At 75.1% G+C, this 54,218-nt stretch carries 55 protein-coding genes, 1 tRNA gene and 2 rRNA genes (1 of these 58 running past the window's edge); 35 read left to right on the forward strand and 23 right to left on the reverse strand.

The annotated features are described in order from the left end of the window. The 6 genes from F593_RS0115380 to F593_RS25780 form a co-directional block, all read left to right on the forward strand. Positions 1 to 1,806: ribosomal RNA gene (locus tag F593_RS0115380) — 23S ribosomal RNA — on the forward strand; the annotation flags it as partial. Positions 1,807 to 1,863: 57 nt separating this feature from the next. Then, positions 1,864 to 1,980 (forward strand): 5S ribosomal RNA (gene rrf, locus F593_RS0115385). A gap of 890 nt (positions 1,981 to 2,870) precedes the next feature. Continuing rightward, on the forward strand, positions 2,871 to 4,136 hold the full coding sequence (locus tag F593_RS0115395; RefSeq protein WP_022929644.1) for a hypothetical protein: 1,266 nt from the start codon (positions 2,871 to 2,873) through the stop codon (positions 4,134 to 4,136). Further along, positions 4,133 to 5,095 (forward strand): hypothetical protein, encoded by a 963-nt coding sequence (locus F593_RS0115400; RefSeq protein WP_157251862.1) that lies wholly within the window; start codon positions 4,133 to 4,135, stop codon positions 5,093 to 5,095. The genes F593_RS0115395 and F593_RS0115400 overlap by 4 nt, the downstream gene beginning before the upstream one ends. A gap of 10 nt (positions 5,096 to 5,105) precedes the next feature. After that, on the forward strand, positions 5,106 to 6,377 hold the full coding sequence (locus F593_RS0115405) for a hypothetical protein (protein ID WP_022929646.1): 1,272 nt from the start codon (positions 5,106 to 5,108) through the stop codon (positions 6,375 to 6,377). Between the two features lie 138 nt (positions 6,378 to 6,515). After that, complete coding sequence (locus F593_RS25780) at positions 6,516 to 7,412, forward strand: Fpg/Nei family DNA glycosylase (RefSeq protein WP_022929647.1); 897 nt, start codon at positions 6,516 to 6,518, stop codon at positions 7,410 to 7,412. 12 nt (positions 7,413 to 7,424) lie between these two features. Here the strand turns inward: F593_RS25780 and F593_RS0115415 are convergent, their stop codons facing one another. From F593_RS0115415 to F593_RS0115425, 3 genes are all read right to left on the reverse strand, one after another. Beyond that, entirely contained in the window at positions 7,425 to 7,889 is a 465-nt protein-coding gene (locus F593_RS0115415) for a DUF427 domain-containing protein (protein ID WP_022929648.1), read from the reverse strand. Positions 7,890 to 7,970: 81 nt separating this feature from the next. Next, positions 7,971 to 8,810, reverse strand: coding sequence for a hypothetical protein (locus F593_RS0115420; protein WP_022929649.1), 840 nt, complete (start codon positions 8,808 to 8,810; stop codon positions 7,971 to 7,973). A gap of 153 nt (positions 8,811 to 8,963) precedes the next feature. Next, positions 8,964 to 9,194 carry a hypothetical protein gene (locus F593_RS0115425; protein WP_022929650.1) on the reverse strand — a complete coding sequence of 77 codons (231 nt, stop codon included), beginning with the start codon at positions 9,192 to 9,194 and terminating at the stop codon, positions 8,964 to 8,966. A gap of 113 nt (positions 9,195 to 9,307) precedes the next feature. Here F593_RS0115425 and F593_RS0115430 point away from each other — a divergent pair, with 113 nt between their 5' ends. Further along, complete coding sequence (locus tag F593_RS0115430; protein WP_022929651.1) at positions 9,308 to 10,423, forward strand: GTP pyrophosphokinase; 1,116 nt, start codon at positions 9,308 to 9,310, stop codon at positions 10,421 to 10,423. Positions 10,424 to 10,506: 83 nt separating this feature from the next. Here F593_RS0115430 and F593_RS0115435 read toward each other — a convergent pair whose 3' ends face one another. From F593_RS0115435 to F593_RS30400, 3 genes are all read right to left on the reverse strand, one after another. Continuing rightward, a complete protein-coding gene (locus F593_RS0115435; RefSeq protein ID WP_022929652.1) occupies positions 10,507 to 10,794 on the reverse strand; it encodes a YciI family protein in 288 nt (95 codons plus the stop codon). A gap of 238 nt (positions 10,795 to 11,032) precedes the next feature. Continuing rightward, positions 11,033 to 11,533: a ferritin-like domain-containing protein gene (locus tag F593_RS0115440; RefSeq protein ID WP_022929653.1), complete on the reverse strand. Its 501-nt coding sequence runs from the start codon at positions 11,531 to 11,533 to the stop codon at positions 11,033 to 11,035. A gap of 235 nt (positions 11,534 to 11,768) precedes the next feature. Then, positions 11,769 to 11,942, reverse strand: coding sequence for a hypothetical protein (locus F593_RS30400; protein WP_022929654.1), 174 nt, complete (start codon positions 11,940 to 11,942; stop codon positions 11,769 to 11,771). Positions 11,943 to 12,168: 226 nt separating this feature from the next. Between F593_RS30400 and F593_RS30405 the strand changes: the two genes are divergently transcribed. Then, entirely contained in the window at positions 12,169 to 12,837 is a 669-nt protein-coding gene (locus F593_RS30405) for an RNA polymerase sigma factor (RefSeq protein WP_022929655.1), read from the forward strand. After that, positions 12,834 to 13,544 (forward strand): anti-sigma factor, encoded by a 711-nt coding sequence (locus tag F593_RS0115455; RefSeq protein ID WP_022929656.1) that lies wholly within the window; start codon positions 12,834 to 12,836, stop codon positions 13,542 to 13,544. Before F593_RS30405 ends, F593_RS0115455 begins: the two co-directional genes overlap by 4 nt. A 19-nt stretch (positions 13,545 to 13,563) precedes the next feature. Here the strand turns inward: F593_RS0115455 and F593_RS0115460 are convergent, their stop codons facing one another. From F593_RS0115460 to tenA, 4 genes are all read right to left on the reverse strand, one after another. Next, positions 13,564 to 15,960 (reverse strand): DEAD/DEAH box helicase, encoded by a 2,397-nt coding sequence (locus tag F593_RS0115460; protein WP_022929657.1) that lies wholly within the window; start codon positions 15,958 to 15,960, stop codon positions 13,564 to 13,566. A 102-nt stretch (positions 15,961 to 16,062) separates the two neighbouring features. Further along, positions 16,063 to 16,551, reverse strand: coding sequence for a hypothetical protein (locus F593_RS0115465; RefSeq protein ID WP_022929658.1), 489 nt, complete (start codon positions 16,549 to 16,551; stop codon positions 16,063 to 16,065). 22 nt (positions 16,552 to 16,573) lie between these two features. Further along, positions 16,574 to 17,410 (reverse strand): SDR family NAD(P)-dependent oxidoreductase, encoded by an 837-nt coding sequence (locus tag F593_RS25785; protein WP_022929659.1) that lies wholly within the window; start codon positions 17,408 to 17,410, stop codon positions 16,574 to 16,576. 45 nt (positions 17,411 to 17,455) lie between these two features. Then, entirely contained in the window at positions 17,456 to 18,172 is a 717-nt protein-coding gene (gene tenA, locus F593_RS0115475) for a thiaminase II (protein ID WP_022929660.1), read from the reverse strand. A 110-nt stretch (positions 18,173 to 18,282) separates the two neighbouring features. Here tenA and F593_RS0115480 point away from each other — a divergent pair, with 110 nt between their 5' ends. From F593_RS0115480 to F593_RS0115495, 4 genes are read left to right on the forward strand one after another with little or no spacing between them, the layout of a single operon-like run. After that, complete coding sequence (locus F593_RS0115480; RefSeq protein WP_022929661.1) at positions 18,283 to 20,040, forward strand: acyl-CoA dehydrogenase family protein; 1,758 nt, start codon at positions 18,283 to 18,285, stop codon at positions 20,038 to 20,040. Further along, the gene (locus F593_RS28585; RefSeq protein ID WP_022929662.1) at positions 20,037 to 20,909 is read left to right on the forward strand and encodes a TetR/AcrR family transcriptional regulator; all 873 of its coding nucleotides are present in this window, start codon (positions 20,037 to 20,039) and stop codon (positions 20,907 to 20,909) included. The genes F593_RS0115480 and F593_RS28585 overlap by 4 nt, the downstream gene beginning before the upstream one ends. Beyond that, positions 20,887 to 21,285: a cupin domain-containing protein gene (locus F593_RS25795; RefSeq protein ID WP_022929663.1), complete on the forward strand. Its 399-nt coding sequence runs from the start codon at positions 20,887 to 20,889 to the stop codon at positions 21,283 to 21,285. Before F593_RS28585 ends, F593_RS25795 begins: the two co-directional genes overlap by 23 nt. After that, positions 21,282 to 23,339 (forward strand): hypothetical protein, encoded by a 2,058-nt coding sequence (locus F593_RS0115495; RefSeq protein ID WP_022929664.1) that lies wholly within the window; start codon positions 21,282 to 21,284, stop codon positions 23,337 to 23,339. The genes F593_RS25795 and F593_RS0115495 overlap by 4 nt, the downstream gene beginning before the upstream one ends. 79 nt (positions 23,340 to 23,418) lie before the next feature. Here the strand turns inward: F593_RS0115495 and F593_RS0115500 are convergent, their stop codons facing one another. Together F593_RS0115500 and F593_RS28590 are read right to left on the reverse strand one after the other, a co-directional pair. Continuing rightward, positions 23,419 to 23,820 carry an RNA-binding S4 domain-containing protein gene (locus F593_RS0115500; protein WP_022929665.1) on the reverse strand — a complete coding sequence of 134 codons (402 nt, stop codon included), beginning with the start codon at positions 23,818 to 23,820 and terminating at the stop codon, positions 23,419 to 23,421. 35 nt (positions 23,821 to 23,855) lie between these two features. Further along, positions 23,856 to 24,380, reverse strand: coding sequence for an HNH endonuclease (locus tag F593_RS28590; protein WP_022929666.1), 525 nt, complete (start codon positions 24,378 to 24,380; stop codon positions 23,856 to 23,858). Positions 24,381 to 24,620: 240 nt separating this feature from the next. On the opposite strand from F593_RS28590, the gene F593_RS25805 reads away from it, so the two are divergent. Continuing rightward, positions 24,621 to 25,712: an NAD(P)/FAD-dependent oxidoreductase gene (locus F593_RS25805; RefSeq protein ID WP_022929667.1), complete on the forward strand. Its 1,092-nt coding sequence runs from the start codon at positions 24,621 to 24,623 to the stop codon at positions 25,710 to 25,712. A 14-nt stretch (positions 25,713 to 25,726) separates the two neighbouring features. Here F593_RS25805 and F593_RS25810 read toward each other — a convergent pair whose 3' ends face one another. Next, on the reverse strand, positions 25,727 to 26,620 hold the full coding sequence (locus tag F593_RS25810) for a glycosyl hydrolase (protein WP_051160558.1): 894 nt from the start codon (positions 26,618 to 26,620) through the stop codon (positions 25,727 to 25,729). Between the two features lie 107 nt (positions 26,621 to 26,727). On the opposite strand from F593_RS25810, the gene F593_RS0115520 reads away from it, so the two are divergent. Continuing rightward, entirely contained in the window at positions 26,728 to 27,513 is a 786-nt protein-coding gene (locus F593_RS0115520; RefSeq protein ID WP_022929668.1) for a M23 family metallopeptidase, read from the forward strand. A gap of 89 nt (positions 27,514 to 27,602) precedes the next feature. On the opposite strand, the gene F593_RS0115525 is transcribed toward F593_RS0115520, so the two are convergent. Then, complete coding sequence (locus F593_RS0115525; protein ID WP_022929669.1) at positions 27,603 to 27,839, reverse strand: DUF1059 domain-containing protein; 237 nt, start codon at positions 27,837 to 27,839, stop codon at positions 27,603 to 27,605. 56 nt (positions 27,840 to 27,895) lie between these two features. Further along, entirely contained in the window at positions 27,896 to 28,885 is a 990-nt protein-coding gene (locus F593_RS0115530; RefSeq protein ID WP_022929670.1) for an aldo/keto reductase, read from the reverse strand. A 92-nt stretch (positions 28,886 to 28,977) separates the two neighbouring features. On the opposite strand from F593_RS0115530, the gene F593_RS0115535 reads away from it, so the two are divergent. Further along, complete coding sequence (locus F593_RS0115535) at positions 28,978 to 29,556, forward strand: TetR/AcrR family transcriptional regulator (RefSeq protein WP_022929671.1); 579 nt, start codon at positions 28,978 to 28,980, stop codon at positions 29,554 to 29,556. A gap of 56 nt (positions 29,557 to 29,612) precedes the next feature. Here the strand turns inward: F593_RS0115535 and F593_RS0115540 are convergent. Further along, a tRNA-Thr gene (locus F593_RS0115540) sits at positions 29,613 to 29,685 on the reverse strand. A 73-nt stretch (positions 29,686 to 29,758) separates the two neighbouring features. Between F593_RS0115540 and F593_RS0115545 the strand changes: the two genes are divergently transcribed. From F593_RS0115545 to F593_RS0115575, 7 genes are all read left to right on the forward strand, one after another. Next, a complete protein-coding gene (locus F593_RS0115545; RefSeq protein WP_022929672.1) occupies positions 29,759 to 30,031 on the forward strand; it encodes a GlsB/YeaQ/YmgE family stress response membrane protein in 273 nt (90 codons plus the stop codon). 56 nt (positions 30,032 to 30,087) lie between these two features. Next, positions 30,088 to 31,053, forward strand: coding sequence for an oxidoreductase (locus F593_RS0115550; RefSeq protein ID WP_022929673.1), 966 nt, complete (start codon positions 30,088 to 30,090; stop codon positions 31,051 to 31,053). Positions 31,054 to 31,123: 70 nt separating this feature from the next. After that, entirely contained in the window at positions 31,124 to 32,389 is a 1,266-nt protein-coding gene (locus tag F593_RS25815) for a sensor histidine kinase (RefSeq protein ID WP_157251866.1), read from the forward strand. After that, positions 32,386 to 33,054, forward strand: a complete 669-nt coding sequence (locus F593_RS0115560) for a response regulator (protein ID WP_022929675.1) — start codon at positions 32,386 to 32,388, stop codon at positions 33,052 to 33,054. The genes F593_RS25815 and F593_RS0115560 overlap by 4 nt, the downstream gene beginning before the upstream one ends. 8 nt (positions 33,055 to 33,062) lie before the next feature. After that, positions 33,063 to 34,388 (forward strand): hypothetical protein, encoded by a 1,326-nt coding sequence (locus F593_RS0115565; protein WP_022929676.1) that lies wholly within the window; start codon positions 33,063 to 33,065, stop codon positions 34,386 to 34,388. Between the two features lie 133 nt (positions 34,389 to 34,521). Then, a complete protein-coding gene (locus F593_RS25820; RefSeq protein WP_022929677.1) occupies positions 34,522 to 35,517 on the forward strand; it encodes an ABC transporter ATP-binding protein in 996 nt (331 codons plus the stop codon). A gap of 3 nt (positions 35,518 to 35,520) precedes the next feature. After that, positions 35,521 to 36,294 (forward strand): ABC transporter permease, encoded by a 774-nt coding sequence (locus tag F593_RS0115575; protein WP_022929678.1) that lies wholly within the window; start codon positions 35,521 to 35,523, stop codon positions 36,292 to 36,294. A 50-nt stretch (positions 36,295 to 36,344) separates the two neighbouring features. Here the strand turns inward: F593_RS0115575 and F593_RS27445 are convergent, their stop codons facing one another. Next, complete coding sequence (locus tag F593_RS27445) at positions 36,345 to 37,778, reverse strand: MFS transporter (RefSeq protein WP_022929679.1); 1,434 nt, start codon at positions 37,776 to 37,778, stop codon at positions 36,345 to 36,347. 134 nt (positions 37,779 to 37,912) lie between these two features. Here F593_RS27445 and F593_RS25830 point away from each other — a divergent pair, with 134 nt between their 5' ends. From F593_RS25830 to F593_RS0115605, 5 genes are all read left to right on the forward strand, one after another. Next, the gene (locus tag F593_RS25830) at positions 37,913 to 38,392 is read left to right on the forward strand and encodes a MarR family winged helix-turn-helix transcriptional regulator (RefSeq protein ID WP_022929680.1); all 480 of its coding nucleotides are present in this window, start codon (positions 37,913 to 37,915) and stop codon (positions 38,390 to 38,392) included. A gap of 26 nt (positions 38,393 to 38,418) precedes the next feature. Further along, the gene (gene pdxH / locus F593_RS0115590) at positions 38,419 to 39,063 is read left to right on the forward strand and encodes a pyridoxamine 5'-phosphate oxidase (protein ID WP_022929681.1); all 645 of its coding nucleotides are present in this window, start codon (positions 38,419 to 38,421) and stop codon (positions 39,061 to 39,063) included. Between the two features lie 257 nt (positions 39,064 to 39,320). Beyond that, positions 39,321 to 39,530 carry a Sec-independent protein translocase subunit TatA/TatB gene (locus tag F593_RS0115595; RefSeq protein WP_051160559.1) on the forward strand — a complete coding sequence of 70 codons (210 nt, stop codon included), beginning with the start codon at positions 39,321 to 39,323 and terminating at the stop codon, positions 39,528 to 39,530. A gap of 11 nt (positions 39,531 to 39,541) precedes the next feature. Continuing rightward, positions 39,542 to 40,129: an RNA polymerase sigma factor gene (locus F593_RS0115600; protein WP_022929683.1), complete on the forward strand. Its 588-nt coding sequence runs from the start codon at positions 39,542 to 39,544 to the stop codon at positions 40,127 to 40,129. Next, positions 40,126 to 40,989: an anti-sigma factor domain-containing protein gene (locus tag F593_RS0115605; protein WP_022929684.1), complete on the forward strand. Its 864-nt coding sequence runs from the start codon at positions 40,126 to 40,128 to the stop codon at positions 40,987 to 40,989. The genes F593_RS0115600 and F593_RS0115605 overlap by 4 nt, the downstream gene beginning before the upstream one ends. A gap of 143 nt (positions 40,990 to 41,132) precedes the next feature. Here F593_RS0115605 and F593_RS0115610 read toward each other — a convergent pair whose 3' ends face one another. Beyond that, positions 41,133 to 42,185 carry an LLM class flavin-dependent oxidoreductase gene (locus tag F593_RS0115610; RefSeq protein ID WP_022929685.1) on the reverse strand — a complete coding sequence of 351 codons (1,053 nt, stop codon included), beginning with the start codon at positions 42,183 to 42,185 and terminating at the stop codon, positions 41,133 to 41,135. A gap of 122 nt (positions 42,186 to 42,307) precedes the next feature. On the opposite strand from F593_RS0115610, the gene F593_RS0115615 reads away from it, so the two are divergent. Then, positions 42,308 to 42,808, forward strand: coding sequence for a BON domain-containing protein (locus F593_RS0115615; RefSeq protein WP_022929686.1), 501 nt, complete (start codon positions 42,308 to 42,310; stop codon positions 42,806 to 42,808). On the opposite strand, the gene F593_RS0115620 is transcribed toward F593_RS0115615, so the two are convergent. Continuing rightward, complete coding sequence (locus F593_RS0115620; protein WP_051160560.1) at positions 42,792 to 43,739, reverse strand: DMT family transporter; 948 nt, start codon at positions 43,737 to 43,739, stop codon at positions 42,792 to 42,794. The two genes, F593_RS0115615 and F593_RS0115620, sit on opposite strands and share 17 nt — an antisense overlap. On the opposite strand from F593_RS0115620, the gene F593_RS0115625 reads away from it, so the two are divergent. The 3 genes from F593_RS0115625 to F593_RS0115635 all read left to right on the forward strand — a co-directional run bounded on the left by F593_RS0115625 (position 43,738) and on the right by F593_RS0115635 (position 46,954). After that, a complete protein-coding gene (locus F593_RS0115625; protein WP_022929688.1) occupies positions 43,738 to 45,147 on the forward strand; it encodes an aminotransferase-like domain-containing protein in 1,410 nt (469 codons plus the stop codon). The genes F593_RS0115620 and F593_RS0115625 overlap by 2 nt on opposite strands. A gap of 159 nt (positions 45,148 to 45,306) precedes the next feature. Further along, positions 45,307 to 46,200, forward strand: a complete 894-nt coding sequence (locus F593_RS25835; RefSeq protein ID WP_022929689.1) for an aldo/keto reductase — start codon at positions 45,307 to 45,309, stop codon at positions 46,198 to 46,200. A gap of 40 nt (positions 46,201 to 46,240) precedes the next feature. Continuing rightward, the gene (locus F593_RS0115635; protein WP_022929690.1) at positions 46,241 to 46,954 is read left to right on the forward strand and encodes a GPP34 family phosphoprotein; all 714 of its coding nucleotides are present in this window, start codon (positions 46,241 to 46,243) and stop codon (positions 46,952 to 46,954) included. 86 nt (positions 46,955 to 47,040) lie between these two features. Here F593_RS0115635 and F593_RS28595 read toward each other — a convergent pair whose 3' ends face one another. Then, positions 47,041 to 47,769 carry a DUF6989 domain-containing protein gene (locus F593_RS28595; protein ID WP_022929691.1) on the reverse strand — a complete coding sequence of 243 codons (729 nt, stop codon included), beginning with the start codon at positions 47,767 to 47,769 and terminating at the stop codon, positions 47,041 to 47,043. A 42-nt stretch (positions 47,770 to 47,811) separates the two neighbouring features. Then, complete coding sequence (locus F593_RS0115645; protein WP_022929692.1) at positions 47,812 to 49,341, reverse strand: FAD-dependent oxidoreductase; 1,530 nt, start codon at positions 49,339 to 49,341, stop codon at positions 47,812 to 47,814. A 178-nt stretch (positions 49,342 to 49,519) separates the two neighbouring features. On the opposite strand from F593_RS0115645, the gene F593_RS0115650 reads away from it, so the two are divergent. After that, the gene (locus F593_RS0115650; protein ID WP_022929693.1) at positions 49,520 to 50,185 is read left to right on the forward strand and encodes a head GIN domain-containing protein; all 666 of its coding nucleotides are present in this window, start codon (positions 49,520 to 49,522) and stop codon (positions 50,183 to 50,185) included. A gap of 101 nt (positions 50,186 to 50,286) precedes the next feature. On the opposite strand, the gene F593_RS0115655 is transcribed toward F593_RS0115650, so the two are convergent. Beyond that, a complete protein-coding gene (locus F593_RS0115655) occupies positions 50,287 to 50,763 on the reverse strand; it encodes an NUDIX hydrolase (RefSeq protein WP_022929694.1) in 477 nt (158 codons plus the stop codon). Here F593_RS0115655 and F593_RS0115660 point away from each other — a divergent pair. Continuing rightward, positions 50,762 to 51,715, forward strand: a complete 954-nt coding sequence (locus F593_RS0115660; protein WP_022929695.1) for a serine O-acetyltransferase — start codon at positions 50,762 to 50,764, stop codon at positions 51,713 to 51,715. The two genes, F593_RS0115655 and F593_RS0115660, sit on opposite strands and share 2 nt — an antisense overlap. 23 nt (positions 51,716 to 51,738) lie before the next feature. Further along, positions 51,739 to 52,692 (forward strand): cysteine synthase A, encoded by a 954-nt coding sequence (gene cysK / locus F593_RS0115665; protein WP_022929696.1) that lies wholly within the window; start codon positions 51,739 to 51,741, stop codon positions 52,690 to 52,692. A gap of 77 nt (positions 52,693 to 52,769) precedes the next feature. Here cysK and F593_RS0115670 read toward each other — a convergent pair whose 3' ends face one another. Further along, on the reverse strand, positions 52,770 to 54,218 hold the 3' portion of the coding sequence (locus F593_RS0115670) for a metallophosphoesterase family protein (RefSeq protein WP_022929697.1). 111 nt of this gene lie beyond the right edge of the window; the window shows 1,449 of its 1,560 coding nt (coding positions 112–1,560); its start codon lies off the right edge, out of view; it ends in the stop codon at positions 52,770 to 52,772.

Here is a 54,218-nt window from a genome sequence, read left to right on the forward strand (position 1 = left end):
TGGTCTAGTGTTCGGGCGCGGACAATTCAACGGGGCTCAAGCATGCCACCGAAGCCGCGGGCTTCACCCTAGTGGTGGAGCGGTAGGAGAGCGTTCCCATGTCCATTGAAGCGGCGGCGGAAGCCAGCCGTGGAGGCTTGGGAAGTGAGAATGCTGGCATAAGTAACGAAAGAAGAGTGAGAATCTCTTCCACCGATTTCCTAAGGATTCCTGAGCAACGTTCGTCGGCTCAGGGTTAGTCGGGACCTAAGGCGAGGCCGAAAGGCGTAGTCGATGGATAACAGGTTGATATTCCTGTACCGCGTCGCACCCGTTTGACTGATGGGGGGACGAGTGAGGCTAGGGGTAGCAGGCGATGGTTGTTCCTGCACCAAGTTGCGTAGGGGTGGGTCTAGGCAAATCCGGACCCGCATAACCTGAGGCACGATGGCAGCTGGCGTTCGCGCCGGCGAGTCCCTGACGCCATGGCTCCAAGAAAAGCCTCTAGGGAGGTTGCGCGCGCCCGTACCAAAACCGACACAGGTGGGAAAGTAGAGAATACTAAGGTGATCGAGATAACCCTCGTTAAGGAACTCGGCAAAATTGCTCCGTAACTTCGGGAGAAGGAGCGCCCCGGTAGTGTGAAGCCCTTTCGGGTGGAGCATGAGGGGGCCGCAGTGAATAGGTTCAACCGACTGTTTACCAAAAACACAGGTCTCTGCAAAGTCGTAAGACGACGTATAGGGGCTGACGCCTGCCCGGTGCCGGAAGGTTACGTGGAGTTGTTAGGCGCAAGCCGAAGCAGCGAAACTAAGCCCCGGTAAACGGCGGCCGTAACTATAACGGTCCTAAGGTAGCGAAATTCCTTGTCGGGTAAGTTCCGACCTGCACGAATGGCGTAACGAGTTGAACGCTGTCTCAACGAGGGGCTCGGTGAAATTTCAGTCTCGGTGAAGATGCCGAGTACCCGTGGCTAGACGGAAAGACCCCGTGCACCTTTACTACAACTTGGTATTGGGGTTCGATGCATTTTGCTCAGAATAGGTGGGAGGCTACGAGGCATGGATTGCGGTCTGTGCGGAGCCAACTTTGAGATACCACCCCTGATGTATTGGACTTCTAACCTGACGCCGTGAATCCGGGTCGGGAACAGTGCCAGGCGGGTAGTTTGACTGGGGCGGTCGCCTCCTAAAATGTAACGGAGGCGTACAAAGGTTCCCTCAGTACGGTTGGAAACCGTGCGTAGAGTGCAAAGGCAGTAAGGGAGCTTGACTGCGAGACTTACAAGTCGAGCAGGTACGAAAGTAGGTCTTAGTGATCCGGCGGTAGCAAGTGGAAGCGCCGTCGCTCAACGGATAAAAGGTACGCCGGGGATAACAGGCTTATCGAGCCCAAGAGTCCACATCGACGGCTCGGTTTGGCACCTCGATGTCGGCTCGTCGCATCCTGGGGCTGTAGTAGGTCCCAAGGGTTGGGCTGTTCGCCCATTAAAGCGGCACGCGAGCTGGGTTCAGAACGTCGTGAGACAGTTCGGTCCCTATCTGCCATGGGCGTTGGAGAATTGAGAGGATTTGCCCCTAGTACGAGAGGACCGGGGTGAACGGACCTCTGGTGTATCTGTTGTTCTGCCAAGGGCATTGCAGATTAGCTACGTCTGGATCGGATAACCGCTGAAAGCATCTAAGCGGGAAGCCGGCCTCGAGATGAATTCTCCCATCCCCTTTGAGGGAGTAAGGACCCTGGTAGACCACCAGGTTGATAGGCCGGATCTGGAAGGGCGGTAACGCCTGTAGGAGACCGGTACTAATGGTCCGAGGGCTTGACGGTATTGTGATACCCGCTGTGTAGTTTTCAGAGACTCCCGTAAGGGGTTCCTCATGATTTTCCGGTGGTTATGGCGAGGGGGTCACACCTCTTCCCTTTCCGAACAGAGTAGTTAAGCCCCTCAGCGCCGATGGTACTTGGCCCGCAAGGGCCTGGGAGAGTAGGTCGCCGCCGGAATTAGTTTGAGCGCCCCGCCAGTATGGCGGGGCGCTTTTTGTTGGGCAAACGCCCTCGCAGCCGTTGGGTACAGCGCCTTCGCAACCGCGAGCCCGGTGCGTGCTGGCTCCCGCTGGCTTGTCCGGTGCCGCGCTGGTGCCCTGGCCATTTCCCGGCGCCGCGCTGCCTCCCCGGGTTCTCCGCGTCCCGCCCCGTGGGTCCCGAGAAGGTGCGCCGGGGGTCGGGTTGGGGCGCCTCCCCGATACCGTGGCGTGGTGCCCCGGCGCAAGCCCCAAGGTCCGCGGGATCCGCGCGCGGCTCCGCGACGTAGCGGCCCGCGTGCGCCCGACCCTCGACGCTCCGCGGAGCAGGCGGCGCGGCAGCGGGCGGTGTGCGCGGCGAAGGATCGCTACGCCACCGAGGCCGAGGCGCGGGCGTTCGCGCTGATGCACCAGCCCGGGCCGGGGCGGCGGGCAGGCGTGTACCACTGCGAGGTGTGCGGCGGTTGGCACCACACCTCGCGGGCCTGACCCACCGCGGCCCCGCGCCCCTGAACGCCCATCGCGGCCCCGCGCCCCTGAAGGCCCCGTCACGCCGGCCCAGGATGTTCTGGCCGCCCTCGCGGTCCCGCCGGTGCTCGTTAGTCTGGGCGCAGAGTGCCCGACGCCGTGTCCCCAGCCGATCGGACCGGCGTCGCTTCCCCCGTGCTCGCCGTGAGCCACCACCCGACGTTCGCCCGCCGCTGCGGTCGACGTTGGGCGGAGCCGCCTCGAGGGCGCTCGGCGTCTCTTGCCGGGGGCGGCGCCCTCGGGCGACGCCGTGCCGGGCGCCGCGGGGTCGCGGTCGCGGCGTTGGTGGTCGTCGCGACCGCGGGTGGAGCGGCATCGTCCGTCGGTTCCGGGCCAGCCTCCGTGTTCGCGCGCTGGGCGCTCCCCGGGCCCGCGAGCGCCTCGGCGGCAACGACGACGCTCCCCGACGGCCCTTCGCCCAGCGACGACAAGGGTGAGGGCGGAGGGTCCCGTCCCACGGCGACGAGCGCGGAACCCGCACCCGGTGCCGACGGCGCCTCGGCCGGGACCACCGATGCGGCAGCGGCCGGCGACCAGGGCATCGCGGCCGTCGAGTACCTCGCGGAGCAGCTGCGCCGCGATCCGGTCTACATCAGCCCGTCCCTGAGCCGCATCGCGACGCCCGCCGCGATCCGCGCGCTGCGGCGGCGCGTGGCCGGCATGCCGTTCACCACCTTCGTGGCCGTGACCTCCGGGTTTCCACGCGACGGCGGCGCGCCGACCGTGACCGAACGGACGCAGCTGCTCCGGGAGCGTGTGGGGCGCAAGGGGGTCTACGTCGTGGTGGACGGCTCCGGGTACGGCACGGCGGTCAAGGCGTACGGCGTCGGGACGAACGGGGACGTCGGGCGGGCGTGGCTCACCGCGTCGGACGGCGTGCCGCGCAGCGAGGGGGACCTGGCCCGCATCGACGTGGTGCTCCGCCACCTGGCGACGGGATACGTGCCCTCCCGGTCCGTCGACGCGGAGGAGGAGGCCCGGGAGCGGCTCCCGTGGCTGTTCTTCTGGGGTGCAGCCGCTCTGGGGCTTGTCGTGCCCGTCGGGGTCGTGCTGTCGCGGCCGGCCGCGCGGGCGCGGCGCCGTGCCCTTCGCGACGCCCGCCGGGAGGCCGCAGCGGCCGCCGGTCCGCGCCTGCACGCGCCCACCCAGACCGAGGCGCGCGGCGACGCCCTCGACGCGACCGCGGCGCTCGCTCGGGCGATCGCCGAGAGCTCCGCACCGTCCGATCGCGCGCTACGGGCGTACGAGGCGGCATCGAAGGTCCTGGCCCAGCCCGACCCGCCGCCCGTCGACCTGGTCGGCGCCGCATCCCTGGCCCGGGCCGGCGTCGCCTGGCTCGTCGACGCGCGGTGGCGTCCCTGCTTCTTCGACCCGCGTCACGGCGAGGGCGACCGGTCCACCCGTTGGCGCCGCGGGGCGCAGGACGTGCTGATCCCCACCTGCGCGGCCTGCGCGACGGCCATCGCTGCGGAGCGCGAGCCACAGGTGCTCGGCGACGGCGAGCGCCCCTACTACGAGCGCGACACCGTGTGGGCCCGTACCGGCTTCGGCGCGCTCGACGACGAGGTCGCCGAGGTCGTGCTCGCCGGACCGAGGCGGCGCTCGTGAGGGCGCAGAGGGTGCGGGTCGCACTCGCGCTGTGCGGCGTCCTGGCCACGGCGGTGCCGGCGCTGGTGCCGCCGGCGGTCCTTCCGGACACCGTCCCCGGCGCGATCACCGCTGCCCGGGCGGCGTCGCCCTTCGCGCCCGACGAGGCGGACGACGCCGGGGACGCACCGGCGGACGGCCCCACGGCGCTTTCGCCCCGACTCCGACGGGCCGTCGAGGCGCTGCGCGAGGGGCCGCTCTACGTCGAGCCGGAGCTGGGCTGGACGCTGGAGGGCGAGACGCGCCGACGCCTGGAGAAGGACCTGCGCGGGGCGCGCGTCCCCGTCGTGGTCGCCGTGCTGCCCAGCGTCGACGAGGACGAGTCCGGCGCCGACACGGAGCGCCTGCTGCAGACGCTCCAGCGGGAGCTGCGAAAGGACGCGGTCTACATCACGGTCGACCAGGACGGGCGGATGGACCTCGCGAGCCTGGGGATCCCGCTGGACCTGCGCATCCCGTACTCGCTGTTGACGCCTCTGCGCCTTGGTGACGTCTACCGGGACGGCCGCGGCGTGCCGCCCACCCCGGGCTACGTCTCCGTTCCGGGCCGGCTCCGCGAGATGCTCGGCCACATCGCCGTGGCCGAGGCGGGGCTGCCGAACGCCGTGATCGACGACGTCGATCCGATCGACCCGCTGTTCCGTGGTGAGGCGGACGGCGTCACGGGCGACGTCGTGGCCGCGAGCATCACCGGGCTGCTCCTCGGCCTGACGCTGGCCGGGGCTGTGCTCCTCGCCCGCAAGCTGTACATCGCCGCGAGCCCCGTCCCCACCAAGGACCCGGGCCGCGGGCGCGCGGGGAGCGGAGGGCCGGCCACGCGAGGACCGGCCGCAGATCAAGGACGCAGCGGACGGCGGAAGGCGCGTCGCCGCAGGCGCCGCGGCCGGGGCGGGAAGCGGGGAGGCGCGCGCGATGCGTAGCGTTCCGCCCGTGCGTCGCCCGTACTCGCTCGCCGTCCTGGCCCTGCTCGCCGCGCTGCTGATGGCGGCCGGCGGCGCCGGCCCGGCATTCGCGGCGCCGTCCGCGGTCACCGTCGCGGAGGAGCTGCAGCGCTCGTCCGTCTACATCGACCCGGCCTACGAGGAGGCGGTCCCACGCGAGCTGCAGCAGCGCCTGCGGCAGGCGGCCCGCAAAGCCCCCGGCAACGTGCGGGTGGCGCTGGCGCCCCTCGTGAAGGGGGACCAGTACGACGGGGACGGTCGCGAGTTCACCACCGCGATACGCAGCCGCCTGCCCGCGGGCCAGCGCGACGGCACGTTCGTCACGGCGAACGACAGCTACCTGCGCTCGTACTCCTGGACGGGGGGCAGGCCGGACTTCAAGGCTCCCGCCGACGACGCGGAGTACCTCGCGAACTTCACGGACGGCGACGACGGTGAGGCCGGGGACCGCTCGCTCGGCGAACGCGTCGAGGTCCTGTTGACGTTGCTCCGCGAGCCGGCCGACGTGCTCCACCGCCGTGCGGAGAAGGCGAAGGCCGACGTCAACGACCGTGCGCGCTCCTACCGCTCGAGCGGCACGGTCGCGCGCGTCGGCGGGCGCAACGGCATCGAGATCCCGTGGTGGCTGGCCCTGATCGGGGTCCTCGCGGCCGGCGCCATCGGGGTCGGGGTGTGGCGCCGCTCCCGCCGTGGCGCGCGGGCCGCGAACGCGCCGCTGCCCGTGCTGCCGGATCGCGTCTTCGAGCACGCACGCGCCGCCCAACGCGCCGACCTGGCGGAGGACGCCGACCGGGAGCTGCTCGCGCTGGCGACCGTGCTCGACGAGGCGCCCGTCCCCGCGACCCGCGAGGGCCAGGACGCCTACCAGCGGGCCTTGGACGCGTACACCGGCGCGCGGCGACGGATGCGCGACGGGGCACCGACCGTCGACCTCGTGGGCGTGCTCGTCCTCGTCGACCACGCTCGCGACGACCTGGCCCGGGCCGCCGCGCTCGACGCGGGCCGGAAGCCGGCGAACCGTCCGGCGCTCTGCTTCTTCGACCCCCTCCACGGGCGCGCGGGCCGCAACGCCGCGTGGCGCGACGGACTGCGGGTGCCCGCCTGCACCGCGTGCGCCGAGGCCGTGAAGTCCGGACAGGCACCGGACGCGCTGCGCGACGGCGACCGACCGTACTTCGAGGCCGACACGGTCTGGGCCCGCACGGGCTACGGCACGTTCGGCGACGACCTCGTCGAGCGCGTGGCGCGCGGCGACCGCTAGGTCCCGCCCGCCTCGCCACCGTCGGGTCGCACGCCGTCCCGGCCGCGGGGCCAGCGGGGGCCGGCAACCATTCGCGTCCCTCGCCACGGATCATGGAGAGCCGGCCCGCGCGGCTCTCGCGTCGGTCGGACCCCTCTCATGCCCGAAGGCCACACGATCCACCGGCTCGCGCTCGACCACGTGCGCGACCTCGCCCGCCAACCGCTGCAGGTCAGCTCGCCCCAGGGGCGGGCCGTCGAGACCGCCCGGGTGCTCGACGGGCGGGCCTTCGCCAAGGTCGACGCCTACGGCAAGCACCTGCTCTACCGGTTCGAGGACGAGCTCACGCTCCACGTGCACCTCGGGCTGTTCGGCAAGTTCCGCCGCCAGGCCTCGCCGCCCGAGCCGCCGGTGGGCGAGAAGCGGCTGCGGATGGTCGGCGACCGGTGGACGGTCGACCTCTCCGGCGCCGTCGCGTGCGCGCTGATCGAGCCGGACGAGGAGGAGGCACTGCTGGCGCGCCTCGGCCCCGATCCGCTGCGGCGGGACGCGGACCCGGAGCGGTTCGTCGCCGCGCTGCGCCGCCGGTCGATTCCGATCGGCGCGGCGATCATGGACCAGAAGGTGATCGCCGGGATCGGCAACGTCTTCCGGGCCGAGGCGTTGCACGTCGACGGGATCGACCCGCTGCTGCCGGCCCGCGAGCTCGGGGACGAACGGGCTCGGGTGCTGTGGCGGACGATGGCGAAGATGCTCGCCGACGGCGTGCGCGAGCGGCGCATCGTGACGATCCGCGACGCGCGCGACAAGCCCGTCACCGCGGGCCGGGCGCCGAAGGGCGAGGGGCCGCGCACGCGCGCCGACCGCGTCCGCCACAAGACGGTCCACGTCTACCGCCGTCGCGACTGCCACGACTGCGGCGGCCCCGTCGAGACGTACCCGATGGCGGGCCGCACCGTCTACACGTGCCCGGCCTGCCAGCCCGCCGGCTCGGCGGGCCCCAGTCCTACGCCGGCACTGGCGGACGGGCCCGCGCCGACACTCGACCTGGGCTGAGGGCGGCGCGGTCTACCAGCCGCGCGTGCCCGGCGGGCCCTTGAAGGGGCCGACGAGGTCCGCGGTGATCCAGCCGCCGTAGAAGTCGCCTTCCTGGGCCTGGACCTCCTCGTCGTCGAGGAAGCACGCGTCGACGCGGCTGGGGTAGACCGAGACGTGGTCGCGGAGGGGGAGGAAGCCCTTCGTGGGCTTGGGGTAGGACCAGCCGGCGCGCTCGGCGACGATCCCGCCGACCGCGAGGTCGTGGTACCGGGCGCGGCCCTTCCACTCGCAGAACGAGCTGCCCGCGGCGTCGCGGAGGACGCCGTCGGCGAACGCCCCGGGCGGGACGTAGACCGTCGGCGGGTGGCTCGTCTCGAGCACGCGCAACGCCTTGGTGGTGTCGACGATCGTCTCGCCGCCGAGCACGATCCGGACGCGCCGGCCGACGGGCTCGAGTCGCGGCGGACGCGGGTAGTCCCAGACGTTCTCGGTCATCGCCGACGGTACGGGCGGACGCGAGACGCCGGATGCCGGTGGCCGGTGGGTCGGGGGCGACCGTGGGGCGGGACGGCCGCGTCAGGCGACGCGGTCGTCGAGCACCATGCGGACGTAGCCGACGCTGCGACCCGCGATGCCGGCGATCTGCTCCAGGTCGTAGCCGCGGGCCAGCAGCTCGCCGAAGCGGGCGGCCTGCCGGCGACGGTCGTCGCGGCGGGCCTGCAGGTCGGCGACGGTCGAGCGCTCCGGGGCGAGCAGCAGCCCGTGGCGGCGCAGGGCACCGAGGATCTCGCGGCGCATCGTCTCGTCGAGACCGGGGAGCCGCGCGAGGGCGGGGGCCGAGAGGCGGCTGACCTCGAGCAGGGTCGCGAGGCCGTGACGGTGCAGGGCGCGGGCGACGGGGACGGGGAGCACCTGGCCCAGACCGATCGCCGCGGCGGCCGGGTCGGCAGGCAGCGCCTCCTCGAGGGGCGGCAGCTCCTCCGGCGTCGGCGCGCGATCGAGCGGCGCCGGGGTCAGGCCCGCGATCTCGCTGCGCTCGTCGGGCTCTGCCGCGCGGAGGCGGGACGCCTGGGGCCCGAACCCGGCGATGGCGGCCCGCTGCAGGTCGGCCACGGCGATCGGCGCCGCGGCGAGCTCGGCGGCGCCGCGGCCGAGGAGCTGCGCCTGCCAGTCGAGGTCGCGGTGTCCGGCGACGAGGGCCGACCGGGCCGTCTGCGGGTCCAGGTGCTCGCTGCGGTGGAACACGACCCACCGGTCCGTGGCGCGGCGCGCCGCGAACCAGTCGTGACGCGTACCGCTCCGCACGCCGGCGGCGGAGAGCGTCGTGACGGACGACCGGTGCACGACGACGTCGAGCTCGCCGAACGTAAACCGCTCCCAGGCGGCGCAGGTGGGGTGATCGGGGTCGTCGAACACGGCGGGACGGGGATCGGACGGGCGGCCGGGACGGGCTGCGGCGGCGAACTTCGGCGACCCTAACAGGCGGGGCCGGCGCTCGCTGCTCCTCCGGTGTTCTACACGCCGGCGGGCGGTTGCGGAAGGCCCGGAGGCGACAGGGTCGTCGGGTCCTCAGCGGCCGCCGAGTGCCCGTTCCTCGACGATCCGCCGCTGCACGTCGGTGAGCGGCAGCTCCGCGCCCTCCGTGTACAGCTCGACGGCCCGGTCGAGGGTCAGGCCGGTGCCCGTGAGGATCGACCCGATGAGTGGCGGGGCGCTCGAGGAGCAGACGCCGTTGGGGCAGCTCGCGTCGGGCTCGCGCACCGGTCGCGGCGTGGTGGGGGTGGAGCGGAGGTCGCCCATGCCTCGAGCGTAGCGCGCGGCCTCCGTCGCCCCGGCGGGGCGGCGCTTCGGGCGGGCGCCTGGTTGCGGCCGCCTCCCGACCGGGCTGCGTGCGAGGCTGGGCGGCGAACGCGATGACCGACCCGTCCTTCCTCGAACATGCGCGCCACGCGCGCCGCCACTACGAGCTCCCGTCGTACCAGGCGTTCCTCCGCCGGCTCGGCGAGTCGCTGGAGGGGCACCTGCGCGAGCTGATCTCGGCCGCCGGCATCCCGGAGAACCAGTCCGAGGTGGAGTGGCGGATCAAGGCGCCGGCGTCGTTCGAGCAGAAGGCCGCGTCGCCCGACCCCGAGGACCCTGAGCGCCTGCACTACCGGTTCCCGACGGACGAGATCAGCGATCAGCTCGCCCTCCGGGTGGTCTGCTTCCTGCCCGCCCAGGTGGAGGCCGTGGAGCAGGCGATCGCCGAGGACGACGCGCTCGTCGTGCGGGAGGTGCGCAACAAGGGATCCGACTACAGCGACGCCCGGGCCTTCGGGTACCAGAGCGTGCACGTGCTCGTGGACCCGGGCCCGCAGCTCGGGGTGCTCGCGCCGCCGAAGGACTACCGCGTGCCGCGCGTGGAAATCCAGCTGCGCACCCAGCTGCAGCACGTCTGGGCGGAGCTCGAGCACGCCTCGCGCTACAAGGGGGCGGCGGGCTCCCGCGTCTCCCGCAAGTTCGACCGCGCCGCGGCGCTCATCGAGATGGTCGACGAGCTGCTGCAGGAGATCGACGACGCCGCGGCCGGCGGGTCGGCCCGCGCGGACGAGGGCGCGCGCCGGGTGGCGGAGGGTGAGCCGCCGGGCGACCGCCCCGAGCGGATGGTGGGCAACCGCCTGACGGCTCGGGCGATGCGTTCGTTCCTGGCCGAGGTCTTCCCCGACGCGCCGCCGAGCCGCGGGGCCGGGAGCGAGGAGTGGATCCGCCGCCACGCGCTCGAGTCGGGATTCGACACCGTGGAGTCGCTGCGCGAGGCCGTCCGTAGCGTGGACCTGCCCGCGATCGACTGGGTGTTCCGCGAGGGCGTCACGTGGGAGCGCAACCAGGTCCGCTGCCTCGACGACGTGCTCCTGGCCGTCGGCGGCGCGGAGTACATCGAGCTCGCCGAGCGCCTGGTCGACGAGGAGGACGACGCGCAGCGCCAGAAGCGCCCGCGCGTCCTGGGCTGGCGGCTGAAGAAGCTCCGCGAGGCCGGGATCGTCGACTGAGGTCCCGGTGCCGGGCGGGGATGCGCCTGCCGCGCGCGCCGCGGGGCGCGGCGACCGGGGCCCGCTCGCCGGCGGGCGGCCCGCTACGGCAGCGGCGTCACGATCGTCCAGGGCTGGACGGACCAGCGGGTGACGAGACCCGCCTCGACGTAGGGATCGTCGACGACGAACGTCTCGGCGACCTTCTCGGAGTCGCCGCGGAAGACGAGCATGCCCGTGTGCGGCGGGTCGCCGACCGCGCCGGCGATGACGAGGTGGCCGTCCTCGCGCCAGCGCTCGATCGTGGCGAGGTGCGCGTCGCGGACGGGCTTGCGGCGTTCCGCCATGTTCTCGACGTATTCGTAGATCAGGAGGTGCAGGGTCTCGGCCATGGGGCGCTCCGGTCGGATGGGTCGCGTGTGTCGCGCGTGGGGTGGGCGCCGGGCGGCAGTACGAATATGCCCGGTTCCCTTGTCATATTCATACTGCGCCGCGGACGGACCGGCCGTCGCCCCCGAACGACGACCGGCCGCCCCGAGGGGCGGCCGGCGGTGCTGTGCGCCGGCATCCCAGGGGCGCCGGCGCTGCTGCGGGTCCGGCGCGTGGGGCGCCGGACGCGAGGCGGGTGGATCAGGAGAACTCGCGGAGGTAGCGCTCGTACGTGCGCATGTGGCCCTCCTCGTCGCGGAGGATCGCGATGACCATGTCCTGCGTGGCCCAGTCGACGCCGTCCGTGGCCTCGATGATGCGCGTGTAGTGCGAGATCGCGCCGGACTCGGCGTCGATGACGCCCTTGATCACGGACACGAGGTCGGTCGGGTCGCCGTTGGGCTGAAGGCCCTGGTCGTAGTCGCGCGGGAAGTCCGCGGAGCCCGGGACCGTGCCGTAGAGGTCCTTGATGCGCTCGGCGAAGAGCGTGGCGTGGCCGAGCTCCTCGGTCACGTCGGCGGCGAGGTCGTCCGCGACGTCCTTCGCGCGGATGCCGTCGAGGTTGCGCGACTGGGCGAGGTAGTTCGTGACGGTCTCGATCTCCATCCAGTACGCGGTCGTGAGGAGCTCGACGATCTCCTCGCGCTTGGCGGCGTGCTGGTCGGACAGGATTCCGGCGCTGGCGTGATGGGTGACGGTCATGCGGTGCTCCTTCGTTGGTGCGTTGCGGGCACTATAGCTAAGGACTTAAAATAAGGGTGCCCTTCGCAGCCTGGGCGGCGGGCGCCATGCAGGCTGAGCGGCCCGCAGTGCAACGCCTACCCAGGGGTCCGTCGGGGGATGCGCCCGCGGGGGGATCCGGCCCTCGGAACGCGCGACGCCCGCGGATCGCGGGCGTCGGAGGTGAAGCTGTGGGGTGGGGGCGCCGGCCGGCGGCTCAGTCGCGCTCGGGGGCGTCGCCGGTCACGGCGACCTGCGCCCGCCACGTGGCGAAGCGCCCCTCGGGGGACTCGAGCCAGCCGCGCAGGTCGCGCTCGAAGCGATTCCAGCGGCGGGCCCGGAAGCCGGCGGCGGGGATGCGATCCTGGGGGAGGACTTCGTTCCGCTGCACAACTGGAAGCGTAACAAAGGGCGGCCTAAGGTTGGGCACCCGAATTCGGGGACCCTTCCTTCCGGGGGGCCGGGCGGAGGGGTCGGCGCCACCGCGCCCGCCCCGGTCGGGCACCGCCGCTCGGCACGGGCGGGCGCGTCGGCTCGGCACGGGCGGGCACGTCCGCTCGGCAAGTCGCCGCGCGCGAAGCAACCGCCCCCGGCGCCCTGTCCGTACCCCTCCCTGCATGGTGTCCACGTCCCCCACGGCCCGACTGCCCCGAGCGGCCGTCACGCGCGCGCCCGCGGGACCCGCGATGCTCCAGAGCGTGCAGCGCCGTCGTCAGCCGCCGGATCGGGAGGAGCGGCGACTCGCGCGCCGGCTCCGGCGCCGCGATCCCGACGTGCTCGCCGACCTGTACCGGCAGTACGGCTCGGCCTCCTACGGCGTCCTGCTGCGCACCCTGCGCGACCGCGACGCCGCCGACGACGTGCAGCAGCAGGTGTTCGCCGAGGTCTGGAAGCGGGGGGAGCAGTACGACCCCGAGCGTGCCGGCCTGCTGACCTGGATCCTGACGATCGCCCGCAGCCGGGCGATCGACCATCTGCGCCGGCGGGTCCCCGAGCCGGTGAGCTCGGACGAGCTCGTGCGCCTGGCCGGCGGCGGTGACGCTCCGGCCGACACCGACCGCGTGCTCGACCGCTGGCACGTCGCCGAGCTGCTCGCCGTCCTGCCGGACCACGAGCGCGAGCTCCTGCGCCTGCGCTTCTACGAGGAGCTGAGCCAGACCGAGATCGCCGCCCGCCTCGACCTGCCGCTCGGTACGGTCAAGGCCCGGATGGTCCGTGCGCTGCGCAAGCTCCGCGAGCACCTCGACGCCGCCGACGGGGCCGGCCCCGGGGAGGCGACGGCATGAGCCGCCAGGATCCGGAGGAGCTGCTCGTGGGCGACCTCACACCGGACGAGCTGACCGCGATGCGCGGCCGCGCGGCGAACGATCCGGACCTCGCCGCGGCCCTGAGCCTGGCCGAGGCGCTGTCCGCTGCCGATGCCGACGTGTGGCGCGCGGCCGAGACGCCGTCGCTGCGGTTCGCTCCCGACGGGGCCGGTCGCGAGCTGCCGGTGTGGTCGCGGCTCTGCATCCGCAGCGACGCCCGGCAGCACAGCGTCGGTGCCCCGTTCGTCACGGCGCTCGCCACGGTGTTGCTCGTCGTCGGCCTGGGTGCCGGCTTCCTGCTGCGCGGCGGGCTCGACGGCGGGCCCGAGACGGACACCCGCCTCGAGGCCGCGGCCCCCGTGTCGCTGGTCCGCGCCGGCACCGCCCCCGTCGACGCGGGCGGGGTGGCCCGGATGGTCGCCGGGGGCGACGGCCGGATGGTCGTGCGCGTCCACGGCCTGCCCCCGACGGGCGACCGCGGCTGGTACCAGGTGTGGATGCACGGCAGCGGCCGCACCGTGAGCGTCGGGAACTTCCGGGTGCGCGCGGACGGGACGGGCGTCGTGAAGATGCCGCTGCGCGTCGACCCGCGGCGCTACCCCGCGATGGACGTGACGCTGCAGACGCCGGCCGACGGCAACCGCCACTCCGGCGTCTCCGTGCTGCGCTCCAGCGGCGCGGCCTAGCGGTCGCGGGCCCGAGCGCTCAGTCGCCGGCCGCCGGCTCGGCGGCGTCGTCCGGACCGTCCGCCGGGTCGCGCTGGGCCGCCGGACCGTCGCCGCCGCGCTCACGCAGGGCCCGGATGACCGCGAGGCTGACCGGCTCGTCCGGCAGCTGGTTGCCGTCGACGACGGCGTCGATGACCTCGCGCTTCTTCCGCAGGATCGTGCCCATCTCGTCGTCGATCGTGCCGGGGGCCAGGAGGTACCAGGCCGTGACGGCGTCGTCCTGACCGATGCGGTGGCAGCGGTCCTCAGCCTGGTCGTGCATCGCCGGGGTCCAGTCGAGCTCGAGGAACGCGACGTTCGAGGCGCGGGTGAGCGTGATGCCCTGCGCGGCCGCGCGCATGGAGCAGACGATGAGCCGCTCGGCCGGGTTCTCGATGTCGAGGTGGTCCCCGGCCTGGAACCGGCGCACGGCGGCGTCGCGCTCGGCTGCGGAGTCGTCGCCGAGGATGTGCAGCGCGCCGGGGAACCGCTCCATCACGGCCTGCTGGACCTCGCGGTGCTGGGCGAAGACGACGAGCGCCTCGCCCGACGCCAGGAAGTTCTCGATCCACCCCAGCGCGCCGTGGAGTTTGCCGCGAGCGGCCAACCGGCGCAGGTGGTTCATGCGCACGAGCTGCTCGGCGCGCAGGGCGGCGGCGATCTTCGCGTCGAGCTCGGAGAGGTCGAGCGGCTGGGTGCGCAGCCACGCGATGACGTCCTTCTCCGCCAGCCGGTACTCCGCGGGGTCGTGGAGCTCGAGCGGGATCTCGACGCGGCGCTTCGCCGGGAGCTGGGGGAGGACGTCCTGCTTCAACCGCCGCACGAACCCGCGGGAGCGCAGGTGCCAGTGCAGCCGGTCGTGGGCCTCGGGACCCTTGAACCGGCGCGCAAGCTCGGCCCCCGAGCCGAAGTCCTTCAGGCGGTCGATGAGCCGCAGCTGGGCGGTCAGCTCCTTGGCCTGGTTCAGGACGGGCGTGCCGGTCAGCGCGAGCTTGAGGCCCTCGGGGTGGACCTCCTTCGCGAGCTTCATCGCGGCCTTCGTGCGCTTCGCCGTGGGCGCCTTGCAGTAGTGCGACTCGTCGAAGACGACCGCGCGCGGGCCGCGGCCGGCCAGCGCCTCGTGGTGCGCCTCGACGATCTCGTAGTTCAGGACGACGATGTCGGCGGTCGCCGGCTCGGCGAAGCCCGAGGTGTCCATCGGCGTCGCCCACGGGTTCGGGCGGTCGGCGACCTGCTTGGCGGTCAGCCGCGCCTCGCGCGGCTCCCACTGGACGTGGCCGCGGCCGTGGAGCACCGCGACGGTGCGGTGGGGCAGCCACTTCGCGGCCTCGCGCTGCCAGGTCAGCTTCATGCCCGCCGGGCAGACGACGACGGCGGGGTAGGCGCCGTCGACCTCGAGGGCCGCGAGGGCCTGGACGGTCTTGCCGAGGCCCTGCTCGTCGGCGAGGAACGAGCGGCGGCGCTTGAGCAGATAGCGCACCCCGGCGTGCTGGAACGGCTGCAGCTCGCCGCCGAGCCGCAGCGGGTCGCCCTTCAGGGTGCGCTTGAGCGGGCTGGCGCGCTCGGCCTGGGAGAGGTCGATGGTCTCGATCCGCTCCTCGTGCTCGACCCGCATCGCGGCGAGCTGGTCCTGCGCGGCCGTCGTGACCAGCAGGGTCGGGAAGTCGTGGATCAGCGCGTCGATCGACGCCAGCAACGACGGGTCGGCGGGGACGGCGAGCGAGGTCGCCGCGTCGATCGGCGCGTCGCCCCGGCGGTAGCCGCGGCCGGGCGTCGTGTCGAGCGGGGTGGCCTCGGGCAGCGCGGCGAAGCGGGCGTGCAGCCGCGAGCTCCAGCCCGGGAGCAGCTCGATCCGGGCCGTCTTCTGGTCGTCGCGCCCGGCGCGGAGCGTGGCGGCCGCGGGCATCCGGCCCATCCGCAGCTCGGCCGAGGCGAGCATCACGAGCGTGTCGACGACGATCCCGTCGACGCGGTCCAGCAGCCAGACGCCCTCGGCGTCGAAGGGCAGCAGGTCGATCCGCCGGCTCGCCAGGCCCGTGAGGCGCTCGCCGAGCTCGGGGTCCAGGGGCTCCGAGACGTCGGTCAGGCGGGCGGGCGGGTCGCCGAGCAGCGTGACGACCGCCAGGCGGGGGCCGTCGTCGAGCTCGAGCACGGTGGCCTCGCCGTGCCAGCGGTTCATGCCGCCGAGCCACTGCGCCACCTGGCCGTCCGGGAAGAGCCCGCCCTTGGGGTGGTCGAGCAGCCGGCGGGCGACGATCGCCGCGTGCACGGACAGCGGGGCGCGCCAGACGTGGTTGGACCAGTCGAAGTACCGGCCGGGGATGCTCCGCACGTCGTCGTTCATCCAGCGCGGGACGTCGAGGACGAGCTCGGGGACCCGGTCGCGGGTCTCCATGGTCAGGTTGAAGTGGGTGTCGGCCTCGATGGATCAGACGGTAGGGGAGCGTCGGTCGTGGCCGCGCCCCGCCGGGCGTCAGCAGCCGTGCGCCGCCGGGCGTCAGCCGCCGTGCGCCGCCCACAGCGCGGCGGTCCCGCGCTCCGCTTCGGCGTCGTGGATCCGCTGGAGGTTGCGGCCGCCGCGGCCGAAGGTGGCCGGGACGGCGGGCGGGGCCTCGTCGTCCTCGAGCGGGCGGGGGAGCCAGACGGCGTCGCGCACGTGGACGATCCCCACGGCCCGGGCCTCGTCGGCGTCGTCGTACCGCCACGGGCCCGTGATCCGCCCGAGCCGCAGGGCGGTGTCCGAGATTCGGGTCCAGACGAACGCGCCCGTCGGGAGGCCGGCGAACCGGCGCAGCATCCGCCCGGCCTTCTCGCCGTGGCGATCGGCCGCGGCGGCGACGGCCTCGTCGAGGGTCGCGGGGGTGAGGTCGAGCGGGTCGCCCGTGCCGACGAGCCCGCGTGACACGGCGTGGTCCGCGCCGGCGCCGGGCGGGGTGTCGAGGGTGCGCGCCCGCATCGGGGCGCGGATGACGGGGAGGGCGGCCATCCCGGCCAGGCTACGACGCGAGCTAGTCGTCCGAGACGGTCTTCGTCGTCATCTTCTGCGCGCTGTCCGTGCCCATCACGCGGCGGGTGAGGGCGGGGGCGGCGAACCGCAGGGCGGCGGCGAGCCCGTAGACCTTCGGCGTGTAGCGCTCGGCCTTGCGGCCCAGGCCCGCCTCGACGATTGCCTCGGCGACGCCCTCGGGGGTGCCGAGCAGGCGGCGGCCGATGCGACTGGCCACCAGCTCGGACTGCGGGAAGCCCTCCGTGGGGACGAACCCGGGCAGGACGTTGCCGACGTGCACGCCGTGCGGGGCCTCCTCGAGCCGCAGCGCGTCCGTCCACAGCGCGAGCGCCGCCTTGCTCGCCGAGTAGGCGCCCGTGCCGGGGCGGGAGACGCGGGCGGCGGTGCTCGAGACGTTGACGATCGCCGACGGGGCCGCGGCCCGCAGGTCGGGCAGCAGCGCCTCGGTCAGGCGGACCTGGGCGTCGAAGTTGATCGCCATGGTGCGGCGCACGTTCTCCCAGCCGCCCTTCTCGTCGCCGAAGCGGGCGCGGAACCCGGCGCCCGCGTTGTTGACGAGGAGCGTCGGCAGGCCGTGCTCGGCCCGGACGTGGTCGCGGACCCGGGCGGGCGCGTCGTCGTCCGTGAGGTCGCAGGCGACCCAGGTCGTCGTGGCGGGCAGGCTCTCGGCGAGCGCGCGCAGGCGGTCCTCGCGGCGCGCGACGAGGACGATGCGGGCCTGCGGCTCCTGGGCCAGGCGCCGCGCGGCGGCCTCGCCCAGGCCGCTCGAGGTGCCGGTGATGACCGCCACGACGGGACCGGCGGGGGACGTGGCGGGGGCTGCGGACGGCGTGCTCATCCGGGCATCACACCGCATCGGGCGGCGGGACGGGGCGGGTGCGCCTCAGACGGGCCAGGTCTCGCCCCGCCACGCGGCGTCCCAGAAGCGCCACTCGTAGCGGCAGCCCGTGAGCCAGGTCTCGCGGAACCGTTCCCGGCCCGCGGCGCCCAGGCCGTCGGCGCGGCGGTCGACGATGGTGAGCAGAGCGTCGACCTGGGCGGAGAACTCGTCGCTCGCGTACGTGTCGATCCAGCGCCCGTAGCGCGGGTCGGGCGAGCCTTCCGTCAGCAGCGCGCGGCCGACCTCGCGGTAGATCCAGAAGCACGCGAGCACGGCGGCGAGACCGTCCGCGGAGGACCCCGCCGCGGCGTGGGCGAGCATGAAGTCGACGTAGGCCTGGGTCGTCGGGCTGCGCGGCGTCGCGGCGACCTCGGCGGGGGAGAGCCCGAAGTCGGCGATGAACCCGGCGTGCAGCTCGTGCTCGACGGTGATCGCCTCGGCACCGGCGGTGGCGAGGAAGACGATCTCGTCGTCCGCCTCGGCCCGACCGGCCGTCAGCGCGAGGGCGCGCGCGAACCCCTTGAGGTAGTGCGAGTCCTGGACGACGTAGGTCCGGAACGTGTCCTCGGGCAGCGTGCCGTCCGTCAGGCCGGCGAGGAACGGGTGGGCGAGGATCGCGGCCTGGATCGGCGCGGCGGACCGCCACAGGTTGGCCGTGAAGGCGTCGGGACCGCCGGGGGTGGGGTCGTCGGTCGGTGCGGGCTCGGGGACGGCGCTCATGGGCCGCACCGTACGTGGCGGGACGGCGGACTTGACCCGTGAATCCCGATTCACCACACTGTGAACACGGATTCACCGACGCGGCCGCGCGTCGTCCCGGATGGAGCCCCATGAGCACGACGACCGACCCCGCCCGCCCGCAGGCCATCGCCCCGGCCCCGCAGGCCCCCGCCGCCGCCCTGCGCGCCCTCGCCGGCCCGGACGGCCCGGGCCGGCGCGTGCTGAACCAGACCCCGCCGCTGCAGCCCGTCGACCTGTTCGAGACGGATGTGGCGCTGCGGGAGGCGCTCGAGCGCGAGGGCGGCGGGTGGGGGATCGACCGGGTGCGCGAGACCGGACGCGCCGCCGGCTCTCCCGAGGCTCGCGATCACGGCCTGCGGGCCGAGCGCAACGAGCCGCGGCTGGTCACCCATGACCGCTACGGGACGCGCGTGGACCAGGTCGACCTGGACCCCTCCTGGCACTGGCTCCTGGACGGGGCGATCGAGCGGGGGCTCGCCGGCCTCCCGTGGCGCGACGGGCGACCGGGATCCCACGTGGTGCGCGCGGCGGGCTTCGCCCTCTGGGGGCACACGAACAGCGGCGTCATGTGCCCCGTGTCCATGACCTACGCCGTGGTCCCGGCGCTGCGCGACGGCGCCCCGGCGCTCGCGGCGCAGTGGGAGGACCGGCTCACCCGCGAGGACCCGGCCACGGCCGCGATCGCCGGGATGGCGATGACGGAGCGCCAGGGCGGCTCGGACGTGCGGGCGAACATCACCACCGCGATCCCCGTCGGGAAGGGCGCCGGCGGCACCACCGACGAGTACGAGCTCTGGGGCCACAAGTGGTTCTGCTCGTACCCGCCCTGCGACGTGTTCCTGGTCCTCGCGCAGCTCTCCGGCACGGACGCCGACGGCGCCCCGGACCCCGGCGTTCCCGGCGCCGGCCTCTCCTGCTTCCTCGTCGAGCGCGGTCCCGGGATGGAGTTCCAGCGGCTGAAGGACAAGCTCGGCACCCGCTCGCTCGCATCGTCCGAGGTCGAGTTCCGCGGCATCCGCGGGCGGCTCGTCGGCGAGCCCGGCGGCGGCGTCAAGGCGATCATCCGGATGGTCAACCACACGCGGCTGGACTGCCTCATCGGCTCGACGACGTCGCTGCGGCGCGGGGCGATCGAGGCCATCCACCACGCCCGCTACCGCTCGGCGTTCGGGGCCCGGCTGATCGACCAGCCCGCGATGCTCAACGTGCTGGCCGACCTGGCCATCGAGTCCGAGGCCGCGACCGCGACCGCGCTGCGGCTGGCCCGCGCCTACGACGAGGACGACGCCCCCTTCCGGCGCTTCGCCACCGCCGTCATGAAGTACTGGGTCTGCAAGCGCGCCGCAGGCCACGCGAACGAGGCGCTCGAGTGCCTGGGCGGCAACGGGTTCGTGGAGGAGTCCGGCCTGCCGCTGCTCTACCGCGACGCGCCCCTGATGTCGATCTGGGAGGGCTCGGGCAACGTCGCCGCGCTCGACGTCCTGCGGGCGCTGGGCAAGGAGCCCGAGGGCCTGCCGGCGTTCCTGCGCGAGTGCGGCCTGGCCGCCGGCGCGGACCCCCGGTTCGACGCGCACCTGCGGGACGTGCAGGCCCGCGTGGCGGGGCTGGGGGCCGACGACGGGCGCGACGCCGAGGCGCGCCTGTTCGACGCACAGTTCTCCGCTCGGCGGATCGTGGAGGATCTGGGGGTGCTGCTCCAGGCCAGTCTGCTCCTGCGTCACTCGACCCCCGCGGTCGCGGACGCGTTCTGCGCCGCACGGCTCGGCGGCGAGGCGGGGCGCGCGTACGGCACGCTCCCCGTCGGCGTCGACGCCCGCGGCATCGTCGAGCGGGCGTTCCCCGCATGAGCACGCGCGGCGTGGGCGGCGTCGGCCGCGGCGGCCGGACCGGGGGTGCGGGCGGCGTCGGACGGCCCGGCGGCGGGTACGGGCCCGGGGCCCCCGGGGGCCCGTCGCCGTACGAGGGCCTGAGCGCCGCCGAGGAGGCCGCGACGATCGCGCGGAGCCGTGAGGTCGACCGCGTCGACGCGGTGAACGCCGTCGGCCGCCTCGTCCAGACCGTCCCCTCGACGGTCCCGGCGACCGGGATGTCGACCCGCGAGCGGCTGCTCGAGGCCGGGCGCTCCGTGGTGGAGGAGCACGGCTACGGCGGGGCCTCCGTCGCCGCCATCGCCGCGCGGGCGGGGGTGGCCAACGGCACGCTCTACCGGCACTTCTCGTCGAAGGAGGAGCTCTTCGTCGAGGTCTTCCGGCTCGTCTGCGGCGGCGAGCTGCACGCGATGCAGCAGGCCGCGCAGGGGCAGGAGGACCCGGCCGAGCAGGTGCTGGCCGCGCTCACCGTCTTCGCCCAGCGCGCGCTGCAGAACCGCACGCTGGCGTGGGCGCTGCTCGCCGAGCCCGTCGACCCGCAGGTCGACGCGGTGCGGCTGGAGTACCGGCGCACGTACCGAGAGCTGCTCGCCGGTCCGCTGCGCGAGGCCGTGCACCAGGGCCGGATCCCGGCACAGGACCCCGAGCTGACCGCGGCCGCGCTGGTCGGGGCGGCAGGGGAGGCCCTCGTGGGGCCGCTGTCCCCGGCCGCGTCGGCGCTCGACGGGCACCCCATGGACGGTCCGGAGCGGGCCGACGCCCTGGTTCACGGTCTCGGGGCGCTGTGTCGCAGGACGGTCGGAGCCACTGCTAGCGTGGCGCTCGATGCACCTCGGCAACCTCGCTGACGCCACCCCCTTCACCACGAAGGACGGATCGACGATCCGCGAGGTCGCGGGCCCCGTCAGCCTGCCCACGGACAACCAGTCCCTGGCCGAGGCGACGGTCCCGCCGACCGGGGCGACGACGGCGCACCTGCACCGCATCACGGAGGAGCTGTACTTCTTCACCGCCGGCCACGGCCGGCTGCGCCTGGGCGACGAGGAGCGCGAGGTCGGCCCCGGGGACTGCGTCGTCATCCCGCCCGGCACGCCGCACAAGCTCTTCAACGACTCCGACACGGAGGACCTGACGCTGCTCTGCTGCTGCGCACCGGCGTACTCCGACGCGGACACCGAGCTGCTGGAGCCCGAGGTCGACGCACGCCCGGACACCGCCACGTGAGCCGACGGACCGGCGGCGCCCGTCGCCGGGCGCTGCTGCTGGCGCTCGCCGCCGGCGCGCTCCCCGGCGCGCTGGCCCTGTCGAGCGCCGCGCCGGCGAGCGCCGCGAAGACGTGGGACCAACCGGCGCTGTGGTCGTTCGTCGACCGCCGGCAGGCCGACGTCGACCCGCGCTGGATGGCCGACCGCGGCACGTACATGCCCGTCGGCAACACGGACGACGTGCGGTTGGACGCCAATATGCTCAGCGTCCACGCCGCCGCCGCGAAGGCGGGGCACGGCGGTCCGTCGCGGCGCGACGAGCGGGTTCGGGCGCTCGCCGACCTGCTCACGCGCGCCCCCGCGTTCCTCTCGCCGCCCGCCCAGCGCGACGGCGGACAGGGCCACGTGCCGGGGTGGTCGTCGTCCTCGGTCGACAAGGGCGCGCAGCACGTCGCGATCGACCCGCAGGTCGCGGCGGCGCTCGCGGCGGCCTGGGACGCGCGCGACGTCGTCGGCCTCTCGCAGGACGTCCGCGACCGGATCGTCGAGGCGCTGCGGAGCGTCGCCGACTCGGCGTTCTTCCGCTACCCCGCGATGTTCCTCAACCAGTTCAACTGGCAGTCCGACATCGCGATGTACGCGCACCAGGTCACGGGAGACCCGCGGTACCTCGCCGAGTACCGCCAGCAGCTGCTGCGGTTCGTGGCGGGCACGCGCACCGCCCTGGTCGCCGGGCGCACGCCGTTCGTCAACGCGGGGCTCGGGATCATCTACTTCCCGCGCGTCGCCGGCGCGGCGGGATCGGCCCTCGTCTCGACGAGCGAGTACGAGAACCTCATCTTCTCCGGGCTGCGCCACTACGACGAGGCCGTCGCCGACGGTATGGAGCCGCTGCCCGAGCCCGACGAGGCGCGGCTGCGCGAGTGGTCGCAGCGCGTGGCCTACGGCGATTGGACGCACGCCGGCCAGCTCAACTGGGACACGAGCCTGGGCACGCGCCGCTGGCACCTGGCCCGCTACTGGGCCTTCGCGCTGCAGGGCACGGAGACGCTGGCGACCGCGCGGCGGCTCACGGGATCGCCCGAGCAGGCGTCGTGGGGCACGTGGCTGGCCGGCCGGGCGCTCGAGACCTACGACGCGCTCGCCGCCCGGCAGCCCACCGGCATGCTGCCCAGCGGCATGTGGGGGATCGCCGGCCGCGACGCCTCCCCGCACGCCGACCCCGTCTTCACGGCGTCGCGGTTCTCCGCCCACGCGGCACGGCTCGCCGCCCTGCGCCTGGGCACCCGCCGCGCCGTGCGGCCGCCGGGCTTCTTCGCGCTCGACCCCGACGCGGGCCGGCTTGCGGTCTCGACGATCCGGTACTCGACGGGCGTGCTGCTGCGCCACCCGACCGACGACCTCGGCGGGATCGAGCTGTCCCGGCTCTTCGACGGCCGCGGCGAGCCGGTCTCCGGCACCGGCGGCAGCGGCGCGTCGGCGTTCGGGCTCTCCCTGTCCGTCGCCGGGAACGCGCGGCTCGACACGCAGCCGGGGCGCAACGGATCGTTGCGCGGCGTGCAGCGGCTGTCGGTCCTGCAGAACGGGGTGGCCGCCACGCGGGGGACGTTCGGCGACGGGCTCGTCGTGCGGTCCTCCACGCTGAACACCGTCGCCGGCGTCTCCGTGGAGCAGACCTTCGACGAGGACGGCATCACCGTTCGCCGCGTCGTGCGCTCGGGCCGCAAGGCCGTGGCGTCGCTGCGGCTGCCGGCCTGGGGCAACAGCGCGCGCTTCTGGGTCCTCGACGCGAAGGGGCGCCGCACACGCCTCGGCGCCGGCTTCCTCCCGCTGAAGAAGGCGCGGACGATCGTCGTCGACACGAAGCGCGGCGGCTACCGCGTCGGGCTGTGCGGGCTGCCGAAGGGCGCACGCGTGCGGCTGACGACGGTGGCGCCCGTCGCGACCTCGCCCAGCACGACGCTCGTCGCGCAGATCCGCTTCGGCGTGGAGCGCGGCAAGCCGCGCAGCGCCACGCTGCGGATCGAGCCGACGATCGAGACGCCCCGCGGCGTCCTGGACTGTCGCGCCTGAGCGGCAGGGCGGCCGGCGCGACGGCCGCGGCCGTGTGCCGGCCGCGGCCGGCCGTGAAGCGCCCGACCGCGGCAGCCGCCTACCGCTTGCGGCGCGCCCCGGGGCCGGCCTCGTAGCGCCGCCGGTCGCGCTTCGTCGGGCGGCCGGCGCCCTCGAAGCCCGTCGGCCGCGCCAGGCGGCGCTCCTCGGCGCGCTGCTCGCGCTCGAGCCGGTCCTCCTCGCGCTCGTCGTAGAGCAGCCGCGCTTCGGTGGCCGGGCCGCGGCGACGGGCCAGCGCGACCACGTCGATCCGGTGGCGGTCCTCGCCGACGAGCACCTCGATCCGGTCACCGGGCCGGATCTCCTTGCTCGGCTTCACGCGGATGCCGTTCACGTGCACCCGGCCGCCCTTCACGGCGTCGACCGCCAGCGCCCGGGTCTTGACGAACCGCGCCACCCACAGCCAGGTGTCGATCCGCTGCCGCTCGAGAGCGTCCTGCATCGGCCCATCGTGCCACGCGGGGGACGCGCTCCGTCTCAGCCGAGCGATGCGCCCTTGGCCTGGTTGCACGGCGCGCAGAGGACCTGCAGGTTCTCCACGGTGTCGGCCCCGCCCAGCGCGTGCGGGATGACGTGGTCGAACTGCAGCTCGAAGTCCGCGCCGCAGGCCACGCAGCGTCCACCGTCGCGCTCCCACACCGCGCGGCGCACCTCGCGGGGCAGCGGGTCGCGGCGGACGGTCGCCTCCTCGCCGGCCAGCGCGGCGTGGGCGCGCTCGAGCCGGCGGGTGCGCTTGCGGTCGCGCTCCCGGACGAGGGCGAGCACGTCGGCGGGCTCGAGCTCCTCGTCCTCCCACCAGATGCGGTCGTCGAACGCCCACCACGTGCGGGGCCCGTCCTCCACGAGCGGGACGGGCGTCCGGGACTGCGCGGCCCGCAGCGCCCCGAACCGGCGGGCGCTCCACACCGCCGTGGCGGTCTGGCCGCCGTCCGTCAGGACGTAGCGCCGCCCGAGCAGGGTGATCCGCGCCTCGAACCGGGCCGCCTTCGCTTCGCGCAGCATCTCGTCGCCGGACGGTAGGCGGGGCGGGGGACGGCGTGCAGGCGCGCTTGCACGCGGGCCCGCCCGGGGGCGTGGGGCCCGTCGCGGCGGCACCGCCCCCTGACGACGGGGCGACAGACCGTCGCCTGCGGGCACGGCGGGCCAACCGGTCGTCCCCCTCGCGGCCGGCGCGGGGCCACGGGAGAATCGGGGCGCAGGGCCACGCCGACGAGGGTGCGGCCGACGGACCGAGGGAGCGGGATGACCGGCACGCCGGAGTGGGACGTGATCGTGGTGGGCGCGGGGATCTGCGGGCTGGCGGCCGCGGACGAGCTGGCGCGCGGCGGTGCGCGGGTGCTGGTCCTCGACCGCCGCGGGATCGGGATGGGGCAGTCGCAGGGGCTGGCCCGGATCTTCCGGGTCCGCCACGCGCAGGCCCGGCTCTGCACCCTGGCGCTGGAGTCTCGCGACGGCTGGCGGGCGTGGGAGGAGCGCCTCGGCGTGGGGCGCCTGCTGGGGGCGGAGGGCCTCGTGGCGGTCGGCTCCGGCGGCGGCCAGGACGGCCGGGCGATGGACGAGGCCGGTGCCCCGTGGGAGCCCGTTGACCGCACCCGGATGGGGCAGCTCGTCCCGCACCTGGACGCCTCGACCCTGGGGGAGGAGGGGCTGTTCGACCCCTCCGCGGGCGCGATCCGCGTGCGCCGGACCCTCGACGCGCTGGCCGCCGGGCTCGACGTCCGCGTCGGCGACGTCGTGGCGGTCGACCAGGACGACGACCGCGCCACGGTGCGCCTGGGGGACGGCACCGCGCTGCACGCCGGGCGGGTCCTGCTCTGCGCCGGCAGCGCGACCCCGCACCTCGCCCGCGCCGCCGGTCTGCCCGACATCGAGCTGACGGAGACCCACCACGTGCGCCTGACGTACCGGCGGCGCGCGCCCGAACGGTCGACGGCGTGCCTGTCGACGGACGTCGCCTACGCGCTGCCGCTCGGGAGCACCGGGCTCTGGGGCCTCGGTTTCGACTTCCCCGACCTCGAGGTGCCCGTGGACGAGCCGATCGAACCGTTCCTCGCCGAGAACCACCGCCGCCACGCCGCGTGGGTGCCCGAGCACCTCCCCGGCCTGGACCCCGTGCCGGTGGGCGAGGTGCGCTGCGTGTCGCCCTACGCGCCTTGGATCGACGGGCACGGCGACGGGTTCGCCGCCGCCCGCCGCGACCGGGTCGTGGCCTTCTGCGGCAGCAACCTCATGAAGTTCGCCCCGCTCCTGGCGGACCGCCTGGCGTGGACGGTGCGCGACGAGGCCGAGGTCCACCCCGACCTGCGGCCGGTGACCGGAGCCGCGACGGCCTAGCGCCGGCCACGCCCTCAGCGGGCGACGCGGGCCAGCTGGCGGCCCATCGCCGTGCGCTTCCCGCGGGCGTCGTAGAGCGCCGACGCGCGGCAGTCGCCGGTGCAGCGGTCCATGAACCACGCCCACCGCTCGACGTAGGGCAGGCCGTCGAGCATCCGCTTCATGCGCCGCAGGTGCGCGCGGTTGCGGGCGGCGGTCGGCTTGGCGTGCGGCTGCGCGCCCTGCCACTTCCAGGCGGGCAGCGCGCCCGTCTCCGTCACCCAGATCGGCAGCCCCCACCGGTCGTGGACCAGCTCGAGGTCGCGGCGGATCCAGCGGGCGGTGGCCGGGTCGGTGGGATCGCCGTAGAAGTGCAGCGCGATGAAGTCCACCCGGCGGCCCTGCTGCTTCGCGCGCGCCATGAAGTCGTCGAGCCAGCGCAGCTTGCGGTTCGACTGCGACGCCGAGTAGACGCTCGCCACGGCCGGGCTGCCGAGCCGCAACCCGGTGGACTCCAGCCGCGGCCACAGCCGGATCGCGTCGGCGGGGCTCATGTTCGCCTGCTCGCCGAGGTCGGGCTCGTTGAACCCGAGCAGGTGCTTCGCACGCCCTGCGCGTCGGTCGGCCGTGAGCCGGGCGATCGTCTCGTCCGTGACGCTGCCCGCACCCCACAGCATCGGCACGAACTCGACGCGCGAGCTGCGCAGCGGGCTCTCGGCCGACCAGTCGTACGTCCACCGCGCGCCGACGGCGGAGAGCCGGCGCGCGTCGTTCTTCTCCGCGTAGACGCCGCTGGCCACGCCGGTCATGGGGCGGGCGTGGGCGGCGGGCGAGAGGGCGCCGAGGACGCCGAGGGCCAGGGCGAGCAGCAGGCCCACGAGGACGGCGCGGGCGGGGAGTCGCGACGGAGGGGTGGCGGCGAGCGGCATCGACCGGGACGATAGGGCGGTCCGCGTCGCCGGACGCCGGCGGGGGTCTCCGCGTCGGTCGTCCGTCCGCCGACCGTCGTCCCCCCGCGCCGCCCCCGAGGTTCCCCGTGAGCACCCGCACCCTGCAGGTCCAGTCCCCGCCGATGACCGGCGGCGACGTCGAGGGCTGGGAGCGCGATCTGAACGCCCAACTGGGCGACTGGAGCATCGACTACCGGCTGACGGAGGACGGCCGCTACACCGTCGAGGACCGGGCGATGACGGCGTCCGTCCTCTACGGGCTCGGGATCGCGGTCGACGAGCTGACGGGCGGCGTGGCGCCCGAGCTGCGGACGAAGGTGCGCAACAAGCGCCTGAGTGCGGAGGAGCGGGCGCGCTACGACGAGCGCTCGGACTGGCGGGCCCGGCTGCGTGCGCGCCTGGAGGCCGCCGACGACCCGGCCGTCCACCGGCTCGTGTCCCGGGTGCTGTCGGACGACTGGGGCTACCACCCCGGCGTGCACGACGGGATCGACCTCATCTGCCCCCTCGACGCGCTGCTCCACGCGCCGGTGCGCAGCCGGGTGATCGACGTGCGCGCGGCCGGATGGTGGGGCCTCGGGGCCCAGCCGTCGCCCGGCCATCCCGTCTCGGAGGGCGACGGGATCATCCAGCTCGAGGCGCTCGTGACGGTGGGCCCGATCCGCGAGGGGTTCCACCTGGGCTTCGGGCACGCCGAGCACGCGCGGGTCGAGGTCGGGCAGACGGTCGACGCGGGGGAGATCCTCGGCCGCGCCGGGTTCGCCAACGCGTCCCACGTGCACTTCATGGTCAACCGGGGCGAGGTGGGCACCCGGGGGGTCGGCACGCTCGACCCGCGGGAGATCGTCGACTTCTGCGCCGAGCGGGGCTGAGCGGCGGCCGGGGCCTGCCGCTCGCCGACCCGGTGCCGGCGGACGGCCTCGAACCCGGCCCGGCGCGCGCCGGGCCGGCCCGCGGGCGGTCAGTCCTCGGGCAGCGCGGCGAACGCCTTCTTCGTCGCCCGGTACCAGCCGAGGCCGGCGACCGGCCGCTTCCACCGGCCCGCCATCTCCTCGGCGGCGGGTCGGTGCGCCTCGTCGCCCTGGGCCGTCATCTCCTTGAGGTGCGCGTCCTGCGCCGCGATCACCTCGTCGGCCTTCGTCCCGCGGAACGCGGTGTCGCACGGTCCGCCCATCTGCCTGCACGTCATCGTCTTCATGCCGCGAGGCTAGGTCGGGGCGGGTCCGGAAGCTTCTCGATTCGTGATCGATCGGCTCACCAGCTCGGCATCATGCCCTCGGGGTACCGCTCGCCGTACGCGCCGTTCGGGACGATCTCCGAAATCCGCTCGAGGTCGGCGGAGGAGAGCTCGACATCGGCGGCCGCCGCGTTCTCCGCGACGCGCGTGGCGCTGCGGGTGCCGGGGATCGGCACCACGTCGTCCCCGCGGGTCAGGAGCCACGCGAGGGCCAGCTGGCTCGGCGTGACGCCCTTCTCCGCGGCGAGGGCACCGAGCTGCTCCACGGCAGCGGCGTTGCGCTCGTAGTTGCCCGGCTGCCACTGCGCGGACCAGCTGCGCATGTCGTCCTCGGGGTACTCCGCGGCGGGCCGGAAGTCGCCCGTCAGGAACCCCCGCCCGAGCGGCGAGTAGGGCACGAACCCGACGCCCAGCTCGCGGGCGGCGGGGAGGACGTCCGCCTCGACCCCGCGCTGGAAGATGGAGTACTCCGTCTGGAGGACCGAGACGGGATGCACGGCGTGCGCCCGGCGCAGGACGTCGGGGCCGGCCTCGGAGAGCCCGAAGTACCGGACCTTGCCCGCGGCGATCAGCTCGCCGACGGCCCCCGCGACCTCCTCGATCGGCACGTCCGGGTCGACGCGGTGCTGGTAGAGGACGTCGATGTGGTCCGTGCCGAGGTGGCGCAGGCTCGCCTCGGTGACCTCGCGGATGTGCTCCGGGCGGGAGTCGAGCACGACGCCGAGCTGCGACGGGTCGCGCAGGTCGAACCCGAACTTCGTGGCGATGACGACCTCGTCCCGGAACGGGGCGACGGCCCGGCCGAGCAGCGCCTCGTTGCTGCCCGTGCCCCCGCCGTAGAGCTCGGCCGTGTCGAAGAGGGTGACGCCGAGCTCGTGGGCGCGCCGGATCGTGGCGATCGACGTCGCCTCGTCCGGTGCGGCGCCGTACGCCATCGTCATCCCCATGGTGCCCAGGCCGATGGCCCCGACCTTCAGACCCTGCGTGCCCAACGTGCGCTGCTGCATGTGTTGCTCCTTGGTAACCAACTGTTGAGTTACTACGCTAGGGCGTCTTCGGGGCAAAGTCAACAACCGGTTACTCCGTCTAGGATGCTCCGATGGCCCGTGACGCCAGCGCCACGCGCGCCCGCATCCTCGACGCGGCGGTCGCCGAGTTCTCGGCGTTCGGCCTCGCGGGCGCCCGCATCGATCGCATCGCCGAGGCGGCGGAGGCCAACAAGCGGCTGATCTACGTGCACTTCGGCAGCAAGGACGGGCTGTTCGACGCCGCGCTGGACCACGTGCTGAGCGCGATGGTCGAGGCCGTGCCGCTGACCGAGGACGACCTGCCGGGCTACGCGGCGCGGATGTACGACTACCTCCTCGTCCGCCCCGAGGCCGCGCGGATCACGGGCTGGCGCAAGCTCGAGCGGCCCGGCTCCGGGCCCGACGACGGCGCGCTGTTCTCCCCGAAGGTGGCCGGCATGGCGCGCGGGGCGCAGGGGAGCGCGAGCGGGTTCGACCCCGTCGACCTGGTGGTCTTCGTGACCTCGCTCGGGGCCGCCTGGTTCAACGTGCCCGACGGCCTGCTGCGCGCGGACGGTCGAGACCCGTCGGACCCGGAGCGGATCGCCGCCCACCGCGCGGCGATCGTCGAGGCGGTCCGACGGCTGGTGGCGCCGCCGGACGGCGGGTAGGGCCCGCGGGCGCCGGAGAACGACGAAGGCCCGCAGTTGCGGGCCTTCTTTCCCAGAGCCTCCGAGCGGACTCGAACCGCTGACCCCTTCATTACGAGTGAAGTGCTCTACCAGCTGAGCTACGGAGGCGGGACCGGGAAGAGTAGCGGAGGGCCCGCGACCGTGCCGGGTCGTCCCCGAGCGGTCGCGATAGCGTGCGGGCATGGGAATCGTCGCGTGGATCGTCCTCGGCCTCGTGGCGGGGTGGATCGCCCGGATCATCGTCCCCGGCCGCAGCGGCATGGGGTGCGTCACGACCACCGTGGTGGGCATCCTCGGGGCGCTGATCGGCGGGGCGATCGCCTCGGCGGCCGACGTCGGCGAGCTGGAGGACTTCTTCGACCTCGGCACCTGGGGCCTGGCGATCCTCGGCTCCGTCCTGCTGCTGCTCGTGCTGCAGGCCATCGGTGGCCGCGGCTCCCGGCGACGCCGCTGAGCCCGGGTCCCGGCCGACCCCTGGGCCGGCCGCGGACCCTCGTCTAGGCTCCCCGCATGTCCTGGAGCCTCGACGACATCCCCGCGCAGGACGGACGGCGCGCCGTCGTCACCGGCGCCAACGGCGGGCTCGGTCTGCAGACGGCGAAGGAGCTCGCGCGCCGCGGGGCGTCCGTCGTGCTGGCGGTGCGCGACACCGCGCGCGGCGCGAAGGCCGTCGACGTCATCCGTCGGGAGGTGTCGGACGCGCGGCTCGAGGTCGCCCCGCTCGACCTCGCCGACCTGTCCTCCGTGCGGGCGTTCGCCGCGGCGCAGGAGGCCGCGGGCGAGCCGCTGGACCTCCTGATCAACAACGCGGGCGTCATGGCCACGCCGCCGCGGACGACCGCCGACGGGTTCGAGCTGCAGCTCGGCACGAACCATCTCGGGCACTTCGCGCTGACCGCGCTGCTGCTGGACCGCCTGCGCGGCGCGCCGGCTCCCCGGGTCGTGACGGTCAGCTCGCAGGCGCACCGTCTCGGGACCATCGACTTCGACGACCTCAACTGGCAGCACTCCTACAGCCCGTGGCGCGCCTACGGCCGCGCGAAGCTCGCCAACCTGCTGTTCGCCCGCGAGCTGCAGGCGCGCGCCGACGCCGCCGGCCTGCCGCTGCGCAGCCTCGCCGCCCACCCCGGGTACTCCTCGACAGGCCTGCAGATCACCGGGCCGGGGATGAGCGGCGGAGTCGTCGGCCGGCTCAACGCGCTCGGCGGCCGGGCGCTCAACCTGCTCGTCGGCACCTCGGACGCCTACGGCGCGCTGCCGACGCTGCGGGCGGCGACGGACCCCGAGATGCCGGGCGGCGGGTTCGTCGGCCCCGGTCGGATCGCCCAGACCCGCGGCGCGGTCGGACTCGTGTCCTCCACGGCCGCCGGCCGCGACATGGACGTCGCCCGCCGGCTGTTCGACGTCTCGGAGGAGCTCACCGGCGTCGACTTCGGGCTGCCGGCCGCCGCGGCGGCCGCGGGCGTTGCGCGCTGAGCGGGCGGCCCGCGTCCGTCCCGTCGACGCCGGGCGCGACGGGGCCGGGGTTCGTCGCCCCGCCGGCGCGGTGACCGCACCCGCGACCGTCCCGGGGGCGCTGGGGCCGGACGAGCCGCGCTGGCTCGTCCTCCTGTGGACGCTCGGCCCGGCGGTCGTCCCGCTGCTGATCGGCATGGTCGGCGTGCTGGACGGGGCGGCGCCGTCCGATCGGATCTGGTGGGGGCTGGCCGCGACGGTCACCGCGGTCGCGGTGGCCGCCCGCATCCGGCACCCCGTGGCGTGTTGGTTGGGGGCCCTGCTCGTCGTCCTCTCGGGGCCGTTGCAGGGATCGTCGGGGACGGTCCTGCTGCTGGCGTTCGTGCCCGCGCTGCCCCTGGCGGCGCTCACGGCCGTGCGGCCGCCCCGCACGTCGCTGGCCGCGGCGGCGGCGACGTGGGCGGCGCTGGCCGGCGTGGCGGTGGTGCTCGACGGCCTCGAGGAGCGGGCGACCGGGGCCTACACCCTGATCGTCGGAGCCCTCGTGCTGCCCGGCACGGCCGTGCTGGCGTCGTGGCTCATCGGGTACGCCCTGTTCGTCCGGGGCCGCTACGCCCAGGCGCTCGTCGACCGGGCCCGCACGCTCGAGCGCGAGCGCGACACGGAGGCCGCCCGCGCCGTCGCCGAGGAGCGCACGCGCATCGCCCGCGAGCTCCACGACGTGGTCTCCCACAACGTCTCCGTGATGCTCGTGCAGGCCTCCGCCGCCGACGCGGTGTGGGAGCACGACCCCGCCCGGGCGCGCGAAGCCGTGCGCGCGGTGCAGGACACGGGGCGGGCCGCGATGGGCGAGCTGCGCTCCATGCTGCGCGCGATGCGCGGCGGCGACGACGAGGCCGCGGGGGCCGAGCGGCGGGCGCAGGAGAGCCTCGACCGGCTGCCCGCGCTGGTCGAGCAGGTCCGCGCCACGGGCCTCGACGCGCGGCTCGCCGTGCACGGCGACGTGTCCGGCGTCGACCCCGCCGTCGGCGTCTCCCTGCTGCGGGTCGCCCAGGAGGCGCTGACCAACGCGCTGCGCCACGCGGACGCCCGCCGGGTCGACGTCGCCCTGGACGTCGGGCCGGACGCCGTCTCGCTCGTGGTGCAGGACGACGGGCGGGGCCTGGCCGGATCGCGCGGCGTCGACGAGCCGGAGGACCCGGCGCGTCGCGGCGGCCACGGCCTGGTCGGGATGCGCGAGCGCATGACGGTCCTCGGCGGCGAGCTCGAGGTCGGGCCCGCCGTGGGCGGCGAGGGCCCCAGCGTGGGGACGCGCGTCGCCGTGCGCGCGCCGCTGCGTCAGGATGCGGCGCGATGAGCATCCGCGTCCTCCTCGTCGACGACCAGGAGCTGCTGCGCTCGGGCTTCCGCATGATCCTCGAGGCCGCCGGTGACATCCGGGTCGTGGGCGAGGCCGCCGACGGCGGCGAGGGCGCCGAGGCGGCCCGCCGGCTGCGCCCGGACGTCGTCCTCATGGACGTGCGGATGGGCGCCGTCGACGGCATCGAGGCGACCCGCCGGATCGTCGCCGCCGACGCCGGGCGCGTCGTGGTGCTCACGACCTTCGACCTCGACGAGTACGTCTACGCCGCCCTGCGGGCCGGGGCGTCGGGGTTCCTCCTGAAGGACACACGGCCCTCCGACCTCGTGGACGCGGTGCGGGTGGTGGCCGGCGGCGAAGCGCTGCTGGCCCCGAGCGTCACCCGGCGCCTGCTCGAGCGCTTCGGCGGCGACCTCGCCCCCCGCGGCGCGGGCGAGGACCCGGCCGCGGCGGTCCTGACGGAACGCGAGCGCGAGGTGCTCCGGCTGATCGCGGGCGGCCGCTCGAACCTGGAGATCGCCGACCGGCTCGTGCTCACGGAGGCGACGGTCAAGACCCACGTCTCCAACGTGCTGCGCAAGCTGGCGGTCCGTGACCGCGTGCAGGCCGTGGTCTGGGCGTACGAGCACGGCGTGGTGCGGCCGGGGGAGGGCGACGGGTGAGGCGGCCGGTGCGCGCCGCCCTCGTGCTCGTGCTCGTCGTGGCGCTCGGCGTCGTGGCCTGGACGGCGGTCACCGGATCGGTGCCGTGGGACCGCGCCGGGCCCATCCGCAACGCCCGTCCGCCCGCGCCACGGACCGCGCGGACGATCGCCGAGCTGCAGCCGGACCGCGTCATCGCCCGCGTCGAGGCGCTGCGCGGCCTGAAGCTGAAGCGCCGCCCGCGCTTCCGCGTGCTGACCCCGGCGCAGGCCCGCCGGCAGGTGGCCGCGGTGGAGGAGCGCGAGAGCGGCGGGGCGACCTCGGCGCGGGAGGACCGCGAGGACGTCGCGCTCGCCACGCTGCTCGGCCTCCTGCCGCCGGACGTCGACATCGAGGAGCTGCGCGGGCGCGTGACCTCGGAGGGGACGCTCGGCTACTACGACGGCGAGCGCAACGAGATGACGATCATCTCGAAGGGCCCGACCCTGCCCGTGGGCGTTGAGACGACGGTCGCGCACGAGCTGACGCACGCGATCGAGGAGCAGCACTTCGGAATCTTCCGCCGCTCCGCCCGCATCGACGACGAGGACGAGGCGCTCGCCTACAGCTCGGTGCTCGAGGGCAGCGCGAGCGACGTGGAGGAGCGCTACCGCCGCCGCTACCGGATCCCGCAGCCCGATCCGAACGCCGACCCGGCGGCCCAGCGGCTGATCCGCGACCTGCCCTTCGGGCAGCTCCTGCTGCTCGGGTTCCCCTATGCGGTCGGCGCGGAGTTCGTCGCGGCGCTGCGGGCGAAGAAGGACGGGCAGGCCCGGCTGGCCGCAGCGCTGACGACCCGCATCCCCCGCTCGACCGCCCAGATCCTCGATCCGGCGCTCTACCTCGCGGACGAGCGGCCCGTGCGTTCCGGGCTCCGCGCCGCCCGGGCCTTCGGGGCCGGCTGGACGCTGCGTCAGGACGAGCCGCTCGGTGCGGTCGACGTCCTCGCGCTCCTCTCGCCGACCGAGGCCGAGAGCCTGACGGCCGCCGTCCCCGCCCGCGCGGTGCGCGGAGGCCGGTACCAGTACCTGCGCCGCCGGGCGGTCGGCGACGCCGCGTGCCGCAACCCGTGCGTGGCGCGCGATGCATTCGTCGGGACGTTCCGGTTCGCCGACGCGGGGCAGGCGCAGTCGTTCACGCGGCAGTTCGGCTCCGTGCTCACCCGCCGGCGCGGCGGGAAGGCGGTGGGCGACGGCGTCTGGCGGATCGGGGGCGGCGGCGCCGCGGCGGGGACCGACGGTGTCGTGGCGACGTTCGCGTACGCGCCGACGCCGGAGCTCGCCCGCCGGCTCGTGCGCGAGGCTCCCACCGGCTGACCCTGGGGGCGGGCGAGGCACCGGCCCCTCGTCCTCGCGACGGAGACGCGGCCGCGCGACTCGGCCGCGCGACGGAGGACGGTCGGTCCCCCGGACCGATGTGGGTCCAGGCCCGCCGGTCCAGCCTGGGGTCATGACCACCCCCGCCCCCGTCCTGCAGACCCGCGGACTGCGCAAACGCTACGGCGACCGCGAGGTCGTGCGCGGCGTCGACCTGCACGTGCCGCGCGGCGTGGCGTTCGGGTTCCTCGGGCCCAACGGGGCCGGCAAGACCACGGTGATCCGCATGCTGCTCGGCCTGACCGGTGCCGACGGCGGCAGCATGGAGCTCCTGGGCCACGGCCTGCCGGACGGCCGGCGCGCCGCCCTCGCGCGGGTGGGGGCGATCGTGGAGGAACCGCGGTTCCACGGCCGCATGACGGGGCGCGAGAACCTGTGGATCCACGCCGCCGTGCTCGGACCCGACGCCGAGCGGCGCATCCCCGAAGCCCTCGAGCGCGTCGGGCTGGCGGGCCGCGAGGACGACCGCGTCGAGGGCTACTCGCTCGGCATGCGACAGCGGCTCGGGATCGCCCGCTGCCTGCTCGCGGACCCCGAGCTGCTCGTGCTGGACGAGCCGGCCAACGGCCTGGACCCCGCGGGCATCCGCGAGCTCCGCGCCCTCGTCCGCTCGCTCGTGGACGAGGGGCGCACGGTGTTCCTGTCCTCGCACCTGCTCGACGAGGTCGAGCGCACCTGCGACATGGCGGCCGTCATCAGCGCGGGCCGGATCGTCGCGCAGGGCACGCTCGACGAGCTCGCGGCGACGGGGGAGCCGCGGGTGCAGCTGCGCCTGGCGCACGCCGCCGACGCCGTCGCGCTGCTCGCCGCACGGCCCGACGTGGCCGGGGCGGAGTCGACGGATCCCGAGCGGATCGAGGTCCGGCTGCGGACGAAGGGCACGCGCGGCGAGCACGCCGTGACGGCCGAGCTGGTGCGCCAGCTCGTCGGCCACGGCTTCGCGCCCTACGCCGTGACGTCGAGCACCGGCCGGCTCGAGGACCGCGTGCTGGACCTGCTCGGGCGGCGGGGCGAGGAGCCGGACCCGCCGGGGTCCGCGACCGCCGACCGCGACCTCGTGGAGGCCTGAGCCATGGTGCGCATGGTCCGCGCGGAGCTGCTGCGGCTCCACCGCTCGCGCACGGTCTGGCTCGGGGCCGTCGTCACCGTCGTCGTGCTCCCCCTCGCGTTCCTCGCGCTGATCGCGATGGTCGAGACGATCCGCACCGACGGCGGGTGGTTCGCCGAGAAGTGCGTCGAGATCCTGCTCGGCCCCGGGCTCCTCGGCGCGACGCTGATCGGGGTGGTCGCCGGCACCGCCGACCGCACGGGCGGCGTGCTGCCCGTCCTCGTCGCGACCGGCCGTCCCCGCGGCCGCCTCTTCGCTGCCCGCGTGCCGGCGGTGCTGATCGCCGTCGTCGCGCTCTCCCTCGCGTTCTGGCTCGTCGTGGGCGCGTTGGGGTTCGCGCTTCACGCGGAGGCGCCGACGGTCGTCGACGGGGTCCGGGACGCACCGGCGCTCACCGGTGCCGAGGCGCTCGAGCTGCTGCCGCGGATCCTCGCCGTGAACGTGGTCCTGGGGCTCGCGACGCTCGGGATCTGCACCGCGGGCCTGGCCGCCGCGCCGGCCGTGGGCGCGGTCCTCGGGCTGGCGCTCGGGATCATGCCGATGGTCGCCCTCGTCGAGAAGACCCCGGACTGGATCCTGGGGCTCATGCCGCCCCTGGCGACGAGCGAGCTCGTCGGAGGCTCGACGTTCGTCGGCCCGGTGGCCGTGCCCGTGGGGTGGGCCGTCCTCGGGATCGCGCTCTGGACCGTCGGGGCCCTCGGGGTCGGCCGGTGGCGGCTGCTGCGCGCCGACGTCTGAGGCGCGGTCCGGCGCGCCGCGCCGGACCGCCCCTGACCCTTGCGTGGGCCTCAGTGGGCCAGCGGCACCGCGGCGGGCGAGCCGGCCGGCACGCGGCCGCCCGACAGCGCGAGCGCGACGACGACGTTGGCGGCCGCCAGGCCCGCCGCGAGCAGCAGCCCGCGCTCGAACCCGGCGGTCTGGGCGAGCGCGGGCGACGAGCCGGAGAGCAGGGCGGCCTCGACCCGCGCTGTCGCCAACGTGGTGATCACCGCGAGGCCGAGCGCGGAGCCGACCTGGAAGGCGGCCGTGAGCACGCCCGAGGCGGCGCCCGCGTCCTGGTCGGTCACGTGGGTGACGGCGCCGATCTGCGCCGGCACGGCGACGAGCGACACCGAGGCGCCGTAGAGCAGGAACCCGGGCAGCACCGCCGTGGCGTACGCGTCGTCCGCCCCCGCGGTCGAGAGCAGGAGCAGGGCCGCCGCGCCGAGCACGGCGCCCGCGACGATCACGGGTCGGACGCCCACGCGGCCCACGAAGGACTGCGCCACGATGGCGCCGACCACGGCCGTGACGCCCATGGGGACGAACTGGATCCCCGTCTCGATCGCCGACGCCCCTCGCACGCCCTGCAGGAACAGCGCGGAGAGGAAGAACATGCCGATGAACGCGCTGCCGTTGAGCGCGAGCGCGAGGCTCGAGAGGGTGAGGGGGCGGGAGCGCATCAGCCGCGGCGGGACGAGCGGCGAGGTCGCCCGGGTCTCGATGACCACGAAGGCGGCCAGCAGGCTGACGCCCCCGACGAGCAGGGAGACGACCTGGGCCGAGCCCCAGCCCAACGCCTCGCTGCGGATCACGCCGAGCACGAGGGCGACGACGCCGACGGTGGCCGTCAGCGCGCCGGCGATGTCGAAGGAGCGGCTCTCGTCCGTGGTGCGGCTCTCGGCGACGGTGAGCGGGATGGCCACGAGGGCGAGCACCGTGATCGGCACGTTGACGAAGAAGACCCACTCCCAGCCGAGCGCGTCGATGAGCACGCCGCCCGCGACGACCCCCGCGGTGCCACCGAGGCCGGCGAGCGCGCCCCAGACCCCGAGCGCGATCCCGCGCTCGCGGCCGGGCGGGAAGGTGACGGTGACGATGGAGAGCGCGGCCGGGGAGAGCAGCGCGGCGCCCACCCCCTGGAGGGCCCGCGCGGCGATCAGCGCGCCGGAGCTCGGCGCGAGGCCGGCCCCCAGCGACGCGACGGCGAACACGACGAGGCCCGCCATCAGCATGCGGCGCCGTCCGAGCAGGTCGGCCATCCGGCCGCCGAGCAGGAGCAGGCCGCCGAAGGCGAGCGTGTAGGCGCCGACGACCCATTGGAGGTCGACGGCGCTGAAGCCGAGGTCCTCCTGGATCGCCGGCAGCGCCACGTTGGCGATGGTGACGTCGAGGACGACCATGAACTGGGCCAGGGCGAGGACGGCGAGGGCGCGCCAGCGGCGCGGATCGGGCGGGGGCATCGGAGGCTCCGGGGCTGGGGCCGGTCACCCTCCGTAGAGAATGATTCAGGCCGAGAACGATTACGAGGCGGCACGATAGGGGACCAGCACGAATGATTCAAGTGCTGAATCGTTCAGCGAGCTACGATTCGTCCATGGAGTGCTCCGACGGACCCGACACCACCTGGGCGCTCACGACGCTGCCCGCCGGGGTGGCCGACCGCACGGGCCTCCTGCTCATCAAAGTCGCCTTCGAGATGGAGCGCCGGGGCGTCGACCGCCTGCGGCCGCTCGGGCTCGACGGGCGCGACTACACGCTGCTCGCCGTCCTGTCCCGTGACGACGCCGGATCGCAGGCCGAGCTCGCGACGCTCTGTGGGCTGCTGCCCGCGCAGCTCGTCCCCGTCCTCGACGCGCTCGAGGCGAAGGGGTTCGCCGAGCGGCGCCGCGATGAGCGCGACCGGCGGCGGTCGATCGTGCGCATCACGGACGAGGGTCGCGAGGTCCTCGCCCGCGCGGACGAGATCGCCTCCGCGGTGGAGCGCGAGCTGCTCGGCGACGTGGGGGAGGAGCTGCGCGAGCGGCTCGCGCGCACGGTCGACGCGGCCCTCCGCGACCCCGCGCCGGCCGGCTGAAGCGCGCGGCCTGCGACCATCGGGCGATGGGACTCGCCGACCTGCGCCGCACCTACGACGGCACGCCGCTGACCGAGGCCGACCTCCACGAGAACGCCATGGTCCAGGTGGCCCGGTGGGTCGCCGAGGCCCGCGACGAGCTCGAGAGCGCGACCGAGGTCAACGCGATGTCGGTCGCGACCGCCGACGCGCAGGGCCGGCCGTCCGTGCGGATGGTGCTCCTGAAGGACCTGGACGAGCGGGGCCTGACGTTCTTCACCAACCTCGACTCCCGCAAGGGCCGCGAGCTGCGCGAGAACCCGTACGCCGCGCTCTGCCTGCACTGGCAGCCGATCTACCGCCAGATCCGCGTGCAGGGCCGGTGTGAACCGGTGAGCCGGGACGAGGTCGACGCGTACTTCGCCACCCGGCCCGCCGACAGCCGCCGGGGGGCTTGGGCGTCGGAGCAGAGCGCCCCGATCGCCGACCGCGCCGCGATCGAGGCGCGGATGGCGGAGCAGTCCCTGCGGTTCCCGGACGACGACGCGATCCCGACCCCGACGAACTGGGGCGGGTTCCGGATCGCCCCGGACGAGGTCGAGCTGTGGCAGGGCCGCCCCGACCGGCTGCACGACCGCTTCGTCTACCTCCGCGAGGGCGACGGCTGGACGCGGAGCCGCCTGCAGCCGTAGGCCACCGGCGCAGCGGGTGCGGTTCCCCGCCGGCCCCGAGGGGAAACCGGGTCCGCGACCCCACGCTGCTTGTTCCCTGCAAACGCGCGCTTTCCGCCCTACCGAGGCGTAGCGTCTCGGGCCGGCGCGCATCCGATCCGGGGTCTCCGCCGTTCTAGGGAGTGAGCATGTCGCCCCCGGGCGACCGGCGGCTCCCGACCCGGGAGCGCCGACCCGCAAGCCCCTGAGGAGGACCTATGCCGCTCGGTATCGGACCCATGGAAGTCGTCATCGTCCTGGTCATCGCGTTGCTCGTGATCGGCCCGAAGAAGCTGCCCGACATGGCCAAGTCCATGGGCTCGGGGGTGCGCGAGTTCCGCGACTCGCTGGCGAACGACCGCGACGAGGCGCCCGAAGCCCCCAAGGTCGTGGCCGAGGCTCCGCGCGTCGCGGCCGACGCCGGCACCCGGGAGCATCGGGCGGTCTAAGCTCGATGCACATGGCGCCGCCTTCCGACCACCTGTCCAACCTCTCGGACCCGGCGCTCATGGAGCGGGTCTCCAAGATGGACCCCGAGGCCTTCGAGGTCTTCTACGACCGTCACATCCAGTCCGCGTACGCCCTGGCGTACCGCATCGTCGGGAGCCGTCAACCGGCCGACGACGTGTGCCAGGAGGCGTTCCTGTCCGTCTGGCGCTCCGCCGGTCGGTACGACGCCTCGTTGGGCAACGCGCGCTCGTGGGTGCTCGCCGTCGTCCGCAACCGGGCGATCGACCACCTGCGGCGGGCGTCGCGGACGAAGGAGCGGGAGGTGGCGGACGAGGCGCTCGCCGAGCGCCACCCCGCGCCGCAGGACCAGAACACCGAGGCCACCGCGCTTCGCCATGCTGCGGCGGGCGAGACGCGCGAGCTCATGAACGAACTGTCCGACGACCAACGCCGGGTGATCGAATTGTCCTTCTACTCCGGCTACTCCCACAGCGAGATCGCGTCGATGCTCGGCCTGCCGCTCGGCACGGTCAAGGCGCGGATGAACCGCGGGCTGGCCCGAATGCGCAGCGCCCTCCCGGCGGGAGGTGCCGCATGACCCCCGACGAGGCCCGCGAGCTGATCGGTGCGTTCGTCCTGGGTGCCTGCACCCCGGAGGAGGCCGCCGAGGTCCGTGCCCACATGGTCGCGTCCCCGACGTTCCGCGCCGAGGTGGCGTCCTTCGACCCCGTGCGCGACGCCCTGCTCGACGTGCCGGTGCCCGAGGAGCGCCCCGGGGCCGACCTCAAGCGCCGCCTGATGGCCCAGGTGCAGGAGGAGGCGTCGCTGTTCGGCGCCGCCGGCACCCCGGGCGCCGGGCGCGGCGACACCGCGACAGCCGTCCGCGAGGACGACGAGCGCGAGGCCGGCTCCTACCCGCCGGCCCCGTCCGTGTCCGTCACGGACGCCGCCCCCGCGACGGCGTCCTCCCCGGTCGAGGCTCCGCGCGGGTCGGGGGCACCCGCGCACGGTGACGGCGCGGGCCCGCGCCGCTCCGGGTTCCTCGCCGCGCTGCGGCACCCGGCTCGCGCCACGGCGCTGGCGGCCGTGGTCGTCGCGCTCGTCGTCGCCGGCGTCCTCTTCACCGGGGGCGAGGCGACCGAGCGCGTGCCGGGCCAGGTCCTCGGCGCCGCTGCCCCGGGGGCGTCCGTCGCGATGGTCAGCTCGGGCGACGAGCACCGGCTCGAGGTCCGCGGGCTCAAGCCCGCCGGCTCCGGCCGGGCGTACCAGGTGTGGCTCAAGACGGGCGACGAGGCCCCCAAGCCCACGACGGTGCTCTTCGACGTGGACGACCGCGGCCGCGCCGAAGCCACGATCGACGGCGACATGAGCGGCGTCGACGACGTGCTCGTCACCGCCGAGCCCGAGGGCGGCTCGCCCGCCCCGACGTCCGACCCGGTGATCCGCGTCCCCGTCTGAGGCGGGGCGGCGACGGGTCCGGGCCGCCCGGGCACCACCGCCGCTGCGACGGCCGGCGTTCACGGGTCGGGCCGGCGGTCGCGGGCCGCCGCAGCGGCGGGCACGACGGCCGGCGTGTCCAGGGGCGCCGGCCGTCGTCGTCCTCAGGCCGTGGTGGCCCCGGCGGCGGAGCGGGCCTCGCGCGGTGCGAGGTCCATGACCTCCGCGACGATCTCGAACGACCGCCGGCGCTCGCCGTGGTCGTGCACCGAGGTCGTGACCATCAGCTCGTCGGCGTTCGTCCGGGCCAGCAGCTCCTCGATCCCCCGGCGGACCGTGTCCGGCCCGCCGACGATCTGCGACGCGGCGCGCGAGGCGACGAAGCGCCCGGCGGCCTCGCCGCGGAGCTGCTTCTCGGCCTCCTCCGGCGTCGGCAGCAGCCCCGGGTTGCCCTGGCGCAGCCGCATCATCTGGAGGTTGGCCGAGCCCGCGAGGAACCGCGCGCGCTCGTCGTCGTCCGCGGCCACGACGTTCACGCCGAGCATCACGTAGGGGCGCTCCAGCACCTCGGAGGCCCGGAACGACGAGCGGTACATGTCGACGGCCGGCACGGTGTTCTGCGCGCTGAAGTGGTGGGCGAAGGAGAACGGGAGCCCGAGCTCGCCGGCGAGCTGGGCGCTGAAGCCCGAGGAGCCGAGCAGCCAGACGTCGGGCTCGCGGCCGTTGTTCGGCACGGCCTTGATGCGGTGCAGCGGGTGCTCGCGCGGGAGGTCGCCGCGGAGGAAGCCGCGCAGCTCGGCGAGCTGCGCGGGGAAGTCGTCCTCGTTGCCGAAGGGATCGCTCGAGCGGCGCAGGGCCGCGGCCGTCAGGCCGTCGGTGCCGGGCGCGCGGCCCAGGCCCAGGTCGATGCGGCCGGGGTGCAGCGCCTCGAGCATCCCGAACTGCTCGGCGACCACGAGCGGGGCGTGGTTGGGCAGCATCACGCCGCCGGACCCCAGGCGGATGCGGTCCGTGTGGGCGGCGAGGTGCGCGATCAGGACCGGCGGGGACGAGCTCGCGATGCCCGGCATGTTGTGGTGCTCGGCCACCCACACGCGGCCGTAGCCGAGGGCCTCGACGTGGCGGGTGAGGTCGAGGGCGTTCTCGAGGGCCCGGGACGGCGTGGACCCGTCGGCGACGGGAGCGAGGTCCAGGACCGACAGTGCGACGTCGCTCATCCCTCCATCGTGGCACTCCACCCGCCCGAGCCCGCAGGTACGGGGATCGCGCCCGGCGCGCGGTTGGGTCCGGTGGGCCCCGGGTAGGTGACGGCGAACCCCCACGACAGGAATCCGGCCCCGTGACCACACCACAGTCCTACCTCGCCAAGAAGGCGGCGAAGAAGGTCGCCAAGGCGACGCTCCACCACGCGGCCCACGGCACCGCCACGAAGGCGAAGCGCCAGCCCATCCGGTCCGTGACGCTCCTGGGCGTCGGCGCCCTGCTCGGCGCGCTCGTCGCCACCGTGCTCGCCCGGCGCCGCGCGGCGAACGTCGAGGCCGACCGGATCGCGGAGGAGGCCCGCATCGCCGCCGAGCGCGCGGACCAGGAGCGCGCGTCGGCCCGCCACGAGGAGCGCCGCCGCCAGGCCGACGACCGCACGCTCACGGACCGGGTCAAGTCCGAGATCTTCCGCCCGGCCGACGCCCCGAAGGGCGACGTCGTCGTCGACAGCGAGAACGGCGTCGTCCACCTGCGCGGGTCCGTCGCCAACGCCACCCTGCGCGACCGCCTCGTGACGAGCGCCCGCGGCGTCGACGGCGTGGCGCGCGTCGAGGACCTGCTCAAGATCCGCGACTGACCGGGACCGGTGCGGGGGCCCCGAGGCGCGCCCGCACCGCCACCCCGGCGCAGAGGACGACGACGATCCCGCCCAGGACCGTCGCCCACGTCAGCTCCTCGCCGAGGATCAGGGCGGCCCAGAGGATGCTGAGGACCGGCTGCACGAGCTGCACCTGGCTGACCCGCGCCATCGGCCCGATCGCCAGGCCCCGGTACCAGGCGAAGAAGCCGAGGTACATGCTCACGAGCGCGAGGTACGTGAACGAGAGCCACTGCGTGGCCGACGCCGTCGGGGGCTCGTGCGTCGCCGAGGCGGCCGCCAGGGTGACCATGAGCGGGGCCGCGAGGACGAGCGCCCACGAGACGGTCTGCCACGAGCCGAGCTCGCGGGAGAGCAGGCCGCCCTCGGCGTAGCCGAGCGCGGCGGCCACGACGGCGCCGAAGAGCAGCAGGTCCGACGGGTGCAGCCGGGCGGCGCCGTCGCTCTGCACGGAGGCGAAGCCGACCGCGGCCACCGCCCCGACCACCGCCATGGCCCAGAAGACGCGCGGCGGGCGCTCGCCGGTCCGGAGCACGACCGTCACGGCCGTCGCGGCGGGCAGGAGCGCGATGACGACCGCCCCGTGGCTCGCGGCCGCGGTCTGCAGCGCGAACGAGGTCAGCAGGGGGAACCCGATGACGATCCCGCCCGCCACGACGGCGAGGCGCGCCCACTGGGTGCGCGTGGGGAGCCGCTGGCGGGTGAGCCCGAGCGCGAGCGCCGCGAGGGCGGCGGCGACCACGGCGCGGGCCGACCCGATGAAGAGCGGCTGGAGTCCGCCGACCGCCACGCGCGTGAGCGGGACGGTGAACGAGAAGGCCAGGACGCCGAGGAGGCCCCAGCCGAGGCCTGCGGACGTGGCCGGTAGCACCGGACGCGCCGGAGCGGTAGCGCTACTCTCTGAGGTCATGACCGAGGATAGCGCGTCGCGCATCGCCGCCGACCTGCGTGATTGGGTCGCCACCGCCGCCCCGGGGACGCGCGTGCCCTCGAGCCGCGCGTTGGTCGACCGCTGGGGCGCCAGCGCCGCGACGGTGCAACGGGCGATCCGCCTCCTCGCGACGGAGGGCCTCGTCGAGGCACGGCCCGGCGTCGGGACCTTCGTCCGCGCGGTGCGGACCGCTCGGCCGCAGGACTACGGGTGGCAGACGACCGCGCTGCGCTCGCCCGGGGTGCGGCTGCCGGAACCGTCGTGGTCCATGCGCCCCACGCCGGAGGGCGCCATCGGCCTGCACGCCGGGTACCCCGACCGGGAGCTGCTCCCGGAGCGGGCCCTGCGGGCGGCACTCGGCCGCGCGGCCCGCAGCGACGCCGTCCTGTCGCGGGCGCCCGTCGCGGGGCTGCCCGAGCTGCGCGCCTGGTTCGCCGCCGAGCTGGCGTCCGCGACGCCGGCCGGGGTCTCGCCGCCCACGGGCGGCGACGTGCTGGTGCTGCCGGGCAGCCAGAGTGGGTTGAGCTCGATCTTCCGCGCCCTCGTCGGGGCCGGCCGGCCGGTGCTCGTGGAGTCGCCGACGTACTGGGGCGCCATCCTGGCCGCGGCGCAGGCCGGCGTGCAGGTCGTCCCGGTCGCCAGCGGCCCCGCGGGGCCCGACCCGGACGACCTGCGACGGGCGATCACGGAGACCGGGGCCCGCGCGTTCTACGCGCAGCCCGTCTTCGCCAACCCCACCGGGGCGCACTGGAGCGCCGAGACCCGGGCGGACGTGCTCGACGTCGTGCGCGCCCACGGCGCGTTCCTCATCGAGGACGACTGGGCGCGCGACTTCGGCATCGACGCCGAGCCCGTGCCCGTGGCGGCGCACGACGACGCCGGCCACGTGGTCTACGTGCGGTCCCTGACCAAGAGCGTCTCGCCGGCGATCCGGATCGCTGCGGTCGTCGCCCGCGGTCCGGCGCGGGAGCGGCTCCTCCGCGACGGCGGCGCCGCCTCGATGTACGTCAGCGGGCTGCTGCAGGCGGCGGCGCTCGACGTCGTCACGCAGCCGGCCTGGACGCGGCACCTGCGGCACCTGGGCCCGCAGCTGCGCGCGCGTCGCGATCTACTCGTCTCGGCGGTGCGCGAGCATGTCCCCGACGCGCACCTCGAGCACGTGCCCGCGGGGGGACTCAACCTGTGGCTGCGCCTGCCGGACGGCGTGGAGCCGCGGGCGTTCGCCCGGGCATGCGAGGCCGCCGGCGTGCTCGTCGCCCCCGGCACGGAGTGGTTCCCGGCCGAACCCGCCGGGCCGTACGTCCGCCTGAACTACTCCGGCCCGGATCCCGGCGCGTTCGCCGAGGGCGCGCGGCGGATCGGTGCCGTGCTCGCCGGAACGGGGTGAGCCGCGGCCGCGGGACGACGCGGCGCTGCGGGTCCGCACGTCGTCCCCGGGGACACGCGCGCCCGGTCCGCGGTCCGCTTCACGTTTGGCCGGGCGGCGGCACCGGGTAGACCTCAGGGAGAAGGGGCGCCCGACCGGCGTCCCCAGCAAGGAGTTCCCATGAGCACCACCCCGCCCGTCGCCCACCGTTCCGGCACCTTCGCCATCGGCGGCGACACCCCCGTCCACCGCCTCGGCTACGGCGCCATGCAGCTCACCGGCGAGGGCGTCTGGGGCCCGCCGAAGGACCCTGAGGAGGCCGTCCGCGTGCTGCGGCGCGCCGCCGAGCTCGGGGTCGACCTCTTCGACACGGCCGACTCCTACGGCCCCTTCGTGTCCGAGGAGCTCATCCGGAAGGCGCTGCACCCCTACGCCGACGAGGTCGTCATCGCCACGAAGGCCGGCCTGACGCGGCCCGGCCCGGCCGACTGGCGCCCCGTCGGGCGCGAGGGCTACCTGCGCCAGCAGCTCGAGGGCTCGCTCGTCCGCCTCGGCGTCGACACGATCGACCTCTGGCAGCTGCACCGCATCGATGCGGACACGCCCGCCGAGGAGCAGTTCGCCACGTTGAAGGCGGTGCAGGACGAGGGCAAGGTCCGCCACGTCGGCCTGTCCGAGGTCACGGTGGAGCAGCTGGACCAGGCGCTCGACGCGGGCGTGAAGGTGGCGACGGTGCAGAACATGTTCAACCTCGTGGAGCGCGGCTCCGAGGACGTGCTCGACCGCTGCGAGGAGCTCGGCATCGGGTTCATCCCGTGGTTCCCGATCGCGACGGGCAAGCTCGCCGTCGACGGCGGCCCGCTCGACGAGATCGCCAAGGAGCACGGCTCGTCCCCGGCGCAGCTCGCGCTGGCGTGGCTGCTGCACCGCTCGCCCGTGATGCTGCCGATCCCCGGCACCTCGAAGGTCGCCCACGTCGAGCAGAACATCGCCGCCGCCGAGATCGAGCTGTCGGACGACGAGGTGCAGCGGCTCGAGGCCGCCGGCCGCGACGCCGCGCAGGCCGACGACTGATCCCGTCCGGGTCGCGGGCGCCGGCCGGTAGCCTCGGCACATGACCGCGACCCCCTGGTCGGCCGCATCGGCGGCGCTCTCGCTGCCGCTGCGCCTGGCCTGGGTCCTGGCCCGCGAGGACGGCCGGCCGCCCGCCGAGGTCGGCGGCCCCGGACCGCTGCTGCTCGGTGCCGCGGTGCTGCAGCTGCTGCACGACGGCGCGATCGAGCGTCGCGGCGCCGGCTACGTCCGCGGGTCCGGCGACGCGGGGGATCCGTTCGAGGCGTGGGTCCGCGACGAGCTGCCCGCCGGGGACGACGGGGACCACCAGCTCGAGGTGCTGGCCGCGCACGCGTCCGGCCGGGCGACCCGCCGGGCGATCGGTGCGCTGACCACGCTCGGCCTGCTGCGGGAGGAGCCGCGCCGGGTGCTCGGCGTCCCGCTCGGTCGGCACCTGCGGGTGGCCGACACCGACGCGCTGCGCCACGACCGCGCGCTGGTGCGCGAAGTCCTCGGTGGCGCGGAGTCCCGCGACGTCGCCCTCGGCGCCATGATCGCCTACCTCCACCACGGCGGCCTGGTCGCGCACCTCGAGCCGGACGACGTGCACGCCGCAGAGCTGCGGGCCGCGCGCGTGGCGGGCGACGCCCCCGACGGCAGCCCCTCGCCGCAGGGCCCGGTCGCCGACGCCGTGCGCGCCACCGTCGAGGCGATGCACGTGGTGCTCGTGCCGGTCGGCGCGGTCACGGTCGTGACGACCACCGCGCACGACTGACGCCGCCCGCCGACCGCCGCCGCGCCGTCCCTCCCGGGCTGCCGCCGCGCCGCCCTGCAGGACGACCTGCGCGGAGGCCCCCCCCCTCAGACGGTGATGCGGAACCCCGCCACGTCGACGAGGAAGTGGCAGAGCACGAGGGCGCCGAGGTAGAACGTCGAGACCGCCAGCGCGGCCGCCCAGCGCCGCGCACGCCCAGCGCCGCCGACGGCCATCATCGCCGTCGCGGCGGCCCACCCCAGCGCGGCCTCGGCCGGCAGCACGTAGAGCGCCACGCCGGCGCCCCGCGCCGTGTCCCCCGCCGGCTCCCACAGACCCGACGTGGGGGCCAGCAGCTCCGCCCCCGCGAACAGCACGAGCGCGACCGCGCCGGCCACCAGGGGGGAGCGGCCCGCCACCGCGAGCGCGACGAACAGGGGCGGCAGCCACAGGCCGGCCATCGCCACGGGGATGACGTCGTCGACGCGTGGGCCGCCCGCGTCGGGGAACCGCAGGGTGCCCAGGACGTCCGCCAGGAACCAGTCCGGGAGCACCTGCCAGACCGAGACGGGCAGGAGGAACGCCCACAGGGCGAGCCAGTCGGCCCGGCCGAGCCGGCGCGCGAGGACCGGCAGCGCGACGGCGTAGGCGACCGCGACGGCGAGGAACCCCCAGCCGCGGGCCGGAGCGGGTAGCCCGGCGCTGATCGCCAACCCCGCGAGGAGCGCGACGTGCAGGGCCACCATGACGCGGACGTCGTGCGCCGTCCGTGGTCGGGTCCCGGCGTCGTCCTGGACGGCGGGGCCCGCGGAGCCTGCGGCGACGGCGGTGGACATCGCGTCAGGCTGGCGGGCCGGTGACGCGGTGTCAAGCCGCGGTCAGTCGTCGCGCCGCGCCAGAGGACGCACCGCGGGGCCCTCGAGGACCGTGCCGTCGCGCGCGTCGAACCGCGAGCCGTGACAGGGGCAGTCCCAGCTCTGCTCCGCCGGGTTGAAGTGCACCTCGCAACCCAGGTGGGTGCAGACGGACGAGTGGCGGTGCAACGCGCCCGCCTCGTCGCGGAACGCCGCGGTGCGCTTCAGCCCCTCGCGGACGATCTTCCCCTCGCCGGGCTCGAGCGCGTCGACGCCGCCGCGCTTCGTCGGCCGCAGGCGGTCGCCGACGAGGAACGCGCCCGTCTCGGCGTTCCACGCGGCGAGCTTGCCGGCCTGGAACGGCTTGCCGACCAGCCGCGCCCGCGAGGGGTTCCACAGCGACGCGTACGGGTCCTCGCCGCCGCCGATGCGGGTGGCGATCGCGTGCGCGGCCGCGGTGCCGCCGGAGAGGCCCCACTTGCCGAAGCCCGTCGCCGTCCACAGCCGGCGGCTGCCCGGCCGCAGCGGTCCCACGTACGGCGCCTTGTCCGGCGTCATCGGGTCCTGGGCGGACCAGCGGTGGGTCACCTCGGTGGCGTGGACGTGCTCCTTCGCCCACGCCTCGAGCCGCTCGTAGCGCTTCCAGATGTCGTGGCGGCGCCCGGTGCCGTGGCCCTCGCCGCCGACGATCACGACGGGCTCGCCGTCCGGGCCGGTCGCCGTGCGGACGGAGCGGGAGGGCGGCCCGACGTCGTAGAAGCTGCCGAGGGGGAGGTCGCCGGAGTAGCGCGCCGCGATGGCGTAGGAACGCTCGGGCTGCAGGCGCGCGAAGTACAGGCCGCGGTCGAGGATCGGCACGTGCGTGGCGATCACGACGTGCTGGGCACGGATCTCGCCGCGCTCCGCGGTGTCGACGACGCAGGGGTCGCCCTCACGGACCTTGACGACGCGGATGCCCTCGGCGATGCGGGCGCCCGCGGCCTCGGCCAGCCGGGCGAGCGCGAGCGCGTAGCGCCGGCCGTGCAGCTCGCCGCTCCCGTCGACGCGGACGCCGGCCACCATCTCGGTCGGGGCGGGGAGCCCGTGGACCTCGTGGGCGTCGAGCCCGGCCTCGATCGTGGCCTCGGCCTCGCTGCGCAGGCTGCGGGCCTTGGCCTTCGAGCTCGTGTAGGTGTAGGCGGGACGCTCCTGCCAGTCGCAGTCGATGCCCTCCGTGGCGACGAGGTCGCGGACCCAGTCGACGGCGCGCTGGTTGGCCTCGGCGTACATCCGGGTGCGGTCGGCGCCGACGGCGCGCTTCAGCGACGCGTAGCGCTGGCCGTGGGCGGCCGTGACCTTGCCGGTGGTGTAGCCCGTGACGCCGGAGCCGACCCGCCGGGCCTCGACCACGAGCACGTCGTGGCCGGCGCGGGCGAGCAGCAGCGCGGTCGTCAGGCCCACGATGCCGGCGCCCACGATCAGCACCTCGGGGGTGTCGTCGGCGTCGGCGAGGATCCGGGTCGGCCCGGGGTCGCTCGTGGCCTCCCAGAGGGAGACGGTCGCGTCGTTGGTCATGCGTCGGGCGTCTACCCGCTCGCCCCGCGACCTAACGCGCGGTGGGGCGTCGCGGTGGCACGGCCCCTCGCGGGGGCGAGCACCGCCCGCGGGTCTGGCGCGCCCCCCCCGGGGGATCCCGGAGGACACGGGGGAATCCCCCATGGGAACACGGCGGGACGGTGCATACGGTGGCCCCATGACCCGTCCCCGCACCCCACGCGCCGCCTTCCTGGGCCCCGTCCTCGTCCTCGCCGCGGCCGCGGTCATCGGCTGCGGTGCCGACGGTGGCCCCGCCGCGTCGACCATCCGCACGCTGACCGCCGTCGACGCGATCGACGCCGAGGGCGGCCTGCGGGTCGTCGTGGTGCGCGGGGAGCGCGCCTCCGTGCGGATCGAGGGCCCGGAGAGCGAGGTCGAGGACGTCACGGTCGACGTGGAGGACGGCACGCTGCGCCTGGACGGGGACGACGACGGGCTGTTCGGCATCGGCACGGGGCAGCGCGCGACGGCCACCGTGACCCTGCCGCGCCTGCGGGCCGTCGACGTCGGCGGGGCCGTCGACCTGCGCGTGGACGACCTGGGCGGCGAGGCCCTGGAGCTGCGCGCCGCGGGCGGCTCCGACGTCGCGGGCAGCGGACGCGTGGGGGAGCTGACCGCCACCAGCTCGGGTGGCGCGGACGTCGACCTGGGCGAGCTCGTGGCGCGCGACGTGACGCTCGCCGTCAGCGGCGGCGCCGACGTCGCCGTCCACGCGAGCCGCAAGCTCGACGTCGACGTCTCGGGCGGGGGCGACGTGACGTACGCCGGCGACCCGAAGGTCACCCAGCGTCTCTCCGCCGGGGCCGACCTGCGACGGAAGTAGCGCCGGGGCCGCCGGGGGTGCCGGGGGTCGCACCGCGGGAGGGCGGGCGCCGCGCCGGGGCGTCGCCGGACGAGGCGCGGGACGCGCGCCGCAGCCCGCGCTCAGGCCGCGTCGCCCAGTGCCTCCTCGAGCCGGTCGACGAACGCCGCCTGGGCCTGCACGAGCTTGGCGCGCGCGGTCTCCGGGTCGACCCACGCGACGCGGTCGACCTCCGGGAACTCCTGGGTGCGCCCGGAGCGCGGCGGCCACTCCATCGCGAAGACGCCCGGCACCACGGCCTCCGGGTCGAGATCGCCCTCCACCGCCCAGACGCGGATCCGCTTGTCGCTCTTCATCCGCACCTCGCCGAGGTCGAGCGTCTCGCCCTCCGGGGACGGCAGGCCGAGCTCCTCGGCGAACTCGCGACGGGCCGCGTCGAGCGGGTCCTCGCCCGGGTCGCACTCGCCCTTCGGCACGGACCACGCCCGCTCGTCCTTGCGCGCCCAGAAGGGTCCGCCCATGTGCCCGATGAGCAGGCGCAGGCCGTCGGGATCGCGGCGGAAGAGCAGCAGTCCGCCGCTGAGGGTGGGGGTCGCCATGGGCCGCATGATCGCGCCGCGGGCCGACGGCGCGCGGGCCGGATCGACCGTGCTGGGCCTCTCGGGCGGCGCGGGAGGTACGCTGCGCGGCACGGTGGCAGCCCCTGAACGCACCGACCTGACGCCCTTCCTCGAGGAGCTCTCCCGCGAACGCGCGCGGTATCCCCTGCCTCCACGCCTGCGCGTGGTCGCCGAGGACATCGTGCACCTGACGCTCGAGCTGCTGTTCCCGCACTTCGCCGCCGAGGTCGGGGGCTGCGCGGGCGACGTCGAGCGCGAGTACGGCGAGCTGCGCCGCCTGCTCTCGGGCGCGCTGCACCTGCCGAGCGCGTCGTGTCGGCACCCGGACGAGGCCGTCGACCGGTTCATGGCCCGCCTGCCCGCCGTCCGCGAGGCGCTGCTGCTCGACGCCCAGGCGATCTACGACGGAGACCCGGCGGCCGACTCGGTCGACGAGGTCATCCTGGCCTACCCGGGGTTCCGCGCCGTCGCGATCTACCGGCTCGCGCACGAGCTGCTCGGCTGGTGCGACGTGCCCCTGCTGCCGCGGCTGCTGACGGAGATCGCCCACCGCGACACCGGCATCGAGATCCACCCGGGTGCGCAGATCGGGCCCTCGCTCTCCATCGACCACGGCACGGGCATCGTGATCGGCCAGACCGCCGTCATCGGCGCGCGGGTCAAGCTCTACCAGGGCGTCACGCTCGGGGCCCTGAGCGTCTCGAAGCGGTTCGCGCGGACGAAGCGCCACCCGACCATCGGCGACGACGTCGTGATCTACGCGAACGCGACGATCCTCGGCGGCGAGACCGTCATCGGCTCCGGCAGCCGCATCGGCGGCAACGTCTGGCTGACCAGCAGCGTGCCGGCGCACTCCGTCGTCACGCCGACCGCCCGACTCGACCGGCAGCGCGAAGAGCCGCCGGACGACGTCCTCGACTTCACGATCTAAGACCGCGACCCCCAGGAGGCAGCATGAAGGCCGCCAGCATCCTCGACACCATCGGCGACACGCCGCACGTCCGCATCAACCGGCTCTTCGCCGACCGCGAGGTCGACGTGTGGATCAAGCTGGAGCGCGCGAACCCCGGCGGCTCCGTCAAGGACCGCATCGCCCTGGCGATGGTCGACGACGCCGAGCGCCGCGGGGTCCTGAAGCCCGGCGGCACGATCATCGAGCCGACCTCGGGCAACACCGGCGTCGGCCTCTCGATGGTGGCCGCCGTCCGCGGCTACGACATGGTCGTCTGCATGCCCGAGTCCATGTCGCTCGAGCGCCGCCGCGTGATGGCCGCCTACGGCGCCAAGCTCGAGCTGACGCCCCGCGCGGGCGGCATGAAGGCCGCGATCGCCCGGGCGAAGGAGCTCGAGGCCGAGATCGACGGCGCGTGGATGGCGGGGCAGTTCGACAACCCCGCCAACGTCGCGGTGCACCGCGAGACGACGGCGCAGGAGGTCCTGAAGGACTTCCCTGACGGCATCGACTTCCTCATCACGGGCGTCGGCACGGGCGGCCACATCTCCGGCGTCTCCGAGGTCGTGAAGGAGCGGTTCCCCGAGCTCAAGACGTTCGCCGTCGAGCCCGCGAAGTCGCCCGTCCTCGGCGGCGGCGACCCCAGCCCGCACAAGCTGCAGGGCATCGGCGCCGGCTTCGTCCCGGACAACTACCACCCCGACACCGTCGACGGCGTGATCGGCGTGTCCGAGGAGGACGCGTTCGCCTACGCCGTGCGCGCCGCGCGCGAGGAGGGCATCTTCCTCGGACCGTCCTCCGGCGCCGCGCTGGCGGCCGTCGCCGCGAAGCTCCCGGAGATCCCGGACGGCAGCACCGTGCTGACCTTCTGCTACGACACGGGAGAGCGCTACCTCTCCGTCGAGGGCCTGTTCGTCGCCGACGGCACGGCGCTCCAGCAGGGCTCCGGCAGCTAGGACGCCCGCCGCACCCGCGGCGCCCCGCCGACCGCTCCGCCCAGCGGCGCGGGCGCGGGGGAGGGACCCCGTCGCGCTCAGCGCGGCGGGGCGCGGTACAGGCGGACGTTGCGGTCGTCGGGGGTGCCCGCGTTGCCGTCCGGTCGGCCGCCCTGCGCGTCGAGGTACGCCAGCTCGCGTGCCGTGTCGGCGAGCCCGTCCGGGGCCGTGTCGAGCTTGTGGGTCTCGAGCAGGGCGCCGCCGCCCGCGGTGGCGCGCACCCGCAGGGCCCGGCCCTGCTGCGGCCAGTCCGCCAGGGCGCTCGTGGTGATCGACCAGTAGCCGCCCGCCGCCGTGCGGACCGGCCGGACCCGGTCGTGGTGGGTGTCGCCGCCGACCGTGGCGAGCACGCGCGGCGCGCGGGCCAGGCGGTCGCGGATCGCCCGGCCCTGCGGGGTGCGCTGCAGCGGGGCGTGGACGGCGACGAGGATCCACCGGTCGCCGCCGGTGGTCAGCGCGCGGTCGAGGAACGCCAACTGGGCGGCGTCGACCGCGCCCGTGTCGCTCCCGCCGCGGGGCACGTCGTCCAGCAGCACCACGCGCACGCCCGTCCCCACGTCGCGGACCGCGTCGGCCCGCCCGGCGCGCTCCCCCGCCAGTCCGGCGCGAGCCAGGCGGGCGACGACCTGCTCGCCCGAGAGCAGGCGCCGCCGGGGGTCGGGGCGCACCGGGGCGGTCGTGCCCGGCAGGTCGCCCGCGGCCAGCAGCCGGTTCACGGACTCCTGGGCCGCCGCCTGCTCGCGGGGGACGCTGCGGGCGAAGGACCCGTCGGGCGTCACGAGGCGCTCGGCGCCCACCGCCGTGGCCCGCAGGCCCGGCGTGGCCCGCACCTCGCCGCCGACGAGCACGTCGTGGTTGCCGGGCAGCACGGCGACCGGTCCGCGCAGGCCGGGCGCGCGGAACGGCGCCCGTGCCCGGTCGAGCAGGCCCGGTCGACGCGGCGGGTCGACGTCGGGCCGGTAGAAGAAGGGGTCGGCGTTGTCGGCCCCCTGCAGGCTGCGGGCGTCGAACGGGCGGACCGTCCCGCCCCGCAGCGCGCCGATCGCGGCGTCGAGCTCGTTCTCCTGGCTGTTGTCGGTCAGATCGCCCGTGACGAGGGTCAGGTCGGGCCGTAGGGCGTTGACCGTGCGCGTGGCCGCCGCGAGCGTCTGCAGCGTCAGCGGCTCCTGGGGCCGGAAGACCGCCGTGAACGGGGTGCCGAGGCGGTCGAGGAACGGGATCCGCGCGGGCGAGGCCGTGTCGCGCACGTGGGTGTCGGTGAGCTGCGCGATGACGCCGAGCGTGCGCCCGGGCCGCGGCGGCGCCCCCGTGCCCGCCAGCTCGGTGCGGTCGCGGAGCGGCTCGCCCGGCGCGGGCTGCAGGGCGCCGGAGCCCGTGGGGTCGCGGAGCGTCACCGCGAGCGTGGAGCCCGCGTCCGCGCGGTCGGGGCCGGACGACGCCGTGGTGCGGCCGACGAGGATCCCTGCGACGAGGGCGAGGAGCGCGAC

This window comes from Patulibacter americanus DSM 16676, assembly GCF_000420025.1.
Taxonomy (GTDB): Bacteria; Actinomycetota; Thermoleophilia; order Solirubrobacterales; family Solirubrobacteraceae; genus Patulibacter; species Patulibacter americanus.

Bases quoted from the DNA above. Each gene is read 5' to 3' on its own strand.
- F593_RS25810 (WP_051160558.1), bottom strand. From the start codon at position 26,620: ATGCCGCTCGCCGCCACCCCTCCGTCGCGACTCCCCGCCCGCGCCGTC.
- F593_RS0115430 (WP_022929651.1), top strand. From the start codon at position 9,308: ATGACCGACCCGTCCTTCCTCGAACATGCGCGCCACGCGCGCCGCCAC.
- F593_RS0115455 (WP_022929656.1), top strand. From the start codon at position 12,834: ATGAGCCGCCAGGATCCGGAGGAGCTGCTCGTGGGCGACCTCACACCG.
- pdxH (WP_022929681.1), top strand. From the start codon at position 38,419: ATGGGACTCGCCGACCTGCGCCGCACCTACGACGGCACGCCGCTGACC.
- F593_RS0115635 (WP_022929690.1), top strand. From the start codon at position 46,241: ATGACCGCGACCCCCTGGTCGGCCGCATCGGCGGCGCTCTCGCTGCCG.
- F593_RS0115625 (WP_022929688.1), top strand. From the start codon at position 43,738: ATGACCGAGGATAGCGCGTCGCGCATCGCCGCCGACCTGCGTGATTGG.
- F593_RS25805 (WP_022929667.1), top strand. From the start codon at position 24,621: ATGACCGGCACGCCGGAGTGGGACGTGATCGTGGTGGGCGCGGGGATC.
- F593_RS0115530 (WP_022929670.1), bottom strand. From the start codon at position 28,885: ATGCAGCAGCGCACGTTGGGCACGCAGGGTCTGAAGGTCGGGGCCATC.
- F593_RS0115415 (WP_022929648.1), bottom strand. From the start codon at position 7,889: ATGACCGAGAACGTCTGGGACTACCCGCGTCCGCCGCGACTCGAGCCC.
- F593_RS0115525 (WP_022929669.1), bottom strand. From the start codon at position 27,839: ATGAAGACGATGACGTGCAGGCAGATGGGCGGACCGTGCGACACCGCG.
- F593_RS28590 (WP_022929666.1), bottom strand. From the start codon at position 24,380: ATGCTGCGCGAAGCGAAGGCGGCCCGGTTCGAGGCGCGGATCACCCTG.
- F593_RS0115620 (WP_051160560.1), bottom strand. From the start codon at position 43,739: ATGACCTCAGAGAGTAGCGCTACCGCTCCGGCGCGTCCGGTGCTACCG.
- F593_RS25785 (WP_022929659.1), bottom strand. From the start codon at position 17,410: ATGAGCACGCCGTCCGCAGCCCCCGCCACGTCCCCCGCCGGTCCCGTC.
- F593_RS30405 (WP_022929655.1), top strand. From the start codon at position 12,169: ATGGTGTCCACGTCCCCCACGGCCCGACTGCCCCGAGCGGCCGTCACG.
- F593_RS0115650 (WP_022929693.1), top strand. From the start codon at position 49,520: ATGACCCGTCCCCGCACCCCACGCGCCGCCTTCCTGGGCCCCGTCCTC.
- F593_RS0115560 (WP_022929675.1), top strand. From the start codon at position 32,386: ATGAGCATCCGCGTCCTCCTCGTCGACGACCAGGAGCTGCTGCGCTCG.
- F593_RS28585 (WP_022929662.1), top strand. From the start codon at position 20,037: ATGAGCACGCGCGGCGTGGGCGGCGTCGGCCGCGGCGGCCGGACCGGG.
- F593_RS0115535 (WP_022929671.1), top strand. From the start codon at position 28,978: ATGGCCCGTGACGCCAGCGCCACGCGCGCCCGCATCCTCGACGCGGCG.
- F593_RS0115550 (WP_022929673.1), top strand. From the start codon at position 30,088: ATGTCCTGGAGCCTCGACGACATCCCCGCGCAGGACGGACGGCGCGCC.
- F593_RS28595 (WP_022929691.1), bottom strand. From the start codon at position 47,769: ATGTCCACCGCCGTCGCCGCAGGCTCCGCGGGCCCCGCCGTCCAGGAC.
- F593_RS0115435 (WP_022929652.1), bottom strand. From the start codon at position 10,794: ATGGCCGAGACCCTGCACCTCCTGATCTACGAATACGTCGAGAACATG.
- F593_RS0115480 (WP_022929661.1), top strand. From the start codon at position 18,283: ATGAGCACGACGACCGACCCCGCCCGCCCGCAGGCCATCGCCCCGGCC.
- F593_RS0115595 (WP_051160559.1), top strand. From the start codon at position 39,321: ATGGAAGTCGTCATCGTCCTGGTCATCGCGTTGCTCGTGATCGGCCCG.
- F593_RS0115600 (WP_022929683.1), top strand. From the start codon at position 39,542: ATGGCGCCGCCTTCCGACCACCTGTCCAACCTCTCGGACCCGGCGCTC.
- cysK (WP_022929696.1), top strand. From the start codon at position 51,739: ATGAAGGCCGCCAGCATCCTCGACACCATCGGCGACACGCCGCACGTC.
- F593_RS25830 (WP_022929680.1), top strand. From the start codon at position 37,913: ATGGAGTGCTCCGACGGACCCGACACCACCTGGGCGCTCACGACGCTG.
- F593_RS0115460 (WP_022929657.1), bottom strand. From the start codon at position 15,960: ATGGAGACCCGCGACCGGGTCCCCGAGCTCGTCCTCGACGTCCCGCGC.
- F593_RS0115545 (WP_022929672.1), top strand. From the start codon at position 29,759: ATGGGAATCGTCGCGTGGATCGTCCTCGGCCTCGTGGCGGGGTGGATC.
- F593_RS0115575 (WP_022929678.1), top strand. From the start codon at position 35,521: ATGGTGCGCATGGTCCGCGCGGAGCTGCTGCGGCTCCACCGCTCGCGC.
- tenA (WP_022929660.1), bottom strand. From the start codon at position 18,172: ATGAGCGCCGTCCCCGAGCCCGCACCGACCGACGACCCCACCCCCGGC.
- F593_RS0115440 (WP_022929653.1), bottom strand. From the start codon at position 11,533: ATGACCGTCACCCATCACGCCAGCGCCGGAATCCTGTCCGACCAGCAC.
- F593_RS0115645 (WP_022929692.1), bottom strand. From the start codon at position 49,341: ATGACCAACGACGCGACCGTCTCCCTCTGGGAGGCCACGAGCGACCCC.
- F593_RS0115610 (WP_022929685.1), bottom strand. From the start codon at position 42,185: ATGAGCGACGTCGCACTGTCGGTCCTGGACCTCGCTCCCGTCGCCGAC.
- F593_RS25835 (WP_022929689.1), top strand. From the start codon at position 45,307: ATGAGCACCACCCCGCCCGTCGCCCACCGTTCCGGCACCTTCGCCATC.
- F593_RS25795 (WP_022929663.1), top strand. From the start codon at position 20,887: ATGCACCTCGGCAACCTCGCTGACGCCACCCCCTTCACCACGAAGGAC.
- F593_RS0115425 (WP_022929650.1), bottom strand. From the start codon at position 9,194: ATGGGCGACCTCCGCTCCACCCCCACCACGCCGCGACCGGTGCGCGAG.
- F593_RS0115465 (WP_022929658.1), bottom strand. From the start codon at position 16,551: ATGGCCGCCCTCCCCGTCATCCGCGCCCCGATGCGGGCGCGCACCCTC.
- F593_RS25780 (WP_022929647.1), top strand. From the start codon at position 6,516: ATGCCCGAAGGCCACACGATCCACCGGCTCGCGCTCGACCACGTGCGC.
- F593_RS25820 (WP_022929677.1), top strand. From the start codon at position 34,522: ATGACCACCCCCGCCCCCGTCCTGCAGACCCGCGGACTGCGCAAACGC.
- F593_RS0115660 (WP_022929695.1), top strand. From the start codon at position 50,762: ATGGGCCGCATGATCGCGCCGCGGGCCGACGGCGCGCGGGCCGGATCG.
- F593_RS27445 (WP_022929679.1), bottom strand. From the start codon at position 37,778: ATGCCCCCGCCCGATCCGCGCCGCTGGCGCGCCCTCGCCGTCCTCGCC.
- F593_RS0115655 (WP_022929694.1), bottom strand. From the start codon at position 50,763: ATGGCGACCCCCACCCTCAGCGGCGGACTGCTGCTCTTCCGCCGCGAT.
- F593_RS0115605 (WP_022929684.1), top strand. From the start codon at position 40,126: ATGACCCCCGACGAGGCCCGCGAGCTGATCGGTGCGTTCGTCCTGGGT.
- F593_RS0115500 (WP_022929665.1), bottom strand. From the start codon at position 23,820: ATGCAGGACGCTCTCGAGCGGCAGCGGATCGACACCTGGCTGTGGGTG.